The organism is Microcoleus sp. S13C4 (assembly GCF_036700865.1).
GTDB lineage: Bacteria > Cyanobacteriota > Cyanobacteriia > Cyanobacteriales > Microcoleaceae > Microcoleus.
The window spans coordinates 1-57,671 of the sequence record NZ_JAUBPS010000018.1 but is presented as its reverse complement, the minus strand read 5'-3'; the positions used below and the strand labels follow the sequence as shown (position 1 = coordinate 57,671).

Sequence of the window (57,671 nt, the reverse complement as noted above, 5' to 3'; positions counted from 1 at the left end):
AGGAGATTAATATTAGACTTATTGCATAAATCTTCGCTCAATCGGGAAACCGCAGCTCGAAGTAGATAAACGCAGGTAAACGCAGATAATTTCCAGAGATGAGAGCGAATGAATGCAATTGGAGTCTAGTTCAACGATCGGGACTCTGCGTCCTCACTACAAACCGATAATGGTTATTTTACAGGACCCGATCTGAGCCTTAAGTCCTATTCGCCCTCAACTTTTTCAGTATTGCCGCCTTTGACCCAACCTTCGCGATTGCCATCCTCAACCCGAATTCGCTGCCACTCTTTGTCCGGCGACTCTTCCAAAACCACGACTTTTTCCTTATAACCAACACCACCAATGCGGTTCGAGTCTCGGTTGCCACTATCCCGCAGAATTAAGCCGATCGGCTGAGTCACCTGAGCTCGGTAAGCTCCCGGTTCCAGCGGTTTCGGAGACGGGGCATCGCTAGATGTAGAAACAGGGGTAGCCTCGGCTGTTGACTTCGGCTCAGCGCCTGCAATCTGAACAGATGGTTTGTCGTTGGGAAAAACAGGTCTTTCGGGCACAGTCGTTAGCTTAGCGGCAAAGTAAAGTGCAGCCGCCACGCTAGCACCTGCCATCAGGACGATCGCGAGCAGAAAACCCACTAAAAATTTGAAAACGCTATATACACTGTTCATAAAACCGCAAATGAAGGAAGAAGGAAGAAGGAAGAAGGAAGAAGGAAGAGGAAGAAGGAAGAAGGAAGAAGGAAGAAGGAAGAAGGAAGAAGGAAGAAGGAAGAAGGGAGAAGGGAGAGGGAAAAAAGTTGACTGTTGAGAGTTGACTGCTGAATGTTGAATAAAATCTGGTAACTGCCAACTGACAACTGGCTACTAACTACTGACTACTGACTTCAAAAGCTTACCCCTGAATCCGGCGGCTCAAACTGCCGTATCTAGAAGCAAGGCGAGCTTTCCCAGCAGCGGCCCAATCTTGGAGAAACTGGATTTGTTCTTGAGCCGTTCTTGCTAAGGGCACCATCTGACTAGCTGATTCTAAAATATCATCTGTGGTAAAGTCTCGATTTTGGCTAAACCCAATGTGCATTGCTTCAATCAAAGTTTGCTCGATTTCGGCTCCTGAAAAATCGGGAGTTTCGTAAGCTAAGCGCTCTACATCGTAATTTTTGATGCTGTGCGATCGCAACCGCAACAAATGTACCTCAAAAATCGCCCGCCGTTCCTCCTGGCTTGGCAAACCCACAAAAAATATTTCGTCAAACCTGCCTTTTCTCAGCATTTCTGGCGGCAAAGACTGGATGTTGTTGGCTGTTGCTACGACAAAAACAGGCGAACTTTTTTCGGCCAACCAAGTAATAAAAGTCCCGAACACCCGGCTGGTTGTCCCGGAATCCCCTTTACCGTCTAATCCTGCAAAAGCTTTGTCAATCTCGTCAATCCACAGCACGCAGGGGGCCAAAGCTTCCGCTAGCTGAATCATTTGTCTGGTGCGGGATTCAGATTCTCCTACTAATCCGGCAAACAAACGCCCGACATCCAACCGCAGCAAAGGCAAATGCCAGTGGTGGGCGATCGCCTTTGCTGTTAAGGATTTTCCGGTTCCTTGAATTCCAACTAACAACAAACCTCTGGGATGCGGCAAACCGTATTGGCGAGCTCGATCGGAAAAAGCACCGCCGCGCCGCAGCAGCCATTCTTTGAGATTGTCCAAACCGCCGATATCGGAGATATTTTCGCGGGCTGGGTAAAAATCCAGAATTTGAGTTTGGCGAATTGTTTGGCGCTTTTCTTCTAAAATCAGTTCCGCGTCGTCGGGATGGAGTTCGCCTCTGGTGGCGATCGCCTTTGCCAAAACTCGGCGAATTCGTTCGATAGACAGACCTTGACAGGAGCGCACCATTTCGTCCAGCAAACGCCCTTCAATGGCTTGTCCGGTAGCCCCTAACAGCCTTTCTACCTCAATTTTGATTTCCGCCGCCGCAGGCAGGGGAAATTCCAAAACAGTTATCACTTCGCTGAGGTCTTCTGGGATCGAAATTAGAGGAGATACGATGACAATATTTTTGGGTACAGATTTGAGGAGTCTCGCCAAATTCCGCAGCTTGCGGGAAATCGAGACATCTTCCAAAAACCGCTGAAAGTCGCGCAAAATAAAGATTGCCGGGGCGGTGGCGGGTAATTTTTCGAGAAATTCCAAGGCTTGCAGCGGGTTGCGCTTGCCAAAACCAACATCGTTGGGATTGCCTTGGTAGCCATCAACAAAATCCCAGATGTAGACGGCGCGAGAACCTTGTTTTTTGGCACATTGGGCGATCGCCGCTTCTACGCGCTCTTCCTCCCGTGTCGGAATGTAAATTAGGGGGTAGCGCGATCGCAGCAGTAATTCAAACTCGTCGCTAAAAATAGTCATTAGTCAGTTGTCAGTGGTTAGTTGTTAGTTGTTAGTTGTTAGTTGTTAGTTGTCAGTGGTTATTTCTTATTTGTTATTTCTTATTTGTTATTAGCTAATGCCAACTGCCAACTGCCAACTGCCAACTGCCAACTGACTAAGGCAATTGCCGTTTAAGTGCTTCCAGAGACGCCCAGCGACTGTCTGAGACTGTTTCTGAGCTTTCTGTATTTGCATCATCAGTTAAAGAAATTCCCGGACATTCAGTATCGCATATCTGTTTATGCGGCAGTTCCAAGCACATTTGCTCGTATACCCAATCGCCCGGAGAGAAATAGCCACCCGGGGACAAATTTTCCACCAAATCTTCTAAAGCCACTTCTATTTCTGCTGAACTTGAATCTGTTGGATTTGCTGTTTCTTCGAGCCAGATTAGTTCCGATGAGTTTAGGATCAAACGATGATTGTATTGTTTCAAGCATCTGTGGCAGGTGAGAGTAACTATTGTTTCTGCTTTCGCCTTCACCTCAAGATAATTCCCTTGGTGAGTCACTTGCAGTCGTCCTCGCACCGGAGTAAGAGTTTCTAAATCGGGGATAAATTCTTCAAAATCAATGACCTCTTTCCGCTCTGTTTTTGTGAGTAGATGAGGGATATAAATTGTCTCCATAATCTTTCGCCTTCCTACTTCTTGAATTCAAAGGTCAAAAGGAATAGTTAATTTTTTAACTTCTTCCTTCTTCCTTCTTCCTTCTTCCTTCTTTAGCGTCAGCGCAGCCGCACTACCAAACGCCGATCGGGTTCTTGTCCTTGACTGTAAGTTTCTATGTCCTCACATTCGCTCAAAAAGCTGTGGACTTGACGGCGTTCTGCAGAAGACAGCGATTTGAGTTCAAATTCAACTCCCGTCGATCGGGCTTGGTCTGCTGCGTACTCTGCCATCGAGCGCAATTCCTCTTGACGGCGGATACGATAGCCATTTAGTTCAATAGTATAAGGAATTGACTCCTCTACTTCCTGACCTATATTCTGAACCGTGTTGCAGAGGTATTGAATGGCATCTATTACATTACCGTTTGGCCCGACTAAGATTGCCACTTGTTCTCTAGTCAGATTGCTTTCATCTATTGTCATCCAATAGCAATCTTCTTGTTGTTCGCATACCACTTTTGAAGGAATTGCGGACAGTTGTAGCAATTCTTCTAACCATGCCTGTCCGCGCTGCATTTGAGAGTCTTTCATTGTTGTTAAAATCAAGCCTTTTTCTTAGAACGCTTGGGCTCAAAGGGAAGTGCATCTAATCCTTGTTCTTTTTGGGTTTTCGCCTCTGCTTCGTCCACTATTTTTTGGAGGTTTTCGGGCAGCGGTTCTCGCGACAAAATAAACGATTGAACTGTTTGGAAGATGTTAGCAATCAGCATATACATCAACACGCCGGCGGGCAGGGGGAAGAACAAAAACATCCCTGAAAATATGACTGGCGTCAGTTTGTTGACTGTAGCCTGTTGGGGGTTGTCGTTTGGCCCTTGTGCTTGTCCTGAAAGGGTTTGGTTGATATACAAACTGATGCCGAAGCCCAGGATCATTACCAAAATATCCCAGTGGATTGTACCGTCTGAGTCGATCGCGCCAACGCGGCCTAGAGCTTCAATAAACAGGAATCCTTTGTTAGTAGCCAATCCGGGGATTGTGCCTTGAACTGTGGCTTCACCGGGCGCTAAGGCCGTGATGTTGCCCTGTTCATCTACCTTGACCAGTTCTTCGCCTTTGATGACTTTCCACCGGGGTTCAAAGTCGATTTCGCTCTTATTTTCTGCAGCTAGCGCTGTGAGAGGTTTGCCCTCTGGGGTTTGAAAATTAATCTTGGTTGTGTCGCCGACTGCGAGTTTGTCGCCGCCTGGAATTATGCCCACAACAGGAGCATGAAAAGTACCTGTGACGTAAATATTTTGTGGCGGTGTAGCAAAAGCTTGCGGTTGAACAGTTTCGATTTGTTCTTTCGGCAAAACTTGAACGTTGACGCTGTAATTTATGTCCGAAAACGGCGAACCCCGTAGCGTTGCAAACAGTGCAAACAGCACTGGCATTTGCAGAACCAACGGGAAGCATCCTGCTAGAGGATTACCAAATTCTTTGTATACTTTGCTCATTTCCTCCTGCTGTTTTGCAGGATTTTCTTTATAAAGTTTTTGAATTTGATCTACTCGCTCTTTCATCAACGGCTGCGCTACTTTCATGCGCCGCATATTGCGAAGAGAGCCTGCATTGAGAGGATAAAGAGCAAAGCGAATCACGAGCGTCAGAGCTACGATCGCTAAACCGTAGCTTGGCACGATCCCGTAGAAAAAATCTAGGATCGGGAGCATGAGGTTGTTGGAGAGAAACGAGATACCGAAATCCATTCGCTTTGAGTTAATTTAGGTGCTCTATGTTTGCTGTTGAGAACTATTTTTACCCGCTGAAGGCGAGCCGCCTCAATTTTTAGGGTTTTGTCTCTATCTTAGGACATTGCCCGTCGATCGACTGCCCGGTATGCGGGTTTGTTGTAATGAGTTTGCCAATACTCGCACTTACTTTACCCTGATTTGAGGGCGAAGCGGTTGGCTTATTTAGCTTCGGCCGCGTTTGCTTTTTGAGCGGCTACGGGCAGTTTTTCGTTAATGTAGTCATACAGGGCTCGAAATTTCGGCATAGCTCTTAGTTCCAAGCGGCTGCCATTTTTCATGGTGAGTACCATGTCTCCGTAACTCCCGAAACCACGAGGTACTGTGACGATTTTGACTATATCTGAGTAGATAACGTCTGTCTGATCGCCCCCCATCCAACCGCTAGTTACGGACACTCGGCGGCTCGTGATCCGATACCGCAGCCACAGAGCCCGGACAATTGCTCCTACTGCTAGGGGGATTCCCACCACAGTCAGCCCCAGGAGTAAGTTGATAATCAAGTCTCCCGGCGCGGGGCCGCCTTCATAATATACTTCCTCTCGAATTCCCATCTAGTACCTCGGCTTCTACCAACAACTGCTCTAATTCTTGCAGAATTTCTGCATAATTGCACTCTTGTGCGATCGGACGCACGACAATTACTAAATCCCACCCGAATTTTAATCGGGGCAATAGGTGTCGCAAAGCTGCCCGAATCTGACGCTTAATCCGGTTGCGGACTACAGCGCGTTTGCTAACCTTCAGGCTGATGGAAATACCTGTGCGAGTGGGCTGCAAGGATTTTTCGGCTGTCGGTTTGCTTACTTCGACGCTTTTGGGTTTACGCAGAGCTCTTAAGCTGAAATGGGCCGAGTTACGGCGCATTCCCTTGCGGTATACGGCGCTGAAGTCTTTTCGGTGCTTAAGTCGGTTTGTCTCGGGCAACATGGCGTAGGGCGATCGTTGAGGTCTCTCTACCTTGATGCAGTGCTAAACTGCAAGGCGGTGGCGACCTTTGCTGCGGCGAGCTTTAATTACCAATCGACCGGTTGCGGTACGCATTCTGGCGCGAAAACCGGATGTTCTTTTTCTTTTGCGGCTGGTTCCGTGCAGGGTTTGCTGTGTCATTTTGATTTCTCCCGGCTTGTTACTTTACTTTTGATTAATATTCACAATCTTCTAGTTTACCATAGAGTGGTTTTCTTGGCAATAATATTTTTATGGGTTGATATGTAATGAGAGTAAGAGTGAAGTTGCGATCGCAGCCTTGAATGATTGGTAAAGGCTAGAACCCAGACTTCTTTTACGTGCTGCGGGGTTATGAACAGCTAACATCTATTGAAAGCATTGCCAAAAGAATTGGATGTTTAAAAAACAATCATGAAATTGAGGTGAAGTAAACAGCTAAGTGCCTTTGCTGAACAAAGTTCGATCGCCCTTCGTGCAAAAGAAAGAAAACAGAACAACCGCACGACACGGATAGCACGCATACACGGATGATATTGCAAGGGCGATCGGTTGCGGTGTTTTTTAGCAAGATAATATGGATGTAGTTTTTGGAGGGTTAGAGATATGACTTCACAACCTAATGGAAAAGTGACTATCGTCCGCACAGAAAGGGGGCTGACGATCGCGGGGACACGCATCACCCTTTATGATGTAATAGATCATCTCAAAGCCCAGTATCCCCCTAAATTCATTCGTGATGTATTTAACCTTACAGATGAGCAGCTGCGCGCTGCCATTTCCTACATTGAAGCGCACCAGACAGATGTAGAAGCCCAGGATCAAGAAATTTTGAAATCAGCCGAAGAAACTCGGCAGTATTGGGAAGAGCGCAACCACGTGAAGTGCTAATTCGCCGGAACTATTGAGTAAGCTAATGGCAATAGTTACCTACGGGTCAAACGCTCCATCCAACACTAACTATATTAGTCCGCTGCCTCCTATTCTGATGCTGTCTGGGGCAAAGGATTCAGTGGTTCCTCAATAACTTTCGCGCTCGGCATTTCAAAGGATACCAGCACCAGCAAAAACTTTCATTGAGTTGACTGGGTTCAACCACTACAGCATCAATGATTCTCAACAACCCAGTGGAGCACCGCCAGAGGAAAACAAAGCCGATTTTTCAAATCAAGACTCAATAAGGTCGATCGCTTGTATCTTGAAATCCTTCGTGCAAAATGTTAAATCCCAACAGGAAAACTGGCTGAGTTACTTGGATAGCGATATTGTTAGTGCGATCGGATACACTGCATCAAGTTGCAAGGGTTAAACCTGTAGGAGTGTTAGTAGAGTAGTTAATCATAGACAAAAAAATCAGACCCCCGTTGGTGGGCCGAACTTGATTAAGAAAAGGAGATTCTGAATGTCCCAACGGCAACAACAATTGCTCGACACCATCGCTCGCGCGTTCCGTGGCGTCGAACTCGGTGACGGAGTCAGCCTCCACGAGACAACGCTCATCGACCTCTACGAAGGTCCCTCAGCGCGACAGGAGGCGAGATTACTGGACGAGAAGCATGACTGGCGCAAGCTGGTCGGCGACCCTGCGTTGGTCCAGCTTCGCTGGGCACTGTCCTTCTACGATGCGACTGGCCTCCGCTTCCATCTGCCGGCGTACCTGTCCCTAGCCGTTACCGACTTCGATTGTGAGGATGCGGGCGATGTGCTGGAGAGTCTGATGTTTCAGCTCACGAACTTATGCGAGTACAACCAGGAGCGGTTCTCGATCCTCGACAGTCCTCAACGGCGATGTGTCAAGGATGTGCTAGTTTATCTCCGCGATGAGTACGAGTACGAGTTGGAGGGTCTGGAACTTGACCAGGCTATTGGGGGTTACTGGAATTCAGAACCGACGGTGGAGAGACCGGCCTAACCAAACGCTAAAAAATCAGAGCCACGCTGCTAAGGCGCAGTCAGCGCGAGTCCGGTAGTGTCATGGTAATACGTCCGGTTCCTCCCGAAGCCCACGGCGAAATCGATTGTATCGCCCTGAAGTACCGCAAGATTGCGAGCGAACCGCACAGCATTGTCACCACCAAAGCCCTAAACAAAGTTGTCGCACCTACTATCCTATACATCCAGTAATCGATCGAGCTCGATACCTTGCGAGCGCAGCATTTCCTCTAATTGTTCTACACGTTGCTCGGCTTGTTCCTTGGCCTGTCGCTCTTGCTCTGTGCGTTGTGTTTCCCGCTCTTCAGGAGTTAGTTCGCGATCGCCCGTTGCGTCATACCAACTTAAAATCTCCTGGGACAACCCACCTACCAAACCCCGATAGCGCCCTATTCCCAAACCCACTTCCGGCATCCTGTAAGGTTCGCCAATTTGTAGTTGATAAACGCCATTTTCGAGTTTGTACAATTCAAGAATAATAATTCCTTTTCCTAAGCAGTCGATTATAAGTCAGCCCGCATCCAACCATGTCAAATAAGAGTTCATCACAGGAACAAAAAGAACTAGCCAAGCTGCTCGGCCTCGACATTTCGGCGGACACATTTGACGTAGCAGCAGCCAGGCTTTTAGACGCAGTAGCAATAGCGATAGGGCATGAGCCTCCACAGAATGCAACCGAACGCCAAATAGTATTTGCTACCTCTATCGGACAGGATGTAAGCACTAATACGAAACGGGTGGCAAGCGCAAAGATTGGCGAAGCGCTATTTTCAAAAAACCAAGATGCAATTGCTGCACTCAACCTGAAACCGGGCGATCGCGTTATCAAAATATCGAGATTTGAACTGAATAACGAATTCCACACCTTTGAACAAGAGTTTGTTATCTCATCAATTCAACCGAACGGGCGCGTATTCTTCAAAGGCGGCAACGGTCGAGGTGCATGGCCCACCCAGCTTAAAAAATATCCGGGCTAATCCTTTGTTCAACCGGACAAGTAACATCGGGCAAGGCAACCAGTTATCTGCTGACTAATGGTAAGGTGCGTCGCTCATCGAGGGTCTATTTTGTTGAGGGATTCAAGGTGGCGACGCACCCTACCATTAATGACTAATGACTAATGACTATTTCAGTTCCACATTTACCGTTGCAGACATCCCCGGTGCAATTCGCGATTCATAGCCTTTAATGCTTTCGGCATCAAACACAACTTTTACCGGAATCCGCTGCACAACTTTGGTGAAGTTGCCCGTAGCATTATCGGGAGGCAATAAGGAGAATTGAGCGCCAGAAGCAGGGGAGAAACTATCGAGATGACCTTCAAACTTGCGACCACCAAAAGCATCTAATTGGATTTCTACTTTTTGGCCGGGTTTCATGTTTGCCAGTTGCGTTTCTTTGAAGTTGGCAATTACCCACAAATCGTTACTGACGATCGCCATTAACGGAGTTCCCGGCTCCACCCGCTGCCCGACTTCAACCGATTTGCGGCCGATTTGTCCGGCGGCGGGAGCGGTGATATTCGTGTAGGAAAGTTGCAGTTGAGCGTCTTTAACCGACGCTTCCGATTGCCCGATCGCAGCTTTAGCAGCATCATACTGTGATCGACTGACTTTAGTTTGCTCGCCCGTAGCTTGCGCCTGTTGCAATCCGCCCTTTGATGCAGCAAGTTTTGCTTCGGCGGTGCTGATACCTTCTTGCGCTAGGGCGACTTTAGCTTGAGCGCTGGCGACACCGACTTGGGCGCGCGCTACTTGGGATTGAGCTTGTTTTACCCCTTCTTGAGCTTGGGCTACTGCTGCTTGAGCTTCGGTTACGCCTTCCTTAGCTTGGGCTAACCGCGCTCTAGCTTGGGCAATTCCTTGTTGGGCTGCGGTGGTTTGGCCTTGCGCTACTTCGTAGGCGGCTCTCGCTGCGTCTAGTTGCTGGCGGGCGATCGCACCTTCTTGTTGCAAACTTTCGTACCGTTTATAATCGGCTTGCGTTTTAACGAGACTAGCTTGCGCTTGTACTAGCTGAGCTTGCGCTGCGGCAATACCGGCTTCGGCTTCCCTCACTTTAGCTTGAGCTTGCGGAATTCCGGCTTCGGCTTGGGCGACTTTGGCTTGCGCGGCGGGTACGCCGGCTTCTGCTTCAGCGACTGTGGCAACGGCTGCGGGTACGCCTTGTTGGGCTTCTCTAATTGCTGCTTGGGCGGTGGAAATGGCAGCGTTGGCGCTGCCGATGTCTCCTTGGGCTTGGGCTGTTTTGCCTTGGCTGGTTTGAGAGGCTAGGGAAATATTTGCTTCCGCTGCTTCGGCTTGGCGGCGAGCGTTTTCTAAGGCTGCTTGGGCTTGTTGGACTTTAACTTGGTAGTCGCGGGGGTCGAGTTTGATTAGCAGTTGTCCGGGTTTTACTTGTTGGTTGTCTTGTACTAAGACTTCGGCGACAGTACCGTTGACGCGGCTGCTGACTTGGTGGATGTGTCCGGCAACTGTGGCGTTGTCGGTTTCTTGATGGATGGAGGCGTATTGCCAGTAGCGGTAGCCGAAGCTGCCTGCCGCGATCGCCCCTAGGCCCAGCACTGCTAATATCAACGCTTTCGGGGCTTTTTTCTTGGGTGTTGCAGCCGGCAGGGGTGCTTGGAGTTCTGTTTCTGCGCCTGTTTTGACCTCGGCGGGGGCGTTGATTTGTGTCTCTGGGGCGGGGATTACTGGTAGGCTTTTAGCGATGCTGTCGTCGATCGGCTTTTCTAATACACCGACTGCTTTGCCGTTACCGTTGAATTCTGCTGGGTTGATTTCGTTTGGGCCTTTCATGGTATTTGACTCCTAATACTTTAGTAAGATGTCGTTTGTTTAGGGTACGTAGTTTTTATTTAGTAAGACGGCTTTTTTTAAGAGTGCGTAGTATTTTACGGTTATTTTTAATGTAGTGGAGGTAGATGCTGCTGCACTTCACTCAAAAGATTGATTTGTCGGTTTAGGAGAGGTTGAGGATCGCGATATTGATCAGTTGGGAAAAGAGTTCTTGATCGGTCTGTGAAATTCCCTCGACAGCTCGATCTCGGATTTTAGCTACCAGCGGGGGCAATACCTCTTGCAGTTCCGTGCCTGCGTCTGTCAGCCAAATACGCCATATACGGCGATCGCGCGTGTCTCTCTCCCGGCGGACTAGGCCTCTTTCTTCCATGCGATCGAGCACGCCTGTCAGCGTTCCGCCTACCTGTTGCAGTTTGTCGCCAATGCTGGAAGTCGGCAAACCGTCTTCTTGCCACAAGCAGCACAGTACCAGCCAGTGAAAAGGTGTCAAGCCAAAGGGTTCAAGTACCTCTTGCAGCCTGCGACTGCCTAGCTGTGCCAGAAGTTTGAGACGGTAGCCCAGGCTGTGGGGGGCGAGAATGTCGTGCCACTGAGCTAGATGTGTACGATCGACAGTGGATGTAGTAACCATCGGCTTATTACTTAGCGTTCGTATTATTAGTGTAAGATCCTTTTGGGGAGATGTCAAGGGGGTACCAGCAGGTTTTTTTGCGCTCAACTGCTACGCTAAAACCGGGAATCCCCCCTCTGCCGGATATGTTAACAATTCTTATTGTTCTTAAACTAGAAAGAGTAAATCTAGTTTGCGATCTGAATTTATGTTGCTTCCAGCCGACAAACGCACCAAGTTAGACGACACCGACGACAATTTGTTCTACTCCTATCCCCGGTTTGTGACTCACGTAGACGATGGATTCATCCAGCAACTTACCGATTTATATCGGGAACGGCTGAAACCGAATACTCGGATTTTTGATATGATGAGCAGTTGGGTTTCTCACTTGCCCGACGAGATGCAATTTGCCCATGTTGAAGGGCATGGCATGAATGAAGAAGAGTTGGCAAAAAATCGCAGACTGAATCATTATTTCGTGCAGAATTTGAACGCAAATCCTAAACTGCCGCTGGCAGATGCAGAGTTTGACGCCGTTGTCAACTGTGTTTCCGTACAGTATTTGCAGCACCCGGATGCGATTTTTGCCGAGATTCACCGGATATTGAAGCCTGGTGGCGTAGCAATTATGAGCTTTTCCAACCGGATGTTTTATCAAAAGGCGATCGCGGCTTGGCGGGAAGGTTCGGAGGGCGATCGGGTAGAATTAGTCAAGGGTTACTTTGATTCTGTCAAAGGAGCGAATATACCCGGATTTAGCAAGCCGGAAGTAATTGTTCGCAAGCCTAACTTGCCGAGTTTTATGCAAATGCTGCGAATAGGAAGTGGCGATCCGTTTTATGCGGTAGTTGCTTACCGCCAAAGTTAGGATTATTTGGCAGTAAGGACTTTAGGACTTTAGGTAGAGATTGAAAGCGCTAAAGTCCTTACTACAAACCGATCAAAAGCTACGCTCTTTAGGTTAGGATCTATTGAATATTTGCTCCTAAAATATGGAAAACCAACTTTTGCAGCGCATCACACTCGATCCCAATATCCATCACGGAAAACCATGTAGTGGCGGTGTCCGATATCCAGTAGAGTTAATTCTTGAATGACTCTCTTCTGGTATGAATTCTCAAGAAATTATAGATGACTATGATGATTTAGAACATGAGGATATTCTAGCTGCTTTGCTATTTGCCGCGCGGCTGACTCAAGTGAAAAGCATATACTGAGTATTGTAGGTCATCAGCAATCATAAAGTAGGGTAACACCTTGATATGAAACCATATCAGCAAATAGCGATCGACGAATGTGGCGAACCTTTAGTCCCTATTCCACCAGAACATTTTGCCTTTGAAATCCCGCACCCTTATCAAAAGTTGGGTGCTCCCTATGACAACAGCAAAGCAGATTCGCCTTACTATTTGCGACAAGGAGTTGTAGATAGTTTAATCGCCGCTCAAACCCACTTACAACAAAATGATCCCAAGTGGAAAATTCTGATATTTGATGCTTATCGGCCGATCGAAGTCCAGCAATTTATGGTGGATTATACTTTTAATCAAATTGCTTTAGCTCAAGGCTGCGAATTTCCGGTTCCCGAAGACAAACGTCAAGTTATTATAGAACACGTATATCAATTTTGGGCAGTACCCAGCCTCGATCGCGCGACGCCTCCTCCTCACAGTACAGGTGCTGCTTTAGATATAACTTTAGTCGATGAAAATAATCGGCGACTTGATATGGGTTCTCCGATTGATGAAATATCAGAACGTTCTTATCCAGATTATTTTGCTAACAGCAATCACCCACGAGAACAGCAATATCACCGTCACAGGCAAATCTTAAAAAATGCGATGATAAATGCGGGTTTTCAGCAGCATCCTAACGAATGGTGGCATTTTTGTCTGGGGGATCAGATGTGGGCTTGGTTGACAAATCAAAATAATAGTGGTAGCCAATTGATTGCCCAATATGGCCGCTATTAAAAGGCTATGCAATTAAATCTGGACGGACGCACTCGCAACCTTGAGAAAGGGGTTTATTGACAAAAAAACTCAGCTTTTAACTGCTTCCTGTCGCAATAAACCTGGTTTCTGACACTCTGTGCGTCCCGGACTATAAAAGTTGGAACAAAATAAATCATTTGTATCAGGATACACGACAACTATTGCCAGCAGGGTAGCCGTGCTTTAAAATCAACAAGAGCGAACAAGTGCAGGCACATCAAGTCAGCACCGCAAACCCTAAAGGATAACTCAGAGTTCACCCAATGAAAGCACTCATCCTCTCTGGCGGCAAAGGAACACGCTTGCGTCCCCTCACCTATACGGGTGCTAAGCAGTTGGTTCCTGTAGCAAATAAGCCGATACTGTGGTACGGAATTGAAGGAATTGTGGCGGCTGGGATTACGGATATCGGGATTATTATTAGTCCAGAAACCGGGGAAGAGGTGAAGACGAAAACAGGAGATGGATCTCGCTTCGGTGCCAAAATTACTTATATCTTGCAAGCAGAGCCGGCGGGACTCGCTCACGCGGTGAAAATTGCCAGACCATTTTTGGGCGATTCTCCGTTTATTATGTATTTGGGAGATAACTTAATTGAGAATCCGCTAGATCCGTTTTTAGAGATTTTTAACAAGCAAAAACTAGACGCTCTGATTTTGTTGCGTCCAGTTCCCAATCCCTCGGCTTTCGGTGTTGCCAAAGTTGATGAAAATGGACGAGTTTTGCAGTTAGTAGAAAAACCAAAAGTTCCGCCATCAAATTTAGCACTGGTGGGAATTTATTTTTTTGCTCCTACTATCCATGAGGCGATCGATCAAATTCAACCTTCGCCCCGCGGCGAACTCGAAATTACCGATGCCATTCAACAGCTCATCAATCAGGAGAAACACGTAGAAGCCTGCAATTTAGAGGGTTGGTGGCTGGATACGGGGAAAAAAGACGATTTGCTAAGTGCAAACCAAATCATTTTAGATAGCTGTATCGTAGCTTCAACTGAATTAAAAGTAGACGCCAAAAGTCAAATTATCGGGCGAGTGCAAATAGGCGAAGGAACGGAGGTAATTAATTCTACAGTTCGGGGCCCAGTGGTAATTGGGGAAAATTGCCGCATTGAAAATTGCTTTATCGGGCCTTACAGCAGTATTGCCGATCGCGTAACGATGATTGATGCTGATATCGAACACAGTGTAATATTGCAAGGGGCAAAAATAGTTGGCATTCACCAGCGAATTGTAGACAGCGTGATCGGGCAGCGAGCTCAACTAACCAATGCGCCCCCCCGTCCAAAAGCTCTGCGGTTTATGATTGGTGATGACAGTCAAATTGAGCTAGTTTAAATTGAGATATTGCCACTATCGGAAGCAATAATCCTGATTTAACAAGAGATGAATTTTCTTGGGGGTGGGCATCCTGCCCGCCCTTGAACAGGCAAGATCCTGTTCACAATTAGTTACAATTATTATTCAAGCAGCCAAGATGCCTGTTCCACAATAAGTCATAGTAAGTTATCTAAAGGAGAAGAAAGTTTGCAGTACGAAGAAATACCAACTCAACAAATTATAGATAAATTGCGGCAAACTTTGGAGCCGCGAATTGGTATTGTTGAGCCGTCGCTGTCGGGAAGACAAAATAGTGCGATCGCCTACAATGAAGATGACGAGGACATCGCCCTTCTGAAGACAGGCTTTGACATTTACAACGTTCCGATTACTTCTTATCAAAGGCAGCTAGGTTCGGTAGTCATTGCAGTTAGGAAAATAGTCCGAAAATTGCTCAGACCCGTACTAGAACGACAAGTAATTTACAATTTTGCTAATACTCGCGTAGTACACACCTTGAGCACACAATTGCAAAAATTGCAAGAAAATCAACAAACTCTAGAGAAAAAAATTAAATCGGAGTTCAGCACTAGATCTCCCGAAGTTACAGCACAGCTTGAGACTCAACAAAGAGCGATCGCAGCCTTTCAGTCGGAAATAGAGCAAATTAAAGCAGTGCAGGAGCAACATACTGCTATTTTAGAGAAGATTACCGCTCAATTGCTCGATCGACAAAAATAAAGCATCAAAGATGACCACACTGCCCATATGTTCGTTAATTATAGTCAACTATAACGGTCTGCGCCACACGAAAGATTGCTTAAAATCTCTACAAAAACTTGCGTATCCCGAACAGCAACTAGATTTAATTGTAATTGATAATTGCTCTAAAGACGATTCCGTTAAGTCCCTGGCGGAACTCTTTCCAAAAGTTCGCATTTTTGTCAATACTGCCAACAACTTTGCTAAAGCCCTCAACCTCGGCATCAGCCAAGCTAAAGGACAATACATCGCCTTTCTAAATAACGATGCTACCCTTGAGAGTCGCTGGTTAGAGATTCTTGTAAAACGGCTAGAAACTAATAAAGAAGTAGGTGCGACTAGCGGCAAATTGTTGTTTAAAGACGGGCGAATTAACAGCGCTGGTATTCAGCAATTACCTAATTTTTATTGGCGAGATGTCGGCTTTGGCGAAAAAGATTCGGGACAGTACGATACAGAACAGGAAGTCGAAGGGCTTTGTTGGGCGGCGGTGCTTTTTCGGAGAGAATGTTTGGAAGATGTGGGGCCAATCGATGAAGATTTTGTGATGTATTTTGAAGATGTAGAGTTTGCCAAACGCTGTCACAAACGCGGTTGGAAAATGCTTTATACTCCCGCAGCCATCGCCCATCATGAGTATCGCGGTTCGAGTAAAGGAAGCAAACTTACCGAGTATTTCTGCAACCGCAATCGATTTTTGTATTTGGCCAAACATGAACCTTTGCAATTAGTCAAAGCGATTCACACTTCAGATTTTTTTACTAACAAGCAGTACGATTTGCTGTTCGAGAGTTTATTTGTAGCGATTAAAAAACTGCTGGATTATCAGAAACCGGCAATCATCGAAACTGTATTACCGCAGTTGTCGGAAAAGTTGGCGGTTATTTACAGTCGCATGAAGGTCGATCGCATTTTACCTCGATTGCAGGTGGTTCGGGGCGATCGCAAAATGTCGATCGGCATTTACGATCACGGACTGCATTTTATCGGTGGCGGTCAAAAATACGTCGCTACCATCGCCTCGTTGCTGCAAAATGAATTTGACATTACTTTTATCGCCAACAAACCAGTTGCTGTTTCTGACTTAGAATCGTGGTACGGACTCAACCTTTCAGGATGCAAAATTAAAATTATTCCCTTGGCGTTTTACGAGAAACGCGGAATGCAGTGCATCGATTCCAGCATCATCGTGGAAGATATGGAAAATCCCTTTGATGAAATTGCCAGAGAAAGCAAAAACTACGATATTTTCCTCAACGCGAATCAACTGGAAAAAGTCAAGCCACTGTCGCCAATTTCAATATTTTTCTGCCACTTTCCCAATACCTTCCGCAACCGTCATTTTGCTGTTGATGATTATACTTTCATTATTGCCAACAGTCAATTTACTGTTAAGTGGTTGGAGAAACGCTGGGATTTAAAGCCAACTTTTCTGCTTTATCCCCCGGTGGAAATGGTAACAGTTAAAGTGCCGAAAGAAAAAATAATTTTGGCGGTGGGACAGTTTGAAGCTGGGGGAACAAAAAAACAAATTGAACTAATTAAAGCTTTCCGCAGTTTGCTAGCACATTATCCCGAAGATTTTCAAGGATGGCGGCTAATTTTAGCCGGCAGTAGCATTCCAAAAAATCCTTATTTAAAGACGGTTCAGAATTTATTGAAGCAAGATTCAAGGGCGATCGAGTTAAAAGTCAATGCTGACTTTGATGAGGTAAAATCACTTTATGCTAAAGCGAGCATATTTTGGCACGGCTGCGGTTTGGGTGAAGTAAATCCTCAAAGATTTGAGCATTTCGGGATGGCGACTGTGGAAGCAATGCAAAACAGTTGTGCTCCGATTGTTTTCAACGGCGGCGGCCAACCGGAAATTGTCGAAAATGGGCGATCGGGCTTTTTGTTCAATACCGTTGAGGAACTGTGCCACCATTCACATCAACTAATTGTTAATCCCGATTTGCTAGCAGAACTTCAAGCTGGTGCACAGCAGCGCAGTCAGAACTTTAGACTTGCACGTTTCGAGAAAAAAGTCAAGAATCTTTTTGAGATTATTCACCAAGAATATGCTACAATTCGGCTGCCAAATCCTGCCGATATAGCTCAAATGCTCGATCGCACTTAAAGGCTAATTAAATAGTCCACCAGGGCTTAAAACCCCTAGCCAAAAGCTAAAGTCCTCTTGCATAGGACTAATATCAAAGTCGATTTTATTACCGTTTTCTTCAGTCCCCCTCTGCTGGGACTTTGTATGTATAGTCGCGACTTCCAGTCGCCGGATATCTAAAATCATGTCTAATTCACTGTTAATCAATTTGTCCTTCTTAACACCCGAACCAACGGGAATCGGGACTTACGCCGCTAATCTTTTCCCGCAACTGCAACAGCTAGAACCAACATTACTCGCTTCCCAGCAAATTGACAATTATACTTGCTATCATATCCCCGAAACTCTGACACCGAATCGCGGCCCGAAAGGACAAATTAACAGGCTGCTGTGGACTCAGTTTGAATTACCAAAAATTTACAAAAAATTGCAGTCCACCCTAATGTTTTCCCCAATGCCCGAAGCACCTTTGTATTCCGGCTGCCGCTACATTGTCACAGTTCACGATTTAATTCCTTTGCGATTTCCCAGACGATTTTCTCGTTTAACAGCTTATTTCCGCTACTACATACCGCAGGTTTTGCGGCAAGCAGAACACATTATTTGCGATTCTCAAGCAACGGTGGCAGATGTTGCTAACTTTTTCCAGATTCCGCTTCAGAAAATGACCGCAATTCCCCTAGCTTGCGATAATATTAATTTTAGATATCTCGACTTGCCAACCAAAAATTATTTTCTTTATACAGGTAGACACGATCCTTACAAAAACTTGGAAAGATTAATTGCTGCATTTGCGAGTTTGCCCGATCGCGCCAATTACGAATTGTGGCTAGCAGGGCCTCCCAATGCCTACACGCCGCAGTTGACAGCACAAGTTGAAGAATTAGGTTTACAATCTTTGGTAAAGTTTCTCGGTTACGTTCCCTATTCTCAATTGCCCGTACTGATGAATCAGGCGATCGCCCTAGTTTTCCCTACACTTTGGGAAGGATTCGGCTTACCAATTTTAGAAGCAATGGCTTGCGGCACACCCGTCATCACATCCAACCTATCATCGATGCCAGAAGTAGCCGGAGATGCCGCCTTATTAGTCAATCCTTACAGCGTCGGAGAAATAGCCGAAGCCATGCAAACATTAGCCACAGATTCAAAAGTGCGATCAAACTTAAAAACTGCTAGTTTAGCTAGAGCATCTCAATTTAGCTGGAACAAAACCGGAAAAGCAACCGCCAACATCTTACAGCAATATCTTTAAATCTTCCCTCTCTTCCTTTCTCCTCTCTGCGCCCTCTGCGCCCTCTGCGGTTAAATAAAAAAAATCCCACCCAAAAACCGCAATCTACATATTATCCCATGCCCAATCCCCAATCCAACCTCCTCATCAACCTCTCCTTCCTAATTTCCAAACCAACCGGCTTAGCCATCTACGCCAAAAACCTATTTCCCCACCTAAAATCCCTCAATCCAACATTACTCACAGCCGAAAAATTTCCCAATAACAACTGCTACCAAATTCCCCCAAACCTAACCCCAGAACAAGGAACTAAAGGACACATCAACCGATTGCTGTGGACACAAACCCAACTCCCCAAAATTTACAAACAGCTAAAATCTAACCTGTTATTTTCCCCAATTCCCGAAGCTCCTCTATTTGCAGGTTGCCGCTATATAATTACAGTACATGACTTGATAGCGCTGCGATTTCCCCGCCGCTTCGATCCTCTGACACCTTACCACCGCTACTACATTCCCCAAGTGCTGCGGCAGGCTCAACATATCATTTGCGACTCAGAATCAACGGCCCAAGATATCGCTAATTTTTGCAATATTCCTACTAATTTAATTACGCCAATTTTCCCAGGGTACGATACCAGTTTTTTCCGTTTTTTAGACTTGCCAACAAGCAATTATTTTCTTTATATCGGTCGCCACAATCCGTATAAAAACGTGCAGCGAGTTATAGCAGCCTTTGCTGCTTTGCAGCAGAATTCCGAGTACGAATTGTGGATAGCAGGTTCGGAAGATAAACGCTATACGCCGCTGCTGAAAGCGCAGGTTCAAGAATTGGGATTGGTCGATCAAGTAAAATTCTTAGATTACCTCCCCGCAGCCGACTTGCCCAAAGTCATAAACCAAGCGATCGCCCTGGTTTTCCCCAGTCTTTGGGAAGGATTCGGCCTCCCCGTGCTCGAAGCAATGGCCTGCGGCACTCCTGTCATCACCTCTAACCTGTCTTCAATGCCCGAAGTGGCGGGGGGTGCAGCCTTATTAGTCAACCCCTACAGCGTCGAGGAAATTGCCTCTGCTATGCACCAGCTTGCAGTGGATGCCAAAGTTCGATCGCACTTGCGGGAGCTCGGTTTAGCCAGAGCAAAACAATTTAGCTGGGAAAAAACAGGTCTGCAAACTGCTGCTATTCTCGATCGATATCTTTAACGAAGGAAGAAGGAAGAGGGAAGAGGGAAGAAGGAAGAGGGAAGAGGGAAGAAGGAAGAAGTCAGTAGGTAGATCAATGCCCCATGCCCCATGCCCAATTCCCAATTCCCACTCCCCCTGACAGCCTGAGTTAGAGACTGTAGCCCCTTTTACTTATTGATACCCAACTGATCGCCGCGCTTGTACTGCTGATAAGCAGCAAAAAACAACCCCGCCAGAGTAACAAAGATTAGACCCAGAACAATACCTGAAAGCAGCGGTTCTACCATGAGATCTCCTTAACGTTAAGATTTAACAACCTATTTTTAATATTACCAGCACTTACACAGATGAAATTTCACATTCATCGCCCTTCTGGGGGTCTAAGAGCTTGCTCTCCCCGCTGCGAACGATTAAGCTATGTTATGAGAAATAAATTTTCTTGTAGATACTATTTTTAATTGAACTCCTTTGAATAACCAACTTGCCAGGAATGAAATTAAAAACCCGATCGAGCGACTTGCCATATTTGCGCTAGCGGTGTTGCTTGCCATCATGTTGGCTGCCCTCGCAATTCGTCAGTTTCAAGTCGCCGATCCTTACGTCAAAAGCGTACTATCCCTCACGGGCAACCCGTTTCAGGGTTCCGCCATCTTTCAAATGAACTGTGCGGGTTGTCACATATCCGTTTCAGACAGTCAAGTCGGGCCCAACTTGCACGGAGTGTCCGAGCGCAAATCCGAATTCGATCTGATCCGGCAAGTCACCAGCGGGCAAACCCCACCAATGCCGCAGTTTCAGCCGAGTCCGCAAGAAATGGCCGACTTGCTGAAATATCTCGAACAAATTTGACCAAAGAAGGGGAACGGAATGCGTTCCCCTTCTTTGGCAAAGCCTCGAAACCCATGCTTCGAGGCTCTGCTTTCGGGTAGTCCCTCTCTGTTGGGACGGCAGGCAAGTGTAGGATCGGTTGCAACTGCCGAGTTTTATCTGCGGACTAAACCAGCAAGCTAAAACTCTGAGCCGATAACTGGCTTGGCTGCACGCTCGTCAGTATAGCCAAAATCTCGTTGCTGCCGGCGATGCCGATCGCCGTCGAGCCATTAGTTTCGGTCAATGACAGTTGATTGAAGTCCAAGCCTCCCACCAACTTGATCGAATCAACTCCTGCAGTGAAGTTGATAATGGTGTCAATTCCTCCGCCCGCTGACAAGACAAAGCCATTGCTGCCAATGCCGCCGACGAGGGTATCCCTGCCAATGCCGCCAAAGAGCAAGTCATCGCCGGTGCCAGCAAAGAGCAAATCATCGCCGCTGCTGCCAATTAAGGTATTGTTACCCTCGCCGCCGCAGAGAGTGTCATTGCCTTGATCGCCAATTAGCACGTCGTCGCCAGCGCCTCCCAACATTACGTCATCAGCTTTGCCGCCGTACAATAAATCATTGCCTTCGTCACCAGAGATCGAGTCGTTGCCGCGATTGCCATAAATCGTATCGTTACCCCGATCGCCAAAAATCAGGTCAAACCCTTTGCCACCGAAGAGAGTATCGCTATCGATGCCTCCGTAGACAGTATCGTTGCCCGTATTGCCATTGATGTAGTCGCTGCCCCCTCGGCCAAAGATCAAATCGTTGCCGCTCAACCCGAAGATAGAGTCACTGCCGGCACTACCCACGATCGTATCGTCGCCGTTAGGGCCATTGATCACATTACCCGCTGAAGAAGTGCCGGACTCATTGGGAGTAGCGATCCTGGGGAAGTTCTCAGGGCAAACCAAATCTGTCGGTACAGGTGCAGGCGTCGGCGTCGGTACAGGTGCAGGCGTCGGCGTCGGTGCAGGTGTCGGCGTCGGCGTCGGTACAGGTGCAGGCGTCGGCGTCGGTACAGGTGCAGGTGTCGGCGTCGGTGCAGGTGTCGGTGCAGGCGTCGGTACAGGTGCAGGCGTCGGCGTCGGCGATGTCGGCGGCGTCGGTGCAGGTGTCGGTGCAGGTGTCGGTGTCGGCGTCGGCGTCGGCGTCGGGAAGTTCCCGAAGTTGATGCCGCTGACAATAGCGCCCGAAGTTAGGGTGATGTCCGCGGGTGCGGGAGTGCTTTGGGTGAACCCAGTTTGGTTGACTTCCCGGACACGGTAGGTTCCCGGCGTTAGGTTTGCGAACAGGTAGTTGCCGCTGTTGTCTGTGGTAGTAGTAACAGGAGCCGGAGCCGGAGCAGTTCCAGTTACGACATTGGTTAACTGAATTTGGAAATTGGGTAAACCCGGTTCTCCAGCATCCTGAGTGCCATTGTTGTTGCTGTCGCTGAACTTCAGACCTCGGATCGCCCCGGGTTGGGGCAAGAAGTTGCCGAAGTCAATGCCGGTGATGTTATTTGGAGGATTAACAGTAACGGGGGCGGGGTTGGGGGTCGTCTGCGTCCAGCCGTTTTGCTGGACTTCCCTTACCTGGTAAGTGCCTGCGGGTATATCTCGGAGAGTGTAGTTGCCCGCAGCATCAGTGATGGTAGTCGGTTCGCCCTGCTGAAACAATCCATCCGGATTGATACTGTCGAGGAATATTTGCCAGTTACCTAGCCCCAATTCTCCGGCATCCTTAATGCCGTTGCTGTTGAGGTCATTAAATTTTTGACCGCTGATTGTGCTCGACTGGAAGTTGCCGAAGTTGATGTTAGCGATGTCTTGACCGCTGGTGACAGTGATGTCGGCGGGGTTGGGGGTAGTTTGCGTCCAAGTAGGCTGCAAGACTTCCCGCACCTTGTAGGTTCCGGCTGACAAATCGGAGAATTTGTAGTTGCCGGTGGCATCCGTGAGGGTGTTGGGTTCCCCGGTGTCGAGAGTACCGTTGTTGTTGGTATCCAGGAAGAATTGCCAGTTGGGTAGTGCTGTTTCTGCTGGCGCATCTTGGATGGCATTTTTGTTGAGGTCATTGAACTTCAGACCACTAATCGAGTTGGGCTTGAAGTTGCCGAAATTGTTGTTTTGGGAGTCTGTGCCGCTGGTGACGGCGATCGAAAACGCGCCGGAAAGAGTAGGCGTGGCTGCATTGACAGGGGGCAGAGTTTGCGTCCAGCCTGTTTGTGGCACTTCCCGCACTGTATAAGTGCCGGCTGGCAGGTTGGTGAACTGGTACTTGCCGGCGACATCGGTGACAGCGGCGTTGGTGCCTGTTTCGGCTGCTACTTGTTCTTGGACGCCGTTGTTGTTGGCATCCAGGTAAATTGTCCAGCCTCCTAGGGGTTGTTCTGCTGGCAAATCTTGAGTGCCATTTTTGTTGAGGTCATTAAATTTGATCCCGCTGATTTTGCCCAACTGGAAGTTGCCGAAGTCTTGAGCCGTAATGTTTGTGCCGCTGACCGGGTTAATTGTATAAAAAGCCGGGCCGGCGGTTTGTGAGAAACCAGTTGGTACGTCTTCTCTCACAAAGTACCGACCGGAGCCGACGTTGGCAAAGCTATACGTCCCAGCAGCCGCTGGTGCTGTCCCGGTAACTTGAGAGGCAATTTCCGCGTCGCCGGTATCTAAAGTGCTGTTATTGTTAGTATCCTTAAACAAGCGAACGGTGGTGCCGTTGAGGGGCGTATCATCGGCAGAGAAGCCGTTGCCGGTGAGATCGGTGAATTGGGTACCGCTGACGGTGATGTTTTGGAAAACGCCAAAGTTTTGACCGGTGACAGCAGTACCGCTTTGGGCGCTAACGAAAATTGCGGCAGCGGGGAAAGAGATGCTGGAGTTGGCTGGGGCCGTAGCTTGTATCAGGTATTTGCCGGGGCCTATATCCGAGAAGAGGTAATCTCCGGCTCCCGCAGTCGTTACGGGCGCGCCCACAACAGTATCTGTGCCGACTTCTAGCGTGTTGTTGTTGTTGGTGTCTTTGTATAAAGTGACGGTGACGCCGTTTAATACGGTGTCGGTGGCATCTAAAACGGCGTTGCCCGCGAGGTCGGTGTAGGTTTTGCCTGCGATCGATGTTTTTTTGAAGTTGCCAAAGTTGGCACCAGTAACATCAATTACACCTGTAGAACCGGGAGTCGGGCCGAGAGTCTGTACCCAATCGGTCGCAAGCGTACCAGCAGGCGGCGCTTCTGTAATCGGAGTAGCTGTTTTTACGTCCGGGATCGTGTAAGTGCCGTCTGCTGCGGTGGTAGCGCTTTTTGTGCCTACAGAAATCACCCAGCCCGGGAGACCTGGTTCAGTCGCCGCGGCACCTTGCAGGCTATCCCCGTTAAGGTCGTTGAATTTCTGACCCACGACCACTGGCCCGTACTCGTAAGCACCGATGTCAATATTCGGTTTGCTGACAAGAGTATTGTCAATTTTTCGAGGATAGCCAGTACCGCGTTGGTCAAAAGCTGTAGCGCCCACTGCTGTTATTGTCGGGTCGCCCCCACCAATTGCAGGGTTGCTGCTGGTAGTGACGGGGCTGTTGTCCACTAGGGCAAGGGTGAACGGACCGGTAGTTGCACCGTTGAGTCCGGCAGAGGCGGCTGGAGCTAATACATTTGCCAAAGGAACCGCTAATGCCTGACCTGCGAAACCAGTGCTAGTGCCGAGAACTCCAATCAGGTTGTTATTTCCTGTGAATGCCCCTGTAACATCAGTGTCGGTAGTAGCAACGTTGCCAGCAATGATCGTGTTTTTGACTGTAACTGTACCGCCGTTGTTGTAAATTCCTCCGGCATTAGCAATCAGACTAGCCGGGGTGCCAACTGTGGCGGCGGTTGCAGAGTTATAAGCGATCGTGTTGTTAGTGAGGGTAGCTGTAGCACCTGAGTTGACGAAAATTGCACCACCTGCGGCTGTACCCGCACCTGCGGCAACATTACCAGCATTGCCACCCGTAACTGTGTTGCTATATAAGGTGCTGTTGGTCATGGTCAAAGTGCCACCGCCAACAAAAATCGCGCCGCCTAAACCTGCACCGCCGCCACCAAAGCCAATAGTACCTGCACCGCCAAAAGTGCCCCCGGCGCTTGCACCATTACCACTACCGCCACCGCCGCCGAAGCCGCCAGTGCCGCCAGGGCCGATAGCACCAGGCGCAGCACCTGTACCAAAAGTACCGCCAGCACCGCCACCACCACCAAAGGTGCCAGCAGCGCCAGCACCGCCATTGCCACCATTACCTTGAGTACCAGTACCAGGAGGACCGCCAACGCCACCGGCACCACCACCACCGCCGCCACTACCGACAACGCTACCAGCACCACCAGCACCACCAATACCACCAGCACCACCGTTTGTGCCGCCAACACCAGTACCGCCAGTGCCGCCAATACCGCCAGTACCGCCAGCATTACCAGTACCGCCAGCCTCGCCATCTTCGCCAACCCCACCGGCAGCGCCATTACTTGCTAGACCATTTCTACCATTTCTACCATTTGTCCCTGCTGTGCCTCCAAAGACAGTAGCCAGATCCGCGCTACCACCCTTGCCACCATTCCCAGCCACACCTGCACCGCCAACGGCAGAGTTATTAGAAAAAGTAACTCTGTCAACTGTGACTGTACCGCTGTTGATAAAAAGTGCGCCACCTAAGCCTGCAGCGCCACCACCACCACTGGTTCCTACGTTGCCTACTGCTTTTGCAGAATCAATGGTGAGGTTCGAGATGTTAAATGTTGTGTTATCAACTACGAAGGCACGGTTGTTATTGCCACTGATCTTGAAACCGCCACCAACAATAGTGGTAGTATCCGTAATTCTCGGCAATTGCCCTGCGAGGGTAATATCGGCAGAGAGAGTGATCGTGTCAATGCCACTGTTGATGTTGGCAACATTGATGGCATTTACCAGTCCGTTAAAGTCGCCCGTCGTTTGGTTCAAGTCAGCCAGTACGCCACTGTAAGCTTCCCTCGCCTCTGCCGAAAATGCCAAAGGTGTTTCTATTTTGCCCGTAGTTACTTCGAGTTCCCAGTCTCCACCCAGTGTCGCACTGCCGGTCAAGTTATCGGAAGCGGCAATATTTGCTCCGGTGAGCTGGCTCAGCCTTTGGACGAAAGCTACACCGGCTTCTGTGGCGGCGACGTTGCAACCGTAAAGCAGAATTTCGGGTTTAGCTGTAATTGAAGAGTTCGAGTTTGCTTCGGCTGCTGGCAAAGCAAACCATGTTTCTAAATAATTGCGGTAGCTTTCAATGTTGCTGAGATTAAGTTCTGTTGCGCCGATTTGCAAGCTGGCTGCTGCGCCGTGAGACAAAATGTGGACGGCTGCAATGTTTGTCCGCTGTTTAAGTGTTTCGGCGATTTGCTCGATGCCGTCGCGATCGGCTTTGAGAATAACAATTTCTGTATCGGGATTGACCGTTTCTGTTAAACTTTCGCAATCTTTAACTTGTGAATCTGCAAAAACTATCTGGTGTTTCTGTTCTTTATAGAGTTCCACGTTCAAATTCTCCTGGTACACACACACATCAAATTCATAGCACAAAGCAACCGCAGCAGCGATCGATCTTTTTCCGCTGCGGATGAGAGTCGTTGGCGAAGCCCTCGAAGAGGATCGCCCCTAACTTTCACCTAAATTGAATATTGACAAAAACTTTTTTTTATGCTCCCCTGCCCTAACTGAGTTAGTTTGATTGTTTAGAAGTTTTAAAGGGGGATATTGTTCCGGCTGTTACAACAATGTTGGAGAAGACTTGCGCGCTGTTTATTGATATACCAGAGATGGATAAAATACCAGATTTGATAAAGATTGTCAATCTAATAGTTAACCGATGGCGATCGATATTTGTGAGTCAAGAGTTATCAATCACGGTTATTAGCTGTAAGCTGATATTATTGCGTAGTGGTTAGCTGCTGAATGATCTGTATGTGCGATCCTCTTCGAGGGCTTCGCTAACGAACAACCCCAATCAAAGTGCTTGGTAGTAAGGAATGCAAGTCCTCCGAGTTTTATGAAGGCTTGCATTCCTCACTATAACCTTGATAACGGTTATTTTACAGGAATAGATAGGCTGACTCATGACTAACATTCCTAGAAACTATTAGACTCAATAAACTGGCTCTAAGAAAGAAAATTAGGCGTGGCAGTCCAGAATATTAACTTTTCTTTCAGCTTGGTGAGTCCAAGACTCACTAATTACCAAGTTTCTTCGTCGGGCTTATTGGAATTGCTCCAAATTTCCACATCTAAATCATTCAGATAAAGCAGAGCACTTTCAATCTGTTTACTTGTACCGTTAAGTTCCAAATCAAACCAACCATCATCTAAAGTTTTGACACCCAACAAAGCGGCATTAAAATTTACCGTCAAACCGTATTCAGAAATCAGGTTAGAGATGACAGGTTCCTGATGGTATGCTTTAGGCACACGAATGCGAATGCGGGTTTGAGTTGGTCTGCTGTCGCCACTGTCTGATTTGGGAATATCGGATTCTTGGGTTTTGTGAAAATGGTCTATCGCCTCAAATTCAGATTCGCTAGTGTTGTGAGCTAACATTGGGGCCTCCTAATGTTTGTTTCAGTTTACATTTTGCACCACTATCTTGTATGGTGCGGATCTGCGAGATTTTCGAGCTTCCAAGCAGATTGTCGATAGCCACGCACCCTACTAATGACTAACAACTGCGTACCCTACAGCCTAATGACTGATGATTATTCAACCTCCTTAATGCTTGTTTTTCGTTCTAAAATCTCCTTAAGTACAAGAGTAATAACTCCTAAAAAACCTAGAATTACCGCCGCTGAAAATGCTGCTTGCGTCGCGTACTGCTTGTAAGCATCCTCTACAAACAAAGGCAAAGTTTGGGTTTTTTTAGCAATATTTCCTGATACCACAGAGACGGCTCCAAATTCTCCCATTGCTCTAGCATTGGTCAAAATTACTCCGTAAAGCAATCCCCAGCGAATACTGGGAAGCGTGACATTCCAGAAAATTTGCCAGTCATTTGCTCCCAAAGTTTTCGCCGCCTCTTCTTGATCTGTTCCCACTTCTTCCAAAACAGGAATTACTTCGCGGGCCACAAAAGGCAAGGTAACAAAAGCAGTAGCCAGCACCATTCCAGGGAAGGCAAAAATAACCTTGATATTGGCCGCCTCCAGCCACGGCCCGAACCAGCCCACCCGACCGTAAAGCAGTACAATCATTAAACCTGCAACTACGGGTGATATGGCAAACGGCACGTCTAAAATGCTGATTAATAGCGTGCGCCCCCGAAATTTATTGCGACCAATTACCCAGGCTGCACACAAACCGAAGACTGTATTTACAGGCACGACAATCAGAGAAATCACTAGGGTAAGTTGCGCTGCGTGCAGAAAATCTGGCGAGGTTAAGTTAGAAAAAAATGGCTCAAATCCTTTTCTGAAAGCTTGGTAAAAAACGTTGAGCATGGGGATGAATAAGACGAGAGCAAGATAGCCGCTCGCAATTCCGATTAAAGTGGGTTTTACCCAGGCTTTCTCCTGACTCCGACTAGAACCCGCAGGCGGAAATTTGTAATCAGCGGGTGAATTTATATTAGCCGTCATAGCGTCTTCTCCATGCTTGTAATAGATTAATTGCGAACAGCATTGCCAGGGAAATAGCTAACAATACAGTGCCGATAACTGTTGCTCCTGCATAGTCGTACTGTTCCAATCTTTGAAAAATTAATACTGGGGCGATTAAATCTTTGAAGGGTATGTTAGAAGCTACAATTACAGTAGAGCCATACTCGCCAACTGCTCGCGAAAACCCGAGGGCAACTCCGGTTAAAATAGACGGGAACAGCGGCGGTAAAACTACTCGCCAGAAGGTTTGAAATTGAGAAGCACCCAAGCACCAAGCTGCTTCTTCGATGTCTTTTTCCATCTCGTTTAAAACTGGCTGTACAGTCCGCACGATAAAGGGCAAGGAAATAAATATCATCGCTATTCCTACGCCCAAGCGAGTAAATGAGATCTTGATTCCCAAGGGTGCAAATAGCCCGCCGATCCAGCCGTTATCGCTGTAAACTGTGGCGAGAGTTAAACCGGCGACGGAGGTGGGCAGTGCAAAAGGTAAATCGACTGCTGCATCGACAACCCGTTTTAAGGGAAAGTCGTAGCGGACTAATACCCAGGCAATCAAGGTGCCGAATACTCCGTTAATTAATGCCGCAATTAATGCCGTAAAGAAGGTGACATCGTAGGCGGAAAGGGCGATCGGACTGGTGGCAATTGCCCAAAATTCGGCGGGGTTTGCTGTGCTGGCTTTCAGCAGCATTGCTGCAACTGGGAGCAATAGCATTAAGCTGAGGTAGCCTAGGGTGATTCCCCAAGGTAATGTGATTTTGCCGATCGCCCTTTTGATATTTTCGATGGGAGATTCAGGGTTGCTGGTTGGAGATGATACAGCCATAAGTGAATAGTTTGGATTTGCCAAGAATAGTGAATCTTTTAGATCCCCGACAACTTCGAGGAAGTCGGGGATCTGAGCATTCTGTTTTTTTACTGTTTAATTGAACCTTGGATTTTGTCAAAAACAGCTCCGTCATCAAAGAATTTCTGCTGAATATCTTTCCAGCCTCCTAAGTCTTGAGCTGTAAATAGGGTTTTGATGGGGGCATATTTTTTGACAAATTCTGGTTCCGCCGCTACTGTCGCATCTACGGGGCGGAAGCCTACTTTGGCAAATTCTCGCTGAGCTTCTGGGGTGTAGAGAAACTTGACAAATGCTTCGGCGACTTCGCGAGTACCGTGTTTATCAACGTTTTTATCGACGATGGCAATCGGATTGTCGATCGAAACATTAACTTCGGGAATAGTATAAGTGGGTTTTTCGCCTTTCTCACCTGCCAGAAGAATCTCGTTTTCGTAGTTAATTAAGGCGTCACCTTGACCTTGTTTGAAAAATACATCAGTGGCTTCGCGGGCATCTTTCGTTAGAATCGGGACGTTTTTGTAGACTTTGCTAGTAAAGTCTAATGCTTTGGTTTCGTCTCCTCCGGTTTTAACAACCGAGCCCCAAAGTGCGAGGAAATTCCAACGGGCAACGCCTGATGTTTTGGGATCGGCAGTAATCACTTTTACTCCGTCTTTGCTTAAATCTTCCCAGCTTTTGATGCCTTTGGGATTGCCTTCGCGGGTAACTATCGCTGCTACCGATTTGCTGACTATGCCTTCGTTGGGAACTTCTTTTTCCCACCCAGGTTGAATTAGTCCGGCTTTTTCGATTTTTGCGGTGTCGAGGGCGAGCGCTAGGTGTACGATGTCTGCTTCTAAACCGTCAATTACGGCCCGAGTTTGGGAACCGGAACCGCCGTAGCTTTGGTTAAAAGTAACGGTTTGACCCTTTTCTTTTTGCCATTGTTGTACGAATTTGGGAATTATGGCTTCGTGGGCGGCTTTGGTGACGGCGAAGGATACTAGGGTTAATTCTACGTTGCCTTTGTTGGCTGCTGAGCTAGCACCGCCTGGAGTAGCACCGCCTGGAGTGGCTACGGGGTTGTTGGTGCTTCCCTGGCCGCAGGATGCAACCGCCAGACTTAAAGTTATTCCCACTAAAAATAGCGACACAAATCTTTTGAGCGCCTTAAATGATTGGTTTGTGCCTGCGGGTGGCTGTTGCGGCCAGTGAAGGTGTTGAGTTAGGCGTTGCCACGGACTCATTATATTTGTTCCTCTAGAGAAAGTACGGTTATTGGGTCGGGATACCGTAATTATGGTTGTGAAGTACGATTATAGACAAGAGCGAGTGAAAAGGCAACAAAAAAAACGAATTGGGGGAACTCAGGGTCGATCGCATATCCTGATGTCTTTTCCCTCGGTGCTTTCGATCCAGATTTGGGGTAAAATGTAAAGTGTATAAATAAATATTATTATTGAGTTAAGGTGCTCAACTTGCGCGGCTGCACGATACGCCCTACGACTACCATCGGCCGATCGCTCAAATGTAATAGCCCTGCCAAGAGTCCCCGCCCCAGCGAGATATGCCTGACTCGCGCGATCGCCCTTAAGTAAGAAAAAGTTTTAACTGGTATGTCCTTACCCCGCCCCGTCTCAGACACCCTCATTGAACTGTTGAAGCCTGTAGCCTCTGAATTGGGAGAAAGATTGGGAGCAAGCGCTGTCAACGAACGCTATGCAGAAATTGAGCCGTCTGGTTCTTCAGCTTTGAACCAGCAAATCAAAAAAGACCCCCGCTGGATTAAAGCACAAATGAAATTTTTGCAGCGGCAGCAGGCGAGAGAACAAGAATTAATCGCGCTCGCCGACGCAGAAGAATGGGCAAAGGAAGAACGTGTTAATCGAATTAAGGCACAAGAATTGAGAGATAAGCGGGCAATTAGTCGGCTGTGCCGCGACTTAATGCGAGAGTTTCAATCAGAAGCAATTCGAGTTAAGCTGAGCGAAATTCAAACTATTTGGGACAGGGACAACTGGTTTTCCAATTTGAGCAGGCAGGAAACTGAACAGATTTTGCAGCAGCAGCAGCACCGATTGCTGCTGTTAGTTGCTCCCGCAAAAATTAGCGAAGATTGCCCGGATTCGTTTCGCCACAATCTAAATATTGAGCTGCCGGCTAAGTTAAGAGCTTTTTTGAACCAGCACTACCCCCAGCACGGAGATGTGTGTCCGGTTCAGTTTTACGGAGACTATTTCAAAAAATCGATTTCTGATATTGATGTGGAGCGGTTGCAGAGTGTTTTGTCTCCCGTACCTACAGCTATACTGTACAGCGATATCAGCGATTATGAAGTTAATTTTCATGTCGGTTTTTGGGGAGTCATAAATCAGAGCGTTTCTCTAGTGGCGATGCAGCCTTGGAATTGGGAAGAGGTTTATCACCAGTTGGAGGCGGAGGGAAAAGATCAAAAGCTGAGCCTGCGGATTATTCGGCAAATAATTGTGACGATTCACAAATTATTGGCGGCTTTTTTAGCGGATTTGTATTATTTAAATATCGATTTTACTCACGAACCTCAGCTATTTAAATTAGAGGCGGAATTTGCTCAGGAATGGTTTTCTAAAGATTGGGCCCTACCGTATATGGAAACTCTTAAAGAAATTCAAGAGCAGCAGCGAATAGTCTATAAAGGAGAGATGCGGCGGCTGGCGCTGCGAGAGGCGAAAGCTAAGGCGGAACGCCAACGTTTGGAGGAAGCTGAACTCAAACGCAGACAGGAAGTGGAGGCGGCATCTAAACGGGCAAAGGAATTAGCTCACAAATTAACACATCAGAAATGGCGGTGTGTATATACGCTGCCGGGACATTCATCGTTTGTGAATTCTCTGGCTATTAGTCCTGACGGCCAAATTCTGGCTAGCGGTAGTTGGGATAAAACTATTAAGATTTGGAATTTAGAAACAGCGGAATTAATGGGTACTCTGACGGGACATTCCGATCGCGTAAATTCGGTTGCTATTAGCTATGACGGAAAAATGTTGGTCAGTGGCAGTTCGGACGAAACTATTAAGTTTTGGAATTTGCACAACGGTGATTTGCTGTGTACTTTTCCGGGACATTCTATGGAGGTGAATTCGGTGGCGATTAACCCGAAGCGCCAGGTAATTGCTAGCTGCGGCGGGGCTGATAATACGATTAAGCTGTGGAATTTGCGGACTGGTGAGTTGCTGCGGACTTTGAGGGGTCATTCTGACAATGTGAATGCGGTGGTTTTTAGTCCGGACGGTCAAATATTAGCGAGTGGGAGTTCGGATGCGACGAGCAAGGTTTGGGATGTGGAAAGTGGCAAGTTGCTGCGGACTCTTTCGGGGTTGAATGTTGGGGTGAATTCTGTGGCGATCGCCCCAGACGGTCAGATTCTGGCTAGCGTCAGCAATGATTATACGATTAAGCTGCGGAATTTGCACACGGGCAGTTTGTTGCGGATTTTAAATACTAATTATGCGAGGGGAAAGGGTGTAACTAATTTAGGAACGAATGAGGCGCTGCATATTTTACAGAATTATGTGAGTCGGGGCGATTCGGTTGCTATCAGTGGGGACGGTTTGACTTTGGTTAGTGGCTGCGATGATAATACGATTAATATTTGGAATTTGCAGACGGGGGAGTTGTTGAGCGCTCTTAAGGGACATTCGGGTACGGTGTACTCGGTGGCGATCGCACCTTCGGGCAAGTTGCTCGCCAGCGGCAGTGCGGATCAGACGATTAAGATTTGGCGGTGCGATTAGTTAATTGGCAGTGGGCTGTGGGCGGACTATTCCGGTTTTACCCTTACGGGGAGGGGTTTTGAGCGAATTTGAAAAAAAAATGGCTGGGGGGGTTGCGCTAATGACTATAAGTTTGCTATATTAAGTTTCACTGCTGGTGTAACTCAGTTGGTAGAGTAGCTGATTTGTAATCAGCCTGTCGCAGGTTCAAATCCTGTCACCAGCTTTATTAGTATAATTTTGATAGATATAACTATCTACAAATCACAAGCTCTATGTTGACGATCGAGCAAATTGAAGCCGCTATCCTGGATCTACCACCAGATAAGTTTCATCAACTTGTGGAATGGTTTTTTGAGTTGGATTATCGGCGTTGGGACGTGCAGTTAGAACAAGATATTGCTGGCGGTAAGTTGGAAGATTTAGCCCAGGAGGCGATCGCAGATTTTGAGGCGGGGCGCTATCGGGAAATTTGATGCACTACACGACTCGTCGATTTTGGGAATGCTACAACGCTTTACCTGAAACCGTAAAGCTTTCAGGTAAAGCGTTGTTACGAATTACTCAAAGCCGATCCAACTCATCCATCGCTGCATTTCAAAAAAGTCGGCAAGTATTGGTCAGTCAGAGCCGGACAAGACTACCGAGCTTTGGGTATAGGGATTGAGCAGGGTATTTTGTGGTTTTGGATCGGCGCGCACGCAGAGTACGATCGGCTTATTGGCTAACAGTAACATCAATTTTACCTAACGCAGCGCAGGCTTTTTTCAACCATTCAATTGCTGCTGCATCAAGTACGGGTTCCAGTTTCTCGACTACCGAAGCGTGATAGTTGTTCAACCATGCTAATTGAGTCTTTGACAGCCGATCGACATTTATCAATTTGCGTTCAAACGGAATATACGTCAGCGATTCAAATCCGTACCAAACCGAACCGTTTTTTGATGGCATTTCCCTGACAACATAGAGATTTTCAATGCGAATTCCGCCCCATCCGGGTTCGTAATATCCCGGTTCGATGCTCGTTACCATTCCGGCTTCTAGGGGATACTGCACAGATTTGCTGATGCCGTTTGGCCCTTCGTGACCGGCTAAAAACGCGCCGACTCCGTGCCCGGTACCATGTCCGTAGTCGAGTTGTTCTTGCCATAATACCGCACGGGCGATCGCATCTAATTGCGCTCCCGTTGTTCCTTTGGGAAATTGCTGCATTGCACAGTTGATGTGCGCGATTAAGACTGTTGTGTAGTGTTCTATTTGTAGCGCCGTCGGTTCTCCGATACTTATTGTTCTCGTATCGTCGGTTGTACCTGCTAAATATTGCGCGCCTGAGTCAAGCAGCAGCAGTTCCCCCGGTTTTAACGTTATTTCTGGGCTAGGGGTTCCGTAATGTACGATCGAGCTATTGGCTCCCGCACCTGCGATCGTTCTAAAAGTTAAAGTCTGAAAATCTGTCTCTTGCTTGTAAAATCTTTCGATTGTTTCTTTGACATCAAACTCTGTCAATACCTTACCATTTTCTAGCTGTTCTGTCAACCACTTTAAAGTCAAAGTTTTCGCTCGACTTGCTTTGAAATTGGCTGATTTCATCTGCTCAATTTCTACGGGATTTTTGCGAGCTTTCATCCCTTCCACCGGATGTGTCTCAAAAACTATTTCGATATTGTATAACTGCGCTTTTTCCTGGTTTAATATTAACTGGTACGTGCCTGCTGTGCTGTGTTTCGGATCTAAAAGTACCCGAACTTTATTTGGCAAATTTACGCAAGTTTTTAAGGTATGCGGATAGTCTGCGTAGGGAAGCAAAGTTACATCCGCCCGCAATTCTTGCTTGATTTCTAGTGAAATTCGTTCGGTATTTGTAAACAAAAACGCTGAATCTGTGGTGACAATGGCATAGGATATGAAAATGGGAATGTGGGGAATATCCGAGCCTCGGAGGTTGAACAGCCACGCTATTTGATTGAGGTTGGTAATCGGAAGCACATCGATGTTGGCTTTTTGCATCGCTTCCCTGACTCTGGCTAATTTTTCGGCTGCGGTTTCTCCTGTCAGGGATACAGGTAAGCTAAATATGGGCTCTGCATCAATCGCGGGTAAAGTCTCTGCTGTTTTCCAAGAATTTTGCGATCGCACTTTGTCTGTCAAATTTTCCGGGATTGGTATGAGATCAATCTCCGCCGTCACAAATTTTTTCACCCAATTTTGATATTGCTCTGTCGCTACGGTAAACGGGTCAAAACCAAGGCGAATTTTAGTTGATTTTTGGGCTGATTCTACAGCCAGCTTTTCTAAAGTTTCAATTAAAGTTAAATTTCCTTCTAACCCGAGTTTCGATATTTGAATAATTCCAGTATCGACTTGCAATTCGGCTTGTTCGTAATAGCGGGAATCCACAAACAACCAAGCGGAATCTTTGCCAACCAACAAATCGCCGGCGGAACCCGTAAAACCGCACATCCAAGCCCGCCGCTGCTTGGCTGCTGGAACTGATAAATTTAAGTGTTCGTCAACCGCTGGGATGAAATAGCAATCTAAGTCGTAATCTGCCATCAAATCGCGCAAGTCTGCCAGTCTTGCAGCGGAGGTATCTTGAATCTTTGTATTTGCTTTCAAGTTAGTGGAAACCATTTTTAATTTTCCTATTTTACTTGTTTAAAATTGTCTTCAAACCTTTAACTAATCTCATAATACCTGCGGTGGCGGTTGCTTTTTCCAAAGCACCGTAAGCCACCCGCAAATAACAGCCACTATCCATGCCGAAGGTTGTACCGGGAAGCACTGCTACGTGATATTCACGAATTAATTGTTCGACTAATTCCATTGTATCGAGTTCAGTATCAACTTTCAAGAAAAAGTAGAATGCTCCGGCGGCAGGGGAAATCGTACACAAGTTTTGGATGGTATTGAGTTCGTCTAATACGAGTTGGCGCACAGATGCGATCGCCCTTACATAATTATCGCAGTAACCTCTACCAACTTGCAAGGCTCCCAGGGCTGCATACTGAGAAATTACGGGCGGACAAATTAAGATTGTATCTTGAATCTTTCTCACTGAAACCAGCAAGTGTTCTGGTATTACCATATACCCGATCCGCCAACTCGCAAAACCGTAGGCTTTGGAGAGGCTAAATAGAGAAATTGTATGTTCGCTGCTGTTGGGAAAAGCGGCGGGGGAACAGTGTTTTACGCCGTTATAAGTAAAATATTCGTAGGCTTCGTCGCTGATGTGATAGATGTTGTGCTGGCGGCAAATTTCGTTAACTTCTCGGAGTGCTTCAAAAGGATAAACGACGCCTGTTGGGTTGTTGGGTGAAACGGTGACGATGGCTCGCGTTTTGTCGGTAATTGCTTTTTTTATAGCATCGATATTAAGTTGATAGTTGGCGTCGGTTTCTACTATCACTGGTCGGCAATTTGCCATAATTGTCGCCATTTCGTGGTTGAAGTAATAAGGTGATTGGATAATAACTTCGTCTCCCGCTGAGGTGATGGCGAGAATGGCGTTGGTAAATCCCATATTGCTACCAGCGGTAACAACAATGCAGTTGTTGGTGTTAATTTCTATGTTGTTATCTGTTTGGAGTTTGGCTGCGATTGCATCTTGTAATTGTGGAATTCCTTCCACGGCTTTGTATTTGTGATTGTCGAGATTTGCGAAGAATTCGGGGATTTTTTCAAATGATTCTTGTGGCGGATTGTAGTAAACTACGCCTTGTCCTAAAGATATCGTGCCTGGATTTTGGCGAATCAGTTCGCCAACTACTGGAATTATGGGCGACTGTACCGATTGCATTCGAGTCGCGTGATTTTTCCTCATATATTATAAGTAATTGTAGGGCAGGTTTAGTGATAATGTACGTCCTTAAGCAAGTTTACTATTTCACGCACGCCCCTCTCCGCTTCAGGATCTATGTACTTCTATTTTAGAACCTTGGGGCGACTTAAACACTTTAACTTGTGCGGGCAATCTTTCGCCCAATTCTCGAACGTGGGTAATCACTCCAATCAGCCTGTCTCGCTGCCGCAAAGATTCTAAAATTTGAGTAACGCTTTCGAGAGTTTCGGTATCTAAAGTGCCAAATCCTTCATCGAGAAACAAGCTGCCCAAGTGAGATCCTTGAGACAGCTTTTCTGACAAAGCTAAAGCCATTGATAAGGAAGTGGCAAAGGTTTCGCCACCGGAAAGGGTTCGCACTCGTCTAGCTTCGCCACCGTTCCAATTATCTGCTACCCAATATTCGCCGTCTTGGTTTATTAGTTTGTAGCGATTTTCGGTTAATTCTTGCAAAATTAAGGTGGCGCTGCCGACTAATTCTGCTTCTAAATGTTCTAAAATGTAGGATTGAAATTCGTTGGATTTGAGATTCTGCGCTAAGGTGTGATAAGTTTGCTCTTGTTCGGTAAAATTTGTGATTTGCTGTGACAGTCTTTCGGCTTGTTCGAGATTTTGGGCTGCTACTTGAATCCAAGCTAAAAGTTCGGCGCGGTTGTTGTTGGCTTGGTTGAGGTTTTCGTGGGCGGTATGTTTTGCCGATCGCACTTGTGCTAAAGTATTTTCATCGGTACTTCTGCCTGCGATCGCCTCGCTCAAATCTTTGGCCCGCGTCTCTAACTGAATTTTTGATTCGCGGTGAGAGCGAATAGCATTTTCCCATTGCGCTTGTTCTTTAACTGTCGCAACCGCTGCTAAAAATGTCTCTTCTGTGAAATCAGCCGCTGTTAATTTTACTGACCAATCCAGGTTTAGCTGCTGTTTTTGGGCTTGGGCTTGTCCAAAAACTTCTCCAGCTTGTTGCTCTCTCTCTGCTGCTTGAATAATCTTATTTTGAGCAGTTTGATAGGATGTTTCGGCAACTTTCAGCAGATTTGCCAAGTCTTGCTTGTCTTGTTCTAAGACTTTTGCTAAATTAGCATAAGGTTGATATTCGGTAATTTGATAAAGCGCATTTACACAACTTTGCAACTGCTGCTGGCGGCGGTCTGATTCGGCGATCGCATCTTCATATTCCTGCTGTTTAGCTGCTTGAGTCGCCACAGCAAAATTAAATTTTTGTTGAAAATTATCATATTCCAATGATGCGAGTTGGAACTGCTGTTCGGTTTGGCGGTATTGGCGATCCCTCTCTTTAAGGATTGCCAACTCCTGTTGCAACCCCAAGCTTTCCCAATGATGAGTCTCCAGAACTTGAGTGATTTCCTGCTGCAATTCGGCAACTTTATTCGCGGTTAATTCCAACATTTGAGCAATTTCCGACTCTTTTTGCAGGCAGGCTGAAACTGCACTTTTTCCCTCAGCCGCCAACCTTTGAGCATCTTGAAAAACCTGATTTGCTGTCGCCAATTTCCGCCGCAAACCAGCGACATCGACAATATTAGAATTGGGCAAAGGAGGGAGCAGATCGCTCTCAGGATGCACCCCCCCACACACTGGGCAAGTATCGCCAGAATTCAGCGACATTCTGACAGCAGCCACACTCTCTAAACGTGCCGCTTCCGCATTAGCGGTTTGGGCCGCTTCTAACTCGCGATCGCACTCTTTTAGTCGAATTTCGGCTGCTTCTAAATTAGTGGCAACCTCCAAATAATTCTGTTGAGCCCTTTCCTTCTCTGCCAGAGATTTATCCAACTGTTCTTGCTGAGTCTTTTGCTGCTTGGTAATTAGCTGAATTTCCATCAATAAGGGTGAAATTTGCTGCAATTGCTCTAAACGCTTTCCTCCCAGCGCATACTGTTCGAGCTGTGCCGCTGCTTGAGTAACTCGAAAACCCGCACCTTGAATTTTAGTGTTAGCAGCTTGCAGGTCTTTATCTGCTGCCATAAAAAAGCGGAGTTTTTCCTGTTGAATTTTTTGGGCAAGCGCAACTTCTTTTTCTAATTGAGCGCGCTGTTCTTCATATACTTTAGCAGCAGCTAGAGCATCTTCCCGAGCCTTAATTTGTGGCGCTAGCACCTCTTCTTTCGCTTTTGCCGCGTCAAGTTGCTGCTGCTCTACTGCTAGCTCAGAGCGAGCTTTTATTAACTGCTTTCGCGCTGCCACCGAGGCACTTTCGGCAGTTTCATACTGACTGCGAGCCGATCGCACTAAAGCCCAATCTCCCTGTAAATGATTGGCAGCTTGCGCTCTTTCTAAACGCTGTGCTAAAATTGTAACCTCGGCGGAATTAGCATTTAATTTAGCCAGTTCTTGTTCCAGCTCTTGCCAGCGAGCGATTTGCGAAAATAGCTGTTCCTCTTCATCTAGATCCTTCTGAGCTTTCATCACAGCGCGATCGAACTCAGGCAACTGCTGCTCTAAAATCAAAAGTTGCGATCGTCTTTGATCCACCTCATCCGCCGTCGGCGCACTCAAATCGGCTAGCTGCCTTTCCACCATTTCCCGTTCCTGTTTCAGCAACTTTGCGAGTTCATTTGTTTCCTTCCGCATCTGCTCAAAAATCTCAAATCCCGCTAGCTGCCGCAAAATTTCCCGGCGTTTTGAAGTATCCCCTTTAATAAACTCATCAAACTTGCCTTGAGGCAGAACAATTGCTCGTGTAAAAGTATCAAAGTCCATTCCTAAAATCTGTTCAATGGTATTTTGAACAGCAACGATACTCGTCCCCAAAGTTTCCCATTGACCATTTTGCAAGTTATCCAAAATCACCTTATTTTCGGGATTTTTCGGACGGAAACGCCACCTTCGCGTCACCCGATACTGTGCCGAACCCACAGAAAAACGCAACTGCACTTTTAAATTTTCGCTACCTTGACTCGCCAAATCACTTACTTGTTTGCCGCTGCGAGTTGTCGTGCCAAAAAGAGCGTAAGTCATGGCATCTAGGAGTGAAGATTTTCCCGCACCTGTAGCACCAGTAATTGCAAACAAATCGAGTTGAGAAAAATCTAAACGCTGTTCCTGGCGGAAGCTGGTAAATCCTTCAAGAATAAGTTCGAGTGGACGCATACTGATTTTAGATTTGGGATTTGGGGTTTTAGATTGTTATATTCAGGTCTACTGTCTTCCTTCTACAGTCTTCCCGATCCCCCCTAACCCCCCTTAACAAGGGGGGGACAAGAGTATTATCAAAGTCCCCCTTCTTAAGGGGGATTTAGGGGGATCTAGACTCGACTACAAGCGACATTGAGCGTGGGTTTCAGTCTTAAAACTATTTGAAATTTGAGATTTTGGATTTTGGATTGTATTTTTTTACCCATTTAATTGCTAACTGTTTCCTTAAACTTCTTGTACAAGTTTTGAAATTCCTCCAATACTGCCGGTTTCGGTGTCGTTCCCAAGCGGTTTTGATAATAGTTGCAAAACTCTGCTGCCGGATCGAAATTATTGGGATCGATATTAGTTATTTCTGTTGGTTCTAGGGCTGCATCTGGATAGCGCGGTTCAATTAACAGCGCTTGAGAACAGATTTGGCGCACTCGATCGGCAAGTCCGATTTGCGGACTTTCCAGTTCGACAATTACTTTCAAGAAACCCGGATGATACTGATGAGCTTGTAAAGTTTCCTCAAGATTGTCGTTATGACATTTAAGCACTTTTAATGGCTTGTGGCAAGCCACAGGCTTAAATTCCACCTTGGCCTGACTTCCCGGCTCAACTTCTATCAAGCAAAATCCTTTTTCTTGTTCCGCTTCTCCAAAATCTAACTGAATCAAAGAACCCGAATAATAAGCCGGAGAAGTCTCAGAAACCCGCTGGTGAATGTGGATGTGTCCGAGGGCGACATACTGAGCTTCTGGGGGCAGAGTTTGCGAGGACAGCAGGTATTTTTCTCGCGTGTAATAAGCGACTTCGGATTTTGCCAAACGAGCGCCGTCAATGCTCATGTGTGCCATGAGAAGATTGACAGTATTGTCTCTAAAATCCCTGGTTAAATCTTCGATTAAATATGCTACAATTTCGCGGTAATCTTTTCGGCGATCGGCATCGCCAGACTGCCACAGAGAATTAGCATCTAACAGTCTTTGTTCGGAAGCAAAAGGCATCGCTCCCACACAAAGTTTACCGCTTTTTGTATTAAGAGTAATTGTGCCGCCGTCTGCCGAAAGCCTGGGTTTGCCTAAAGCGCGAACACCGGCGAGGGAAAGCAATTGCGCGATGCTGTCGATGCGGGATGCCGAATCGTGATTACCCGCGATCGCAATTGCGGGAATTCCTGCCGCTTGGAGTTCGCAGAAAAAGTTATAAGCAATGCGTTCGGCGTAAGCGGGAGGGTTGGGCACGTCGAAAATGTCGCCGGCGACGAGCACAGCATCAACATCCAAGGCTTTTGCTTGCTTCAAAATCTGTTCCAGGGCGATCGCAATTTCAAAAGTGCGATCGATTCCTCTAAAACGTCGCCCTAAATGCCAGTCAGCAGTATGAATTATTCGCATAGTACGAGGGGTATTTTGTTTATTTTCAGAGAAATCTGTAACTTTTTAATCTTCCTCATTTTCTTGAATTGCTGTTTCAATCTCATCAGGATATGCCTCAGAATAAGTAAAAGCATTCACCAAATCTGCTGCACAGATATCGGGATGACCTTCTAAAATATGAGCATCGGTGGCATCTTGACGGCGATAGCTTATTAACAACCAAACAGGAATCCGCGTTTTTCGGATACAGGCGGCACCACCCATGACACCGGGAGTCTTTTGAATTCCCTACCCAAGGTATTCTATCATTTCTACTCACTCCGAAGGACGGTTAACTCGAATCAGTAAACTTCTCACTGATTCTCGATTAGCAATAGCTTCATTAATGCGTAAAGCCAACAAATCCCTATTTTAATCATCTTTACAAACAATGATACCAGCATGGTCTTGTTCTAATGTATGCAGCCTGATAAAATGACGGCGATTGAGCGTTAAAATAGCGCGGTCAATACTCACTGCAAAAGCTAACACTTCTTCAGCAGGAATTTTTTGATTAGCATTTCCTGCTTGCTGTACGGTAAGGATACCGTGACCTAAAGTCTTCAGCAATTCCACAACCCGCCTCGGAAATTGTTCATCTGCATAGAAACGCGCCACTTTTCAATCTTCCTCATTTTCTTGAATTGCTGTTTCAATCTCATCAGGATATGCCTCAGCATAAACCCAAGCATTCGCCAAATCAGCGGCACGCAGAGTCGGATAGTCTTCTAGGAGTTCAGCTTCAGAAATACCTAAACGGCGAGCATTCACCAGCACCCAAATAGGAATTCGCGTTTGTCTGATGCAAGCATCGCCGCCGCACACGCCGGGAGTCTTGTGAATTCCCGACCAAAATTTTCTTAAACTTTGGGCTAGTAATTCTATAGCTTGAGCCTTTTCTTCGGGAGTTAAAGCCAAGAGTTGCGGTTGCAACTCTTTCAGTGTCGTATTTGTAGTTATTGAGTTCATAAATATTAATTTTTTTTGACCATACAGGTATTCTAGCACTGGCTAAATCAAAACTTTCATTCCACAGGCTTCACATCGTGAAACTGAGTATAATCAACCACCCGCCCTCCCGTCGCCGATTTCAAAAGAATATCTACAAACCGCATATTCCACATAATTTCAGAGGCTACAAAAGAATGTCGCGCGTGAATTGTTTGCGAAACAGTTTCGTCAATTCCCGTTAGCGTAATTACAATTTCTGCTTGGCACTCTATCAAATCTTTGGCAGTAACTTTGTACAAAGGACTGCTCTCGTCAATTGCGTGCATAACCGTCCAAGTTAATGCAAAAATCGGAGAGTGACTTCGCACCAATTGCAAATCGTAAAAACGTCGCATATATTCTCCTTCCGCTGTTACCTCATCGCGGATCAAAGTAGCTCGCTGCTGCGCTTCTAAAATTTGGTTGAATCGCTGATTTCCCGTGCGGTACATGAGAGTCGGAACGCCATTGAAAGGAGCGATTACAGCTACGCGGCTGAAGATAACTCTCGCTGTTGGTCGAGAAAATCTCGAAAAAGCCAGTCCCGTAATCATCGCGACTCCCCACAAACCAAAAAGCGCCTGGATCGCGACTATAGTATTAGCGTAATCCGTGCGCGGATACATGGCGCCGTAGCCGATTGTCGCCATTGTTTGCACGCTGAAATAAAAGGCATCTTTGAAAGAACCAGGCCGTGCATTAGCAATGCAATCTCCTCCCGCCAAGTAAGCTAAGGCAAATAAAGAATTCGTGATTACATACGAGAGACAAATAAGCATGAAAAATTGAGGCCAAGAAAGAGCTAACAGCCTGTGGTAGAGGTCGGCAAAATGCAGGCGAGGTACTCCCAACTTGACAATATTTAAGCTCAATTGTCCTTTTCGACTAACTAAACGAGCCTGTGGCTGGCGGTTGCGGTTGATTTTCATTGCGATTTGTAACTGCGGCTGTTTCAATTTGTAACTATTGCTTTGAGCGGGAAAACTTATCCTTTAGACTGATGTCTGATTCCAAAAATTCAGATAAAACGGGAGTTTAGAAATGGTTGAGCTTAACTGGCATGACTATCTCGTTATGGTTTCTTTTGTGGCTTCTATTGCGGGTCTAGTCCTGCTGGGTGATAGTCGCAACTCGCAGCCAACGGACGATTCCCTACGGGATAGCTTCGCTTCACGCAATTTGAGCGAAGAAATCCTAATCAAGATGAGCTTTACTTACTGGATAGTGTACTGCATCTCTTTTTTCGGGCTGAAACTTCACCTACCAGAGGATAGCTGGTTATTGCTCAGTTTGAAGCTGACTACTGTTCTTTCTTACTTGTTGACTGCTTCTAGCATACTCAGCCTGCCGCTGCAACGCATGGCTGTCCGACGAGTTGAAGATTAAAAAAAAGTGTTTGTAGTGGGGACTTCAGTTCTTTCGATCGCGGTGAAAAAAAACTAAAGTCCTGACTGCAAAGCTATTTGAGTTATATTACCGGGCAATAAGCTCACAGTTAACTGCGAGCTTGTTTAATTGTTTCTTATGTGATGGATGCAGGCTAACGCGCCCAAAATGGCTACGATCGATCGCACTCGTACTTGAAATGGCCATTCTGTTCCTGCCTTCCTTTGGCTGCGGAAATCTCAATAAGTATCCGTTGGCGAAGCGGGCGGGTTAGCACATAGCATGAGGTGGAGTTAGTGAGCCGCCTACACTGTATGCGATAGCAAAGCGTGTAGGGGTATGTCACGAAATCGGTTGCTCAGGATTTAAAGCCTTTAGAGCTTTTCTTTTTCTCCTGCGGTTTGGACTTTGACTTATTAACTTCGCCTAAAGCTTCCTGAAATAAGTTGTGCAGGTGCAGGGGAACGCTGGCAATTTCCGGGAGTTCGGGTTCTAAGGGTTTTTTAAACTCTTGCAGCAAGGCATCTAAATCGCGATCGAGCTGAAAATTAGTCCGCTGCAATACAGTTTGCAAAATTTGTTCTAATTTCGCTGGATTAACTTTAGCTAACCGTTGCCAAATCCAGGCATTAATTACAGTATCTTCTAGATAGTTACGTACCAGCTTCTCGTAACCAGGAACGGTTGAAAAGTCTTCGGCTGCTAGCAATGCAGTAAATTGATCGTAAGTAGACAAAAAGGTTTGTCCCCAGCGAGGATGAGAAAGTGCTGTCACCTGTTCGGCTTTCTTGAAGCGATCGGGCAATTCGACTTTCGGCATTACCATTTTTGAGTGAGGATCGCTATCGCTCGCGACCTCAACGGAAGAAAGCTCAGCACCGGCTGCTGCTATAGCTGCTGCTTTAATTTCTTCTGCATCGACTCCCGCATCTTCAACGATATCCGCGAGAGATTTACTTTCATCAATGCCGATATCAGCTAGGCGTTTTTTAGTGATTACTTCCTGAAATTCAGCCAACTGTTTATTCAGGTGATATCCCGATAGCGTCACTTCATCACTGCCAAAAAATTCAATAAAATCTTCGTGGTACTGTTCTACCGACTCCCAAGCTTGCTCTAACAATTCCGGGGCATCGCTGTACAGGTTCTTTTTGTGATTTTGCTTGAAATTGCCGATCGCCACCGCCAACTTCGGCTTGCCCAATTTCCCCATCGCTATGGGAGGGCCCGAGAGTATCCACCAGTCATCAGTGAGAGGAGCAATCCGGGCTCGCAAGATTTCTCCTAACTTAAAGCGAGACATTTCTTGCAGGAAATTAGCGCTGTTTGGCTTGACAACGTAGTGCTTAGCCGTCAGCCAGTTCATCAGTTCAAACCTGTCGGGGGAAAGTTGAGTGATTTCAAATAAGCCGGTGAAGCTTCTGTGCTGCCAACTTTCTAGCAAGCTGCGATCGCTCTCGGTTAAATCCGGCTGACTTTCGACAAAAAAGTCGATCGGCGTTTTGTCTCCAACTTGGCCTTCGACTGTAAAACTGTCAATCACTTGATTTTGCTGAGCAATATCATAGCGCTCGCCGGTTGATCGAGCTGCTGCAAAAGCTTCCAAAGCTACCGCCAACTCTCCCTCAGCATCCAGCACAAAGTCAATTAAATTTTGCTTGAGTGTCCAAGCTGTTTCCAACATTTCATTCACAATTTATACCAATTTTGAATCAGAGGATTTAGATTAACAATTATCGGATTTGAGGCCACGAACGCTTTCACGCTGCGGCTGCGATTGCTAATGTGCATCGCGAACAATGACAAAAATATGCGATCGATGCCTCAGTCCTGAATTAGTTTAATTTTAAGGCTAATAGTCAAAAAAAAATGCCCATCTCCAACAGAAGCATCCCGATTTGGTAAAAAGCGTTTATTACGAGTGCGATCGTCCCGCACAGCAAAGCCTGTGCGTCTCTAGGGAGTTCTCACAGCGAACAGTCCTGTGAAATAAAAATCGTGCTGAAAAAGGCGATTTCAAGGGAGCATAAAAATACCCTCTCCGATGTAGAGAGGGGCTGAAAATCCCCAAAAACTTCGCTAAACTAGCGTTAAAAACTGTGGCACCTATCAACAACAGTCCAAGACGCAGCAGCCGGGTTTTTTTTTATCAAACACTTCCCTCCATTCCGGTACCCGGCTAAAAATAACCGGAACGCTTGAGTTTGCGTGCCTCCAAGACTGAGAAATATTTGGCGTAAGCCCTTAGCGGCCGTCTTTGTTAATGTCGCCAGGAACAGCGCGTTCCACCCGATCCCAAGCGTCGCGCGTGGCATGCTTGGCTTTGTCCCAAGTCACATTAGACTTACCGCGATTTGTTTCGTAGTCGCGCTGCAAATCCGGTTCGATCTCGTGGAATTGCTTACCAGTAGCGCCATAGCGGCTGTATCCCTCATAGCCGGTGCGGTATGCAGGCTGATAGTCTTCGTAAGTGGCGCTCGTGTCCGCGTAAGGACGGGAAGTGTAATTGCTTTGCCAGTAAGCATCTTCTACCGTGGGGTCGATCGCCTCGGCGACACCTTTGCCGGCCAAACCGCCACTAAACGCACCCACAACAGCGCCCACAACTGCTCCCACTGGCCCGCCAATTGCACCGCCGATCGCAGCACCCGCAGCACCCGCACTCGCCGCACCTATACCCGTTCCCACTGGATGAGCCCCTGTTTCCCCCGAAAGCGGGTCTAGGTTAGCATCAGGTTCATGTACCGTTTTTTTCTCATCGCTCATGATATTTTTTTCCTTTTATCTAACTGTAACTATTATTAAATCTACCTTTTAAATTCATATCTATTCATCTGCCTTAAGGATGAACCTGCTACTTTAAAAAAAAGGGGAAGGACAAAACCGTTTTGAACGTACAAAGTGGTTTTACACCCTAACTCTAACGCGGTAAGGTGCGAAATGCGTACCTTACCGCGTTAGGTTCAAGTAAGTCCTGAGCTATGGTCAAGGGTGTACTCACGGAAGCTCTGTATATACCAGCAACTTGAGTTAGATAGAAATCTGTTGATTTATTAGTTGCCCGTGACCTTTTCGATCAACTCTTCAGCTTTTTGAACTATGCCTTCTTGCGGGTGTTCTCCCTTGTACTCTTTTAAGCTTTCGTCGTAAACTTTCTCGACCTTGGCAGGATTTTGAGCAGTTTTGACTATATCTTCGTAAGCTGCTTGGGGATTGAGATCCTCGAAACTTTCTGCGGGGTCAGTAATTTTAGCTTCCGGTGGCGCCTGAGTCCTGTCTTGACCTGCGTAAGCACCCTGACTGGGTACTACCGCTAGACCTACCATACTAATGAAAGCCAGCGTACAGACCAGCAAAATGCTTTGAATCAATGTTTGTCCGAGAGCTTTTAAAACCCGCTTCATATCAACTTCTCCTCGTATTTTTCCGCAAAAATTATGGTGTTTGTCGCCCCTTCACTGCGATCGCACATTGACAACCTTGGTTCAAGCGCAATCTTTGTCGCAGCTACCGCATCTAGAGCGAGCGAAAAGGGATGTTTCCGATGATGTCCAATATCTTAAGCGCCTGCTTGTTACAATTACTTCTACCAAAAGATAGATTAGTTAGACAAGCGGAACTCATCTCCTATGAGGGGCGATCGCAATTCCTGCGAGGAACCCTATCTAGGGGTTTTCCCATCAATTACGAAGCCCCTCACTCTTCTCTTTTGGCGCGTCTTTCGCGTCTTCGCAGTTCGGGAGAAAATCCCATTCCCCAACATTTTAAAATGCTATAAATAACCTAAGTAACTACAAAAAAACCTGCTCTATGTCGAGGTTGCGGTTCTGCATAGCTTGTTCAAATAGCTCAGTAGAAAGAGCTTGTTCGACCGACCAAACGCCGGGTCTTTCCAGTTTTCCTTCTAACATTAATTGAGCTATGCTGCCAGTACCGATGCCAGTAGCGGTGGCAGCATTTGGGTGTACCGCTGTCGAGCAAACTTTAGCGGGTTGACCGTTTTTTAGACCGGTCACTTGCGATCGTACTGCCACACCAACCCCACTAAAACTATTAGTAACACTGGTCATCCCATAACTGACGTAGGAGAGAAATTCAATCACGGAGTTATTTTTGAGCCAGCTAGCAGGCCAATACTTGGCAACAAACCAGGTAAGGTGATTGTAAAGGTCGGGAGACGTACCGAATTTAGTCACAACTGATTTGACGGGGAAAGTTTCGGGCAAAGTAATTGCTTCCGGCATATCGAACCAGTAAACCCCTGTTTTACCGTAGGGTGCGGGAAATTCAATTGTTTCGCGATCGCTGTAGGGTTTTACTTGGTGCCACTTGCGATCTTCCCAAACCTCAAAAGGGGTTTGCAAACCTAAAAAAGTGGTTCTCATTACTGTAACACCAGCGCCACCTGAACCTCCAACTACATAACTCAAATGGATGTGTTCTGGCTCATCTAATTGTTCCACATCTCGGCGCACCATGCTATTAGACACACCGGGAAAAATCCCCGTATTAATAATAGCAGTAATTCCAGCATTTTTAGCAGTTTCACGCAATTCTAAAGCTCGGCGAGTAAAAATGCGGCTGTCGCTGACATCAGTATAATTAACACCTGCTTCTATGCAAGTTTTCAATACACTAGCGTCTCGGTAGTGAAAAGGCCCGGCACAGTGAACGACGAGGTTAGAGGATGAAACCGCTTGGTGCATGGCTGCACTGTCTGCTAAATCTAAAGCTATATACTGCACCCGATCCGGTGGCAATTCCGGCGTAATAGAGCCTTCAGGGTTGCGTCCGGTAATAGTAATTTCTGCATCGGTATGGGTAACAAGGTCTTGGGCCACGCTGCTGCCAATTCGCCCCCGCCCACCGACAATCAAAACTCGATTTGCCATCGCTAAAAAAAGGGTAACGCCACTTCTCAGTTTCTCAACTTGGGGCCGGCGTTTTCATCCGCATAAAGTATGAATTGAGGAGAATGCGAGATGCTGGGGGATCGGCGGCGATCGGCCAGCATCTGCAGATGGGGAGCGACTTCTACCAGGGAGTTGCCTGTTCTGCGAAATTAGAGTTTTGGCTGCGAAGCTAAGTTAAAAAATGCCTTCAGCGTTAACTTGTTCTTCTAATATTGAGAATTTTATCGATGGAATATGCTATCTGATGCAAAAATATTTTAACAGCTTTGATGGAAGGGGAACCGCCGCCACCGAGCGCGTAAGATGCACCGGATTTAGAAAGGGTATTGATGGCGATCGCACATCGTTTTCCCTTCACAGGGAATCAACCAGAAAAAATTCTCGCACTCGCACACTGATAAATCAATACAAACAAACGCAGATGTGATTCATCTGCGTTTATCTGCGTTCATCTGCGGTTGCTAAAAATCTTACTTCTCATTACTCCGAAATATCGACTTACCCTTCGCTTTCAGAGTATTAGCCGCATCTGCGAAAGTCTGGGCGATCGGCTGCTGCGAGTGCATGAAAACGCGAGCGGTATTGCGTCCCGGCATACCCGAAATCGAGCCGCCCGGATGCGTTCCCGCCCCCGTCAGAAACAAACCGTCGATCGGCGTTTTGTAATTAGCCAACTCCGGCAAAGGACGGAAAAAGATCATCTGATCCAGCGTCATATCAACGTGATAATAATTCCCCTTCAAAGCCCCCAAACGTTCTCCCAATTCCGCCGGACTTTCCACGCGGCGGCCGATAATTGATTTCTTGATATTGGGTGCATATTCTGCCAATTTGTCAATACAGCGATCGGCAACTTTGTTTTTCAGCTCATCCGTCCAACCCGTACCGTGCTGGCCGGTTCCTTCAGCATTTTCGATCATGTAAGGAGCAAAAAATTCAATCCAAGCTGTATGATGTCCGGGGGGAGCCATTGACGGGTCTCGTACCGTCGGAAACACTACATACATCGATGGGTCAGAGTCGGGGATTCTGCCGATTGAAGGGTCGCTGTGAGAAATTTCAACGTGTCTCACCGAGTCTGCAATTAAAACCGACCCCATTAAATATTCGTCTCGATGATTCCAGCGATCGAACTTGGGCATTTCATTGAGGGCTAAGTCTATTTTGAGAATAGTTTCGTTGTTGTTAACAATTTTGCGCTCCAATCTTTCCCGCAAATCCGGGTCGGCAGCATCGACATCGCTATCATCCATTAAATGCAGAAACAAGCGCTTAGCATCAATATTAGAAATGACACCTTTTGTAGCCCGGTATTCCGTGCCGCCGGCCACTCGAACTCCCACAGCGCGACCGTCATCAACTAATATTTTTTCGACGTGCTGATCGGTAAGTACCACACCCGAGTAACTTTTCACTAGATTGAGCAGCGCTTGCACTAATGCACCCGTCCCGCCGCGCGGTCTTGCCATGCCGGGATTGTGCCTCATTGCCAGCATAATTGCGCCTACAGCCAGGGTTTTTTGCGAAGGAGGCGCGCCGAGTTCTGCGGCTAATCTTGCTAGGGGTGCTTTGATAAATTCCTCGTCAAACCACTCGTTGAGAAGGTCTTCAGCGCTGGTGAGCATCGTGCGAATAAAGTCCAGCGTTTTGTCGGGGGAACCGATGACTGACAATAAATCTTTGATCTTTGAAATATCGTAGTTGCCCAGAATATCTATGATAGATTTTGGTGGCGCATTAAACATCGGAACCATTGCACCTAAAGCCCGCTGCCAAAAGTCTGTATATTCGGCATATTTTTTAGCATCGCGCTCGTTGTAGCGGGCAATTTCAGCACAAGTTTTTTCTACGGATTTGTGCGCTAAGAAATATTTGCCATCGGGATGCGGACAAAAGGCAACTGGATCGCAGAAAAGATATTCTAAACCGTATTTTTCCAGCTCTAATTCTTCTACAACTGGCCCTAAATGGATAAATTCGTGGTCGATCGCACAAAGATTGAATTTAAAATCCGGCAATTCGGGAATGGCAGCTTCGGTAGTTGCCGCGCCGCCGGGAACTGAACGTTTTTCTAACAAGAGGACAGTATATCCAGCTTTCAGCAGATAAGACGCACAGACGAGTCCGTTGTGACCGGCGCCTATGATAATGACATCATACGTTTGCATAAATGAAGTTCTAGGGAGTGGATATTTTGCTTATTTTACAAATGTTAACAAGTTGGCTGTCTCTACCAATAGAAATAGATTCATTGTCACTAAGCCGTTTTAGCATATTACAAAAGATGGAGCTTTGACAAAATGCTGTTGTGCGATCGCCCTTATTTATTCTTAAACTTACAGACTGACCGCCGTGCTAAAATCCCGCCAATATTATACTCTATTTAGCCACATTTATCTGCCTTCAATTAAAAACTTAAGCAAACGAAGTAAAAAGGAAAAAGGAACAGGAAAGGGGGCATAGGAAATAGGGAAGAGAAACAGTTTTGAGATTGCTTTTTTCCTTGCAACACGGCGAGTGGAAGGAGTTAAGCCCTAGGAAAATTACTTACTCCACACTCAAAACTGCTAGTCCATTACCAATTAGTCCATTAAGAGATATTACTTTAGTTGCTTGAGCGCCGCCTCAGCTTTTTGTACACCATCATTGTTGCCTTGCTGGCGGTAAGTATCAAGGGCTTGTTGAAAAGCTTCAATTGCTTCGGATTTGCGATCGCGCGCTTTGAGTGCCGTACCCATATTGTAATAAGCTTCGGCCCTATTTGGATCGAGCTTAATCACTCGCCCAAAAGTGGTAATCGCTCCTAAAAAATCTTGTTTTTCCAGTTGAATTTCCCCGATTCCTGCGTGTGCTTCCACTAAATTTGGCCGCACCGCAATAGCCCGCTGATAAGCTGCCAGCGCTCCGTCTAAGTCGTTTTGACCCTTGAGAACTTCGCCAATTTGTAACTGCACTTCTGGATTCCGAGGCTCTAGTTTTGCCGCTTCTTCAAAAGCTGCTAGCCCTTCGGAAGTATAGCCGGCACGCAGCAAAGCAGTACCTAATTTTAACTGGACACCGGCTTGTTTGGGAGCGAGTTCGGCTGCTTGTTGGAGCACGGTGACAGCACTGGCAAAATTTCCCTGCTGGATCAATACTAAACCCATTGAAGAATAAGCTTGCCAATTTTTCGGGTCGAGGGCGATCGCCTCTTGGTATGCTTTAAAAGCACCGCTGTAATCTTTTTGCTGAAAGAGTACCACTCCGAGACCGAGCCGGGCATTGACATTTTTGCGATCGAGTTGGGCTGCGCGGCGGTAAGCTGTGGCTGCTGCGGGATAGTTTTGCAAATTCGCCATTGCATATCCTAATGCGTATTGGAAGTCAGCATTCTTCGGTTCGAGACCGATCGCTTGTTGGTAAAATTCCACTGAGGCTTGATAGTTGCCTTGACGTGCTTCTAAATAGCCAATACCAGAAAAAATGCGCGGGTTTTCTGTATCTAAACGTGCCGCTTCCTGATAAATGGCGATCGCCTTACTGTAGTCTCCTAAATCTACCAACTCGCGCCCTTGGCGCAGCAAAGCATCTACATTTGAATTATTTTGAGGTTTGACTTCAACTGACGTTTCTGCTGAGAGCGCTATCTGCGGCACTGCGACAGCGAAGCCTGCTACTAGCAACGTACTGAATACCAAGAGACTTTGTTTATACACGGCCATTTGTTTCAAAGAGTGTGTGGAATGAAAGAGCGAGTTGCTGTCAGCCTGACAAGCTGACAACTTATGGTTTACCAGGAATTTTTGAGCGGCGAGATGTAGTAAATCTACAGAACAAGACCGACTCAAAATTTTCGCGATTGAGGCCAACTGATGATTGTAACAACAACTGATATCATCCAAGGAGCAGAAATTCAATCTTACCTGGGAATTGTAACTGCTGAGGTGGTTTACGGCACCAACGCCCTGCGAGATTTCTTCGCGGGCATTCGCGACATCATCGGCGGGCGCACCGGCAGTTACGAGGAAGTGTTTCTCAAAGGACAGCGAGATGCCCTCGCAGAACTGGAAAAACGGGCCCAGCGCCTGGGGGCCAATGCCGTAATCGGGGTGGAAGTTGACACCGGCACGATTAATGTAGACTCGAACGGAGCTTTGCTGCTGATTACAGCCGTTGGAACGGCTGTAAGATTGCGTTAAGCTGTCTTTCCTGTATACGTCCGCATTTCCTGTATACGTCCGGGAACTTTTCTAACGGGATAAAATAGTTATCAGTCATCAGTCATCAGTCATCAGTCATTAGCTAATAGCGACTGGCTGGGGGCTGATGACTTTTTCGTTTCTTTCTTCAGACATAGATACTGGTTATTTCCCCAGGCAGATATAGTTTCTATCAATCTCAGCCACAATCAATGCTTAGGTGAAAGATTGTTAAAAATTAAATCAACTCTCTGAGGAAAAAAAACATATGTCATACGTAAATAGACCTGTAGATAACGTTGGTACCGAACCCGTGGTCGTAAATTCAGTGATGGAATACCATGATCGAGTACGTTGGGGCCCGATTTTTTCGGGTTTGGTAATTGCGATCGGTACACAACTGGTGTTAAGTGCATTGGGCGCTGCGATCGGCTTAAGCAACATTGCTAATTCAGGAGCTCCGCGCAGTATTTCAGGGGACGTGGGTACCGGCGTCGGAATTTGGTCAATTATTAGTTTGTTAATTAGCTTGGCCGTTGGCGGTTGGGTAACTGCTCGCGCTTGCGGCCCGATGAACCGCAACACAGCACTTTTGAACGGAGCAATTTTGTGGGCAACTACCTTAACAATTGGCTCTTGGCTGTTAGCAAATGGCGTGGCCGGTACTTTTGGTGTCATCGCTGCGAATGCGGGAGAAGCAATTAATCAAGCGCAGCAGGGCGGGGTGAATTTGCCCAACCGAGCACCTAACGTATCTGCTCAGGATGCTCGCAATATTGCTGGTAATGCCGCGAAAGCTGGTTGGTCGTTCTTGTTCGGCTCGCTATTGGGTTTAGTTGCTGCGATGGTAGGAGCATCTGCCGGCGCGCGCACTCCCCGGAATTACTCGTAAAAGTTTCGTCAGAGACGGAAAGTTTATATTCAGGAAAGCACTTTTTTTTAAGGTGCTTTTTTGTTGGTTTCTCGTTCCCCGGTAGAACCGGGGAACAAGTATAAGAACGAGAAAAACCACAGAAAAAAGTGCGGGGCGCACCCTAGAAATTAAGCGGTGAAGTATTTGGCTGCTGGGTGATAGGTGATAATTGCGGTTGTTGATTGTTCGGGATAAAGTTGTTCGCTTTCATCCATGTAGAGCTTAATACGATCGCACTTTAACAATTCCAGTTGCTTATACTGATCCGCCATATTCGGACAAGCAGGATAGCCGAAACTGTACCGCGAACCGCGATATCTTTGTGCTAGCATATCGCGAATGTTGTCCGGTTCTTCGCTACCAAAGCCCAATTCCCGGCGAATTCGCGCGTGAGTCCACTCTGCTATTGCTTCCGCTGTCTGAACCGCTAATCCGTGAAAGTAGAGATAGTCGGTATATTGATTGTTAGCAAATAGCTTCTGCGCGTACTCTGTAGCAATCTCTCCCACTGTCGCTACTTGCATCGGAAATACATCGATTTTACCGGATTCTTTGGGCGCGAAGAAGTCGGCAATGCACAGCCGTCGCGCCGATTTTTGGCGGGGGAATGTGAATGTTGCAGCGGGTGTCGATACGTCTTGCCCGCCATCCATGATTTCGGGCTGATACACATACAAAGAATTCCCTTCAGCTTGACAGGGAAAATACCCGTAAATGGCTTGGGGATGCAACAGCTTCTCAGTGATTATTTTGTGTTTCCATTCCTCCAATTTCGGATAAACTGTCTCAGCTAAGAAAGCATCGTATTCTTCCCGCGATTGGTCTTTGGGCTTGCGGAACTGCCACTGACCGGCAACTAAAGCTTGCAAATCTAAGTGCCAGAAAATCTCCTCAAAGGGGATGTCTTCTCCCTGCAACAGTTTCGTGCCCCAGAAAGGAGGATTTGGGCGATCGATATCTGCTGCAACTGCTTCGGATCGCCTGGTATCTATCACCACAGGAATGTCGGCTTTCTTCGCATCTTCTACAGAAGTCTCTGGCGAAATTTTAGCTTCTTTAACCGCCCCATTATCATGCCCTATTTCATCTAAAAACCCTTGCAAATTTTCCCATTTACCAGCAGATTTTGCTGGCATGAGTTTGTCCATAAAATGCAAGTCAGAAAACGCATCTTTGCCGTAAACAACTTTACCTTTGTAGGTATTTTGGCAGTCTTCATGCACAAACTTGGGAGTCAAAGCCGCGCCGCCCAAAATTACCGGAACGGTGATTCCTTTCTGGTTGAATACTTCCAGATTTTCTTTCATGAAGGCGGTGGATTTTACCAGCAAGCCACTCATCGCTATACAGTCAGCTTTGTGCTTTTCGTAGGCTTCGATGATATTGTCAACTGACTGTTTAATACCCAAGTTAATCACTCGGTAGCCGTTGTTCGATAGGATAATATCAACTAAGTTTTTGCCGATATCGTGAACGTCTCCTTTGACAGTAGCGATGATGAATGTGCCTTTGGCATTGTCCCCGGATTCGGACTTTTCCATGTACGGTTCTAAATAGGCAACTGCCGCTTTCATTGTTTCTGCTGACTGCAATACAAATGGCAGTTGCATTTGTCCCGAACCGAACAATTCTCCGACTACTTTCATCCCGTCTAACAGGAAAGTATTGATAATGTGCAGAGGCGGATAGGTTTCTAATGCTTTGGCGAGTTGGATATCTAGTCCAATGCGTTCGCCGTCGATGATGTGCTGCTTCAGGCGTTCTTCTACCGGGAGGTTTGCGTCTTCTGTACGATCGCGCTTGGTAGTTTTGCCCGCAAACACCGTTGTCAGGTCGCCCAAGGGGTCGTAAACGCAAATATCGCCGTCAAACTCCCGTTCGTCGTAAATGAGTTTACGGCAGATTTCTTGGTGTTGGGGGTCGATTTTGGCGAGGGGCAAAATCTTATTAGGGCTGACAATTGCCGAGTCCATCCCCGCTTGCATTGCTTCGTGCAAAAACATCGAATTCAAAACTTGCCGCGCCGCCGGATTCAAGCCGAAGGAAATGTTAGAAACTCCTAAGATTACGTGACATCCTGGCAATTCTTGGCGGATGCGGCGGATGGATTCGATGGTAGCTTTGCCGTTTTTTCTGTCTTCTTCAATCCCGGTAGAAATTGGCAAAGCTAGGGTGTCAAAAAAGATTTCCTCGGCGGGAATTCCGTAGGCGACGGCGGCGTTATATGCGCGCTGGGCGATCGCAAATTTTTGGTCAGCAGTTCTGGCCATCCCGTCTTCGTCAATTGTACCGATAACTATGCCCGCGCCGTATTTTTTCGCCAACTCTAAAACTTGATAAAAACGCGGTTCTCCGTCTTCGTAGTTAGTGGAATTAAGCAAACATTTGCCGCCCGCAACTTTTAAGCCTGCTTCCATCTTTTCCCATTCTGTGGAATCCAGCATTAAAGGGAGAGTTGCATTAGTCACAACGCGGGAAACTAATTCTTTCATGTCGCGCACGCCGTCGCGGCCGACATAATCAACGTTGACATCGAGAATGTGCGCGCCTTCTCGCACTTGTTCCCTGGCCATTGCGACTAAACCGTCCCAGTCTTCCGCGTTTAGCAAATCGCGGCATTTTTTGGAACCGCTGGCGTTGAGTCTTTCGCCGACAATTAAGAAGGAATTCTCTTGTTCGTAGGGTTGGGCGGTGTAAATTGAAGCGGCGGAAGGTTCCCAAGTAAATTCGCGGATTTTGGGTTTAAGAGTTTTGCCAATTTCTGATAGTTCGCGGATGTGATCGTAGCGGGTGCCGCAGCAGCCACCAATGACTTGCACGCCTAAGTCTTCGACAAAGCGCATCAAGGCCATTTTTAATTCTATTGGCGTGAGTTTGTAGTGCGCGTGCCCGCCGATGTTTTCGGGTAAACCAGCGTTGGGAACGCAGGAAACGACGAAGGGCGAATGTTCGGAAAGGTATTTGACGTGTTCGGCCATGCGATCGGGCCCGGTGGCGCAGTTCAGGCCTAAAATGTCGATCGGGTACGGCTGCAAAATGGCTAGGGCGGCGCTGATGTCGGAACCGACTAACATTGTGCCGGTGGCTTCCATTGTGACTGATACCATTAACGGAATTCGCGCACCTTTTTTCTTAAATACTTCTTCAATAGCATTTAATGCTGATTTAATTTGCAGCACATCTTGACAAGTTTCGACAATAAATAAGTCAACGCCGCCGTCATAAAGTCCTTCTGCTTGTTCGGTAAAAGCGGCGGTGAGTGTGTCGAAATCGATGTGTCCTAATGTTGGCAATTTGGTGCCGGGTCCGATCGATCCTGCGACAAATCTCGGTTTTTCTGGCGTGGAAAATTCGGCGGCGATACCCTTGGCGAGTTCGGCGGCAGTTTTGTTGAGATAATATGCTTTGTCTGCCAAATCGTATTCGGCGAGCACGATGGAAGCAGCGCCAAAGGTGTCTGTTTCGATGACATCGGCCCCTGCTTCGAGGAATCCCCGGTGCACGTTGGCGACGGCTTCCGGTTTGGTGTGGACGAGATATTCGTTGCAGCCTTCGTATTCTTTGCCGCCAAAGTCTTCTGCGGTGAGGTTTTGGACTTGCAGGTTGGTTCCCATCGCGCCGTCGAAGACGATGACGGGGCGCGAGGGGTGGTGGAGGCGATCGAGGAATTTGCTATTCATAAGCGGTCAAAAAAAACGCTGGTGCTATATATTTACAATTTTATCTATTGTGCAATATTGTCAACAATTATGTGACTGTTGGCAAACGACTAATTACTTAAAGATTTAATGCTCCTGACAATAGTTCGATCGTACCTGTAATTTTACCGATCGCCCTGGATTCTTGTCAAAATTCTGTTGTGGGTGAGGCTGCGTGGGGAAAACCGGCGAGTTGCAAGGGATTTTTTCGCTTAACTGCTGACGAATTTTGCGAAAGTGCGATCGCCACAATTAAACGAGTTATATAGCAGTCCTAAATGACTCGTTTATTTTTACCCCACCCCAACCCTCTGACAGGTGTAGGTTTTTTACAATTAAGAGGAGTTAAGCTGTTGTACCTTTAAATAGGGTATAATAAAAAATGAGTTTAGTCAATCTCTACAAAAATGCCAGCTAAAAACC

The 57,671-nt window shown here is 46.8% G+C and carries 52 protein-coding genes, 1 tRNA gene and 1 pseudogene; 21 read left to right on the top strand and 33 right to left on the bottom strand.

Annotated elements, in window-relative coordinates:
• Positions 1-206 precede the first annotated feature (206 nt).
• Entirely contained in the window at positions 207-668 is a 462-nt protein-coding gene (locus QT996_RS10275) for an SH3 domain-containing protein (RefSeq protein ID WP_333046328.1), read from the bottom strand.
• A 10-nt stretch (positions 669-678) separates the two neighbouring features.
• On the opposite strand from QT996_RS10275, the gene QT996_RS10270 reads away from it, so the two are divergent.
• Entirely contained in the window at positions 679-807 is a 129-nt protein-coding gene (locus tag QT996_RS10270; RefSeq protein WP_333046326.1) for a hypothetical protein, read from the top strand.
• A gap of 84 nt (positions 808-891) precedes the next feature.
• Here QT996_RS10270 and QT996_RS10265 read toward each other — a convergent pair whose 3' ends face one another.
• The 7 genes from QT996_RS10265 to rpmH form a co-directional block, all read right to left on the bottom strand.
• Complete coding sequence (locus tag QT996_RS10265) at positions 892-2,400, bottom strand: AAA family ATPase (protein WP_333046324.1); 1,509 nt, start codon at positions 2,398-2,400, stop codon at positions 892-894.
• Positions 2,401-2,536: 136 nt separating this feature from the next.
• The gene (locus QT996_RS10260) at positions 2,537-3,049 is read right to left on the bottom strand and encodes a YceD family protein (protein ID WP_333046323.1); all 513 of its coding nucleotides are present in this window, start codon (positions 3,047-3,049) and stop codon (positions 2,537-2,539) included.
• A gap of 98 nt (positions 3,050-3,147) precedes the next feature.
• Positions 3,148-3,621 carry a R3H domain-containing nucleic acid-binding protein gene (locus tag QT996_RS10255; RefSeq protein WP_333046321.1) on the bottom strand — a complete coding sequence of 158 codons (474 nt, stop codon included), beginning with the start codon at positions 3,619-3,621 and terminating at the stop codon, positions 3,148-3,150.
• An 11-nt stretch (positions 3,622-3,632) separates the two neighbouring features.
• Positions 3,633-4,781, bottom strand: a complete 1,149-nt coding sequence (gene yidC, locus QT996_RS10250) for a membrane protein insertase YidC (protein ID WP_333046320.1) — start codon at positions 4,779-4,781, stop codon at positions 3,633-3,635.
• A 203-nt stretch (positions 4,782-4,984) separates the two neighbouring features.
• Positions 4,985-5,377, bottom strand: a complete 393-nt coding sequence (locus tag QT996_RS10245) for a PH domain-containing protein (protein ID WP_333046319.1) — start codon at positions 5,375-5,377, stop codon at positions 4,985-4,987.
• Positions 5,349-5,753: a ribonuclease P protein component gene (gene rnpA / locus QT996_RS10240; RefSeq protein WP_333046318.1), complete on the bottom strand. Its 405-nt coding sequence runs from the start codon at positions 5,751-5,753 to the stop codon at positions 5,349-5,351. Before rnpA ends, QT996_RS10245 begins: the two co-directional genes overlap by 29 nt.
• Before the next feature lie 42 nt (positions 5,754-5,795).
• Positions 5,796-5,933: a 50S ribosomal protein L34 gene (rpmH, locus tag QT996_RS10235; RefSeq protein ID WP_006632320.1), complete on the bottom strand. Its 138-nt coding sequence runs from the start codon at positions 5,931-5,933 to the stop codon at positions 5,796-5,798.
• Between the two features lie 444 nt (positions 5,934-6,377).
• Between rpmH and QT996_RS10230 the strand changes: the two genes are divergently transcribed.
• The 3 genes from QT996_RS10230 (at position 6,378) to QT996_RS10220 (ending at position 7,895) form a co-directional block, all read left to right on the top strand.
• Complete coding sequence (locus QT996_RS10230) at positions 6,378-6,662, top strand: DUF433 domain-containing protein (RefSeq protein WP_333046317.1); 285 nt, start codon at positions 6,378-6,380, stop codon at positions 6,660-6,662.
• 511 nt (positions 6,663-7,173) lie between these two features.
• Positions 7,174-7,683, top strand: a complete 510-nt coding sequence (locus tag QT996_RS10225) for a DUF6714 family protein (protein WP_333046315.1) — start codon at positions 7,174-7,176, stop codon at positions 7,681-7,683.
• A 62-nt stretch (positions 7,684-7,745) separates the two neighbouring features.
• Complete coding sequence (locus QT996_RS10220) at positions 7,746-7,895, top strand: hypothetical protein (protein ID WP_333046313.1); 150 nt, start codon at positions 7,746-7,748, stop codon at positions 7,893-7,895.
• Here the strand turns inward: QT996_RS10220 and QT996_RS10215 are convergent.
• The gene (locus QT996_RS10215; protein ID WP_333046312.1) at positions 7,881-8,171 is read right to left on the bottom strand and encodes a hypothetical protein; all 291 of its coding nucleotides are present in this window, start codon (positions 8,169-8,171) and stop codon (positions 7,881-7,883) included. The two genes, QT996_RS10220 and QT996_RS10215, sit on opposite strands and share 15 nt — an antisense overlap.
• Positions 8,172-8,230: 59 nt before the next feature.
• Between QT996_RS10215 and QT996_RS10210 the strand changes: the two genes are divergently transcribed.
• Positions 8,231-8,680 carry a hypothetical protein gene (locus QT996_RS10210; protein ID WP_333046310.1) on the top strand — a complete coding sequence of 150 codons (450 nt, stop codon included), beginning with the start codon at positions 8,231-8,233 and terminating at the stop codon, positions 8,678-8,680.
• A gap of 147 nt (positions 8,681-8,827) precedes the next feature.
• On the opposite strand, the gene QT996_RS10205 is transcribed toward QT996_RS10210, so the two are convergent.
• Positions 8,828-10,501, bottom strand: coding sequence for an efflux RND transporter periplasmic adaptor subunit (locus QT996_RS10205; RefSeq protein WP_333046309.1), 1,674 nt, complete (start codon positions 10,499-10,501; stop codon positions 8,828-8,830).
• 163 nt (positions 10,502-10,664) lie between these two features.
• The gene (locus QT996_RS10200; RefSeq protein ID WP_333046308.1) at positions 10,665-11,135 is read right to left on the bottom strand and encodes a MarR family transcriptional regulator; all 471 of its coding nucleotides are present in this window, start codon (positions 11,133-11,135) and stop codon (positions 10,665-10,667) included.
• A 187-nt stretch (positions 11,136-11,322) separates the two neighbouring features.
• On the opposite strand from QT996_RS10200, the gene QT996_RS10195 reads away from it, so the two are divergent.
• From QT996_RS10195 to QT996_RS10160, 8 genes and pseudogenes are all read left to right on the top strand, one after another.
• On the top strand, positions 11,323-11,985 hold the full coding sequence (locus QT996_RS10195) for a class I SAM-dependent methyltransferase (protein ID WP_333046307.1): 663 nt from the start codon (positions 11,323-11,325) through the stop codon (positions 11,983-11,985).
• 124 nt (positions 11,986-12,109) lie between these two features.
• Positions 12,110-12,334: pseudogene (locus tag QT996_RS10190) on the top strand (DUF433 domain-containing protein).
• A gap of 45 nt (positions 12,335-12,379) precedes the next feature.
• On the top strand, positions 12,380-13,090 hold the full coding sequence (locus tag QT996_RS10185) for a M15 family metallopeptidase (RefSeq protein WP_333046306.1): 711 nt from the start codon (positions 12,380-12,382) through the stop codon (positions 13,088-13,090).
• A 284-nt stretch (positions 13,091-13,374) separates the two neighbouring features.
• Entirely contained in the window at positions 13,375-14,448 is a 1,074-nt protein-coding gene (locus QT996_RS10180; protein WP_333046305.1) for a glucose-1-phosphate thymidylyltransferase, read from the top strand.
• Between the two features lie 189 nt (positions 14,449-14,637).
• Positions 14,638-15,171: a hypothetical protein gene (locus tag QT996_RS10175; RefSeq protein WP_333046303.1), complete on the top strand. Its 534-nt coding sequence runs from the start codon at positions 14,638-14,640 to the stop codon at positions 15,169-15,171.
• Between the two features lie 10 nt (positions 15,172-15,181).
• Positions 15,182-17,311, top strand: a complete 2,130-nt coding sequence (locus tag QT996_RS10170) for a glycosyltransferase (RefSeq protein WP_333046301.1) — start codon at positions 15,182-15,184, stop codon at positions 17,309-17,311.
• A 166-nt stretch (positions 17,312-17,477) separates the two neighbouring features.
• Positions 17,478-18,548, top strand: coding sequence for a glycosyltransferase family 1 protein (locus tag QT996_RS10165; RefSeq protein ID WP_333046300.1), 1,071 nt, complete (start codon positions 17,478-17,480; stop codon positions 18,546-18,548).
• A gap of 98 nt (positions 18,549-18,646) precedes the next feature.
• A complete protein-coding gene (locus QT996_RS10160; RefSeq protein ID WP_333046298.1) occupies positions 18,647-19,729 on the top strand; it encodes a glycosyltransferase family 1 protein in 1,083 nt (360 codons plus the stop codon).
• Positions 19,730-19,878: 149 nt separating this feature from the next.
• Here the strand turns inward: QT996_RS10160 and petG are convergent, their stop codons facing one another.
• On the bottom strand, positions 19,879-19,998 hold the full coding sequence (gene petG, locus QT996_RS10155) for a cytochrome b6-f complex subunit V (RefSeq protein WP_006632329.1): 120 nt from the start codon (positions 19,996-19,998) through the stop codon (positions 19,879-19,881).
• A gap of 181 nt (positions 19,999-20,179) precedes the next feature.
• Here petG and QT996_RS10150 point away from each other — a divergent pair, with 181 nt between their 5' ends.
• Positions 20,180-20,560 carry a cytochrome c gene (locus QT996_RS10150; protein ID WP_333046296.1) on the top strand — a complete coding sequence of 127 codons (381 nt, stop codon included), beginning with the start codon at positions 20,180-20,182 and terminating at the stop codon, positions 20,558-20,560.
• 145 nt (positions 20,561-20,705) lie between these two features.
• On the opposite strand, the gene QT996_RS10145 is transcribed toward QT996_RS10150, so the two are convergent.
• From QT996_RS10145 to QT996_RS10125, 5 genes are all read right to left on the bottom strand, one after another.
• The gene (locus QT996_RS10145) at positions 20,706-26,084 is read right to left on the bottom strand and encodes a DUF4347 domain-containing protein (protein ID WP_333046295.1); all 5,379 of its coding nucleotides are present in this window, start codon (positions 26,082-26,084) and stop codon (positions 20,706-20,708) included.
• Between the two features lie 696 nt (positions 26,085-26,780).
• The gene (locus tag QT996_RS10140) at positions 26,781-27,140 is read right to left on the bottom strand and encodes an NIL domain-containing protein (RefSeq protein ID WP_333046294.1); all 360 of its coding nucleotides are present in this window, start codon (positions 27,138-27,140) and stop codon (positions 26,781-26,783) included.
• Positions 27,141-27,295: 155 nt separating this feature from the next.
• Positions 27,296-28,171 (bottom strand): sulfate ABC transporter permease subunit CysW, encoded by an 876-nt coding sequence (cysW, locus tag QT996_RS10135; protein ID WP_333046293.1) that lies wholly within the window; start codon positions 28,169-28,171, stop codon positions 27,296-27,298.
• Positions 28,161-29,021 (bottom strand): sulfate ABC transporter permease subunit CysT, encoded by an 861-nt coding sequence (gene cysT, locus QT996_RS10130; RefSeq protein ID WP_333046292.1) that lies wholly within the window; start codon positions 29,019-29,021, stop codon positions 28,161-28,163. Before cysT ends, cysW begins: the two co-directional genes overlap by 11 nt.
• A gap of 89 nt (positions 29,022-29,110) precedes the next feature.
• Complete coding sequence (locus tag QT996_RS10125) at positions 29,111-30,271, bottom strand: sulfate ABC transporter substrate-binding protein (RefSeq protein ID WP_333046291.1); 1,161 nt, start codon at positions 30,269-30,271, stop codon at positions 29,111-29,113.
• A 369-nt stretch (positions 30,272-30,640) separates the two neighbouring features.
• Between QT996_RS10125 and QT996_RS10120 the strand changes: the two genes are divergently transcribed.
• The 3 genes from QT996_RS10120 (at position 30,641) to QT996_RS10110 (ending at position 33,252) form a co-directional block, all read left to right on the top strand.
• The gene (locus tag QT996_RS10120) at positions 30,641-32,797 is read left to right on the top strand and encodes a WD40 domain-containing protein (protein WP_333046290.1); all 2,157 of its coding nucleotides are present in this window, start codon (positions 30,641-30,643) and stop codon (positions 32,795-32,797) included.
• Between the two features lie 132 nt (positions 32,798-32,929).
• A tRNA-Thr gene (locus QT996_RS10115) sits at positions 32,930-33,002 on the top strand.
• 49 nt (positions 33,003-33,051) lie between these two features.
• Positions 33,052-33,252: a hypothetical protein gene (locus QT996_RS10110; RefSeq protein ID WP_333046289.1), complete on the top strand. Its 201-nt coding sequence runs from the start codon at positions 33,052-33,054 to the stop codon at positions 33,250-33,252.
• Positions 33,253-33,493: 241 nt separating this feature from the next.
• Here QT996_RS10110 and QT996_RS10100 read toward each other — a convergent pair whose 3' ends face one another.
• The 8 genes from QT996_RS10100 to QT996_RS10065 all read right to left on the bottom strand — a co-directional run bounded on the left by QT996_RS10100 (position 33,494) and on the right by QT996_RS10065 (position 43,089).
• Positions 33,494-35,407, bottom strand: coding sequence for an aminopeptidase P family protein (locus QT996_RS10100; protein WP_333046288.1), 1,914 nt, complete (start codon positions 35,405-35,407; stop codon positions 33,494-33,496).
• Positions 35,408-35,423: 16 nt separating this feature from the next.
• Positions 35,424-36,596, bottom strand: coding sequence for a pyridoxal phosphate-dependent aminotransferase (locus QT996_RS10095; RefSeq protein ID WP_333046286.1), 1,173 nt, complete (start codon positions 36,594-36,596; stop codon positions 35,424-35,426).
• A gap of 84 nt (positions 36,597-36,680) precedes the next feature.
• Positions 36,681-39,722, bottom strand: a complete 3,042-nt coding sequence (locus QT996_RS10090) for an SMC family ATPase (protein ID WP_333046285.1) — start codon at positions 39,720-39,722, stop codon at positions 36,681-36,683.
• Between the two features lie 251 nt (positions 39,723-39,973).
• Positions 39,974-41,149, bottom strand: coding sequence for an exonuclease SbcCD subunit D (locus QT996_RS10085; protein WP_333046284.1), 1,176 nt, complete (start codon positions 41,147-41,149; stop codon positions 39,974-39,976).
• A 45-nt stretch (positions 41,150-41,194) separates the two neighbouring features.
• On the bottom strand, positions 41,195-41,416 hold the full coding sequence (locus QT996_RS10080; protein WP_445304559.1) for a DUF433 domain-containing protein: 222 nt from the start codon (positions 41,414-41,416) through the stop codon (positions 41,195-41,197).
• Between the two features lie 126 nt (positions 41,417-41,542).
• Positions 41,543-41,788: a DUF5615 family PIN-like protein gene (locus QT996_RS10075; RefSeq protein ID WP_333046283.1), complete on the bottom strand. Its 246-nt coding sequence runs from the start codon at positions 41,786-41,788 to the stop codon at positions 41,543-41,545.
• Positions 41,789-41,791: 3 nt separating this feature from the next.
• Positions 41,792-42,139: a DUF433 domain-containing protein gene (locus QT996_RS10070; protein ID WP_333046281.1), complete on the bottom strand. Its 348-nt coding sequence runs from the start codon at positions 42,137-42,139 to the stop codon at positions 41,792-41,794.
• Positions 42,140-42,195: 56 nt separating this feature from the next.
• Entirely contained in the window at positions 42,196-43,089 is an 894-nt protein-coding gene (locus QT996_RS10065; protein ID WP_333046280.1) for an ion channel, read from the bottom strand.
• Positions 43,090-43,201: 112 nt separating this feature from the next.
• Between QT996_RS10065 and QT996_RS10060 the strand changes: the two genes are divergently transcribed.
• The gene (locus QT996_RS10060) at positions 43,202-43,546 is read left to right on the top strand and encodes a hypothetical protein (RefSeq protein ID WP_333046278.1); all 345 of its coding nucleotides are present in this window, start codon (positions 43,202-43,204) and stop codon (positions 43,544-43,546) included.
• 358 nt (positions 43,547-43,904) lie between these two features.
• On the opposite strand, the gene QT996_RS10055 is transcribed toward QT996_RS10060, so the two are convergent.
• The 3 genes from QT996_RS10055 to QT996_RS10045 form a co-directional block, all read right to left on the bottom strand.
• Entirely contained in the window at positions 43,905-45,230 is a 1,326-nt protein-coding gene (locus tag QT996_RS10055; protein WP_333046385.1) for a hypothetical protein, read from the bottom strand.
• Between the two features lie 560 nt (positions 45,231-45,790).
• Complete coding sequence (locus QT996_RS10050; protein WP_333046277.1) at positions 45,791-46,312, bottom strand: hypothetical protein; 522 nt, start codon at positions 46,310-46,312, stop codon at positions 45,791-45,793.
• Between the two features lie 287 nt (positions 46,313-46,599).
• Positions 46,600-46,950, bottom strand: coding sequence for a hypothetical protein (locus QT996_RS10045; RefSeq protein ID WP_333046275.1), 351 nt, complete (start codon positions 46,948-46,950; stop codon positions 46,600-46,602).
• Positions 46,951-47,090: 140 nt separating this feature from the next.
• On the opposite strand from QT996_RS10045, the gene QT996_RS10040 reads away from it, so the two are divergent.
• Complete coding sequence (locus QT996_RS10040) at positions 47,091-47,324, top strand: hypothetical protein (protein ID WP_333046273.1); 234 nt, start codon at positions 47,091-47,093, stop codon at positions 47,322-47,324.
• A 13-nt stretch (positions 47,325-47,337) separates the two neighbouring features.
• Here QT996_RS10040 and QT996_RS10035 read toward each other — a convergent pair whose 3' ends face one another.
• The 4 genes from QT996_RS10035 to QT996_RS10020 all read right to left on the bottom strand — a co-directional run bounded on the left by QT996_RS10035 (position 47,338) and on the right by QT996_RS10020 (position 52,160).
• Complete coding sequence (locus QT996_RS10035; RefSeq protein ID WP_333046272.1) at positions 47,338-48,438, bottom strand: saccharopine dehydrogenase NADP-binding domain-containing protein; 1,101 nt, start codon at positions 48,436-48,438, stop codon at positions 47,338-47,340.
• Between the two features lie 214 nt (positions 48,439-48,652).
• Complete coding sequence (locus QT996_RS10030; protein WP_333046270.1) at positions 48,653-48,817, bottom strand: hypothetical protein; 165 nt, start codon at positions 48,815-48,817, stop codon at positions 48,653-48,655.
• A 112-nt stretch (positions 48,818-48,929) separates the two neighbouring features.
• Entirely contained in the window at positions 48,930-50,627 is a 1,698-nt protein-coding gene (gene crtO, locus QT996_RS10025; protein WP_333046268.1) for a beta-carotene ketolase CrtO, read from the bottom strand.
• A 432-nt stretch (positions 50,628-51,059) separates the two neighbouring features.
• Positions 51,060-52,160 carry a tetratricopeptide repeat protein gene (locus tag QT996_RS10020; RefSeq protein WP_333046267.1) on the bottom strand — a complete coding sequence of 367 codons (1,101 nt, stop codon included), beginning with the start codon at positions 52,158-52,160 and terminating at the stop codon, positions 51,060-51,062.
• 150 nt (positions 52,161-52,310) lie between these two features.
• On the opposite strand from QT996_RS10020, the gene QT996_RS10015 reads away from it, so the two are divergent.
• Together QT996_RS10015 and QT996_RS10010 are read left to right on the top strand one after the other, a co-directional pair.
• Positions 52,311-52,637: a YbjQ family protein gene (locus tag QT996_RS10015; protein WP_006634531.1), complete on the top strand. Its 327-nt coding sequence runs from the start codon at positions 52,311-52,313 to the stop codon at positions 52,635-52,637.
• Positions 52,638-52,905: 268 nt separating this feature from the next.
• Positions 52,906-53,529, top strand: coding sequence for a hypothetical protein (locus tag QT996_RS10010; protein WP_333046265.1), 624 nt, complete (start codon positions 52,906-52,908; stop codon positions 53,527-53,529).
• A gap of 149 nt (positions 53,530-53,678) precedes the next feature.
• On the opposite strand, the gene metH is transcribed toward QT996_RS10010, so the two are convergent.
• Positions 53,679-57,230 carry a methionine synthase gene (metH, locus tag QT996_RS10005; RefSeq protein ID WP_333046264.1) on the bottom strand — a complete coding sequence of 1,184 codons (3,552 nt, stop codon included), beginning with the start codon at positions 57,228-57,230 and terminating at the stop codon, positions 53,679-53,681.
• Between the last annotated feature and the right edge of the window lie 441 nt (positions 57,231-57,671).

Excerpts from the sequence above, each read along its gene's own strand:
- QT996_RS10275 (WP_333046328.1), bottom strand. The coding sequence starts at position 668 with ATGAACAGTGTATATAGCGTTTTCAAATTTTTAGTGGGTTTTCTGCTC.
- QT996_RS10270 (WP_333046326.1), top strand. The coding sequence starts at position 679 with ATGAAGGAAGAAGGAAGAAGGAAGAAGGAAGAAGGAAGAGGAAGAAGG.
- QT996_RS10265 (WP_333046324.1), bottom strand. The coding sequence starts at position 2,400 with ATGACTATTTTTAGCGACGAGTTTGAATTACTGCTGCGATCGCGCTAC.
- QT996_RS10260 (WP_333046323.1), bottom strand. The coding sequence starts at position 3,049 with ATGGAGACAATTTATATCCCTCATCTACTCACAAAAACAGAGCGGAAA.
- QT996_RS10255 (WP_333046321.1), bottom strand. The coding sequence starts at position 3,621 with ATGAAAGACTCTCAAATGCAGCGCGGACAGGCATGGTTAGAAGAATTG.
- yidC (WP_333046320.1), bottom strand. The coding sequence starts at position 4,781 with ATGGATTTCGGTATCTCGTTTCTCTCCAACAACCTCATGCTCCCGATC.
- QT996_RS10245 (WP_333046319.1), bottom strand. The coding sequence starts at position 5,377 with ATGGGAATTCGAGAGGAAGTATATTATGAAGGCGGCCCCGCGCCGGGA.
- rnpA (WP_333046318.1), bottom strand. The coding sequence starts at position 5,753 with ATGTTGCCCGAGACAAACCGACTTAAGCACCGAAAAGACTTCAGCGCC.
- rpmH (WP_006632320.1), bottom strand. The coding sequence starts at position 5,933 with ATGACACAGCAAACCCTGCACGGAACCAGCCGCAAAAGAAAAAGAACA.
- QT996_RS10230 (WP_333046317.1), top strand. The coding sequence starts at position 6,378 with ATGACTTCACAACCTAATGGAAAAGTGACTATCGTCCGCACAGAAAGG.
- QT996_RS10225 (WP_333046315.1), top strand. The coding sequence starts at position 7,174 with ATGTCCCAACGGCAACAACAATTGCTCGACACCATCGCTCGCGCGTTC.
- QT996_RS10220 (WP_333046313.1), top strand. The coding sequence starts at position 7,746 with ATGGTAATACGTCCGGTTCCTCCCGAAGCCCACGGCGAAATCGATTGT.
- QT996_RS10210 (WP_333046310.1), top strand. The coding sequence starts at position 8,231 with ATGTCAAATAAGAGTTCATCACAGGAACAAAAAGAACTAGCCAAGCTG.
- QT996_RS10205 (WP_333046309.1), bottom strand. The coding sequence starts at position 10,501 with ATGAAAGGCCCAAACGAAATCAACCCAGCAGAATTCAACGGTAACGGC.
- QT996_RS10200 (WP_333046308.1), bottom strand. The coding sequence starts at position 11,135 with ATGGTTACTACATCCACTGTCGATCGTACACATCTAGCTCAGTGGCAC.
- QT996_RS10195 (WP_333046307.1), top strand. The coding sequence starts at position 11,323 with ATGTTGCTTCCAGCCGACAAACGCACCAAGTTAGACGACACCGACGAC.
- QT996_RS10185 (WP_333046306.1), top strand. The coding sequence starts at position 12,380 with ATGAAACCATATCAGCAAATAGCGATCGACGAATGTGGCGAACCTTTA.
- QT996_RS10180 (WP_333046305.1), top strand. The coding sequence starts at position 13,375 with ATGAAAGCACTCATCCTCTCTGGCGGCAAAGGAACACGCTTGCGTCCC.
- QT996_RS10170 (WP_333046301.1), top strand. The coding sequence starts at position 15,182 with ATGACCACACTGCCCATATGTTCGTTAATTATAGTCAACTATAACGGT.
- QT996_RS10165 (WP_333046300.1), top strand. The coding sequence starts at position 17,478 with ATGTCTAATTCACTGTTAATCAATTTGTCCTTCTTAACACCCGAACCA.
- QT996_RS10160 (WP_333046298.1), top strand. The coding sequence starts at position 18,647 with ATGCCCAATCCCCAATCCAACCTCCTCATCAACCTCTCCTTCCTAATT.
- petG (WP_006632329.1), bottom strand. The coding sequence starts at position 19,998 with ATGGTAGAACCGCTGCTTTCAGGTATTGTTCTGGGTCTAATCTTTGTT.
- QT996_RS10140 (WP_333046294.1), bottom strand. The coding sequence starts at position 27,140 with ATGTTAGCTCACAACACTAGCGAATCTGAATTTGAGGCGATAGACCAT.
- cysW (WP_333046293.1), bottom strand. The coding sequence starts at position 28,171 with ATGACGGCTAATATAAATTCACCCGCTGATTACAAATTTCCGCCTGCG.
- cysT (WP_333046292.1), bottom strand. The coding sequence starts at position 29,021 with ATGGCTGTATCATCTCCAACCAGCAACCCTGAATCTCCCATCGAAAAT.
- QT996_RS10125 (WP_333046291.1), bottom strand. The coding sequence starts at position 30,271 with ATGAGTCCGTGGCAACGCCTAACTCAACACCTTCACTGGCCGCAACAG.
- QT996_RS10120 (WP_333046290.1), top strand. The coding sequence starts at position 30,641 with ATGTCCTTACCCCGCCCCGTCTCAGACACCCTCATTGAACTGTTGAAG.
- QT996_RS10110 (WP_333046289.1), top strand. The coding sequence starts at position 33,052 with ATGTTGACGATCGAGCAAATTGAAGCCGCTATCCTGGATCTACCACCA.
- QT996_RS10100 (WP_333046288.1), bottom strand. The coding sequence starts at position 35,407 with ATGGTTTCCACTAACTTGAAAGCAAATACAAAGATTCAAGATACCTCC.
- QT996_RS10095 (WP_333046286.1), bottom strand. The coding sequence starts at position 36,596 with ATGAGGAAAAATCACGCGACTCGAATGCAATCGGTACAGTCGCCCATA.
- QT996_RS10090 (WP_333046285.1), bottom strand. The coding sequence starts at position 39,722 with ATGCGTCCACTCGAACTTATTCTTGAAGGATTTACCAGCTTCCGCCAG.
- QT996_RS10085 (WP_333046284.1), bottom strand. The coding sequence starts at position 41,149 with ATGCGAATAATTCATACTGCTGACTGGCATTTAGGGCGACGTTTTAGA.
- QT996_RS10070 (WP_333046281.1), bottom strand. The coding sequence starts at position 42,139 with ATGAACTCAATAACTACAAATACGACACTGAAAGAGTTGCAACCGCAA.
- QT996_RS10065 (WP_333046280.1), bottom strand. The coding sequence starts at position 43,089 with ATGAAAATCAACCGCAACCGCCAGCCACAGGCTCGTTTAGTTAGTCGA.
- QT996_RS10060 (WP_333046278.1), top strand. The coding sequence starts at position 43,202 with ATGGTTGAGCTTAACTGGCATGACTATCTCGTTATGGTTTCTTTTGTG.
- QT996_RS10055 (WP_333046385.1), bottom strand. The coding sequence starts at position 45,230 with ATGTTGGAAACAGCTTGGACACTCAAGCAAAATTTAATTGACTTTGTG.
- QT996_RS10050 (WP_333046277.1), bottom strand. The coding sequence starts at position 46,312 with ATGAGCGATGAGAAAAAAACGGTACATGAACCTGATGCTAACCTAGAC.
- QT996_RS10045 (WP_333046275.1), bottom strand. The coding sequence starts at position 46,950 with ATGAAGCGGGTTTTAAAAGCTCTCGGACAAACATTGATTCAAAGCATT.
- QT996_RS10040 (WP_333046273.1), top strand. The coding sequence starts at position 47,091 with ATGATGTCCAATATCTTAAGCGCCTGCTTGTTACAATTACTTCTACCA.
- QT996_RS10035 (WP_333046272.1), bottom strand. The coding sequence starts at position 48,438 with ATGGCAAATCGAGTTTTGATTGTCGGTGGGCGGGGGCGAATTGGCAGC.
- crtO (WP_333046268.1), bottom strand. The coding sequence starts at position 50,627 with ATGCAAACGTATGATGTCATTATCATAGGCGCCGGTCACAACGGACTC.
- QT996_RS10020 (WP_333046267.1), bottom strand. The coding sequence starts at position 52,160 with ATGGCCGTGTATAAACAAAGTCTCTTGGTATTCAGTACGTTGCTAGTA.
- QT996_RS10015 (WP_006634531.1), top strand. The coding sequence starts at position 52,311 with ATGATTGTAACAACAACTGATATCATCCAAGGAGCAGAAATTCAATCT.
- QT996_RS10010 (WP_333046265.1), top strand. The coding sequence starts at position 52,906 with ATGTCATACGTAAATAGACCTGTAGATAACGTTGGTACCGAACCCGTG.
- metH (WP_333046264.1), bottom strand. The coding sequence starts at position 57,230 with ATGAATAGCAAATTCCTCGATCGCCTCCACCACCCCTCGCGCCCCGTC.